Origin of the sequence: uncultured Gordonia sp. (assembly GCF_937858515.1) — a bacterium.
GTDB lineage: Bacteria > Actinomycetota > Actinomycetes > Mycobacteriales > Mycobacteriaceae > Gordonia.
This window is the reverse complement of the sequence record NZ_CALLZT010000062.1, coordinates 1-57,671: the sequence shown is the minus strand read 5'-3', so window position 1 is coordinate 57,671 and position 57,671 is coordinate 1. Positions and strand designations below refer to the sequence as shown.

Genomic DNA, 57,671 nt, shown 5'->3' with positions numbered 1-57,671 from the left:
GGCATCTTCGCGCTGATCAAGCTGCTCTCGGGCAGCATGTTCCTGCTGCTGGTGGGCACGCACCTCAACTGGGGTGTGGCCTGGCACCGGTTCTCGGCGTTCTTCAACATCTACTTCAAGCGTGAGCAGGACGGTGGCGTCGCCCTGGGTGCGGCCAAGCCGATGATGAGCCAGGGCAAGGTCCTGGATCCGGAGACCGCCGACCCCGACGTCGACGCCTTCGGCGCCGGCCGGATCGAGGACTTCAGCTGGAAGGCCTGGCTCGACTTCACCACCTGTACCGAATGCGGTCGCTGCCAGTCGCAGTGCCCCGCCTGGAACACCGGTAAGCCGCTCTCGCCCAAGCTGCTGATCATGTCGCTGCGTGACCACGGCATGACCAAGGCGCCGTACCTGCTGGCCGGTGGCAGCACCGACATGGGCGGTGAGGAGGTCGGTCTGCTCGACGCCGACGGCAAGCCCGACCAGGCCAAGCTCGAGGCCATCCCGGCCGCGGCCCGTGCCGAGGCCGCCCGCAAGCTCGTCGGCGAATCCAAGGGTGCCACCGGCGGCGGCGAGCCCGTAGTCGCCGAGGACGGTGTCTTCGATCCCGAGGCGCTCGGCGCGGTCATCGACACCGAGACATTGTGGAGTTGCACCACCTGCGGTGCGTGCGTCGAACAGTGCCCCGTCGACATCGAACACGTCGACCACATCCTCGACATGCGCCGCTACCAGGTCCTCATCGAATCGGACTTCCCCACCGAGCTCGCCGGCATGTTCAAGAAGCTGGAGACCAAGGGCAATCCGTGGGGCCAGAACGCCGCCGCGCGTACCGCCTGGATCGACGAGATGGACATCGAGATCCCCGTCTTCGGGCAGGACGTCGAGTCGTTCGAGGGCTTCGAGTACCTGTTCTGGGTCGGCTGCGCCGGCGCCTACGAGGACCGGGCGAAGAAGACCACCAAGGCCGTCGCCGAACTCCTCGACATGGCCGCCGTCAACTTCCTGGTCCTCGGCCAGGGCGAAACGTGCACCGGCGACTCGGCCCGGCGTGCGGGCAACGAGTTCCTGTTCCAGATGCTGGCGCAGCAGAACATCGAGATGATGAACCAGGTGTTCGACACCGCGCCGCACCAGCGCAAGAAGATCGTCGTCACCTGCGCCCACTGCTTCAACGCGCTGGGCAACGAGTACCCGCAGGTCGGCGGCACCTACGAGGTCGTGCACCACACCCAGCTGCTCAACCGCCTCGTGCGAGAGAAGCGCCTGGTGCCCGTCGCCCCCGTCAGCGAGGGCGTCACCTACCACGACCCGTGCTACCTGGGCCGCCACAACAAAGTGTACGACGCCCCACGTGAGCTGATGGCAGCGTCAGGATCCACCCTCACCGAGATGCCGCGACACGGCGAACGGTCCATGTGCTGCGGCGCCGGCGGTGCCCGCATGTGGATGGAGGAGCAGATCGGCAAGCGCATCAACGTCGACCGTGTCGACGAGGCACTCGGCGTGCTGGAGACCGCCCCGCAGGAGGTCAAGAAGGTCGCCACCGGCTGCCCGTTCTGTCGCGTCATGCTCACCGACGGCGTCACCGCCCGCACCGCGGGCACCGAACTCGAGGACAAGATCGAGGTCATCGACGTCGCTCAGATGCTGCTCGAATCGGTCAAGCGCGGCGACCCGGTCGAGGTCAAGCGTGGCGGCAAGTTCCTGCACCCGTCGGCACCCGCCCCCGAACCGGAACCCGAGCCCGAGCCCGAGCCGGTGAAGGTCGTCGAGAAGGCCGCGCCGGCCGCCGCCTCCGGCGGTGCCGCCAAGCCCAAGGTGGGCCTGGGCATGAAGGGCGGTATGAAGAAGCCGGGTGGGGCGAAAGCCGCCGCCCCGGCCGCCGAGGCCGCTCCCGCCGCGGAGTCCAAGCCCGCGGCCAAGGGATTCGGCATGAAGGGCGGCATGAAGAAGCCGGGCGGCGCCAAGCCGGCAGCCGCTGCCGCACCCGTCGCCGAGGCACCCGAAGCCGAAAATAAGCCCGCAGCCAAGGGATTCGGCATGAAAGGTGGCATCAAGAAACCCGGCGCCGCCAAGCCCGCCGCCGCCGCTCCCGAAGCCGCTCCCGCGAACGAGGCCCCTGCGGCAGAAAAGAAGCCCGCAGCCAAGGGCTTCGGCATGAAAAGCGGCATCAAGAAGCCGGGTGCGGCCAAACCTGCCGCTGCCGCGGCACCCGCCGCTGTGGCCCCGGTTGCCGAGACCCCGGTTGCCGAGGCTCCGGCCGCAGCGGCGACCACCGAGGCCGGTGCGGCAAAGGCCAAGGGATTCGGTATGGCCGCAGGCAAGAAGCGGCCGGGTGCCAGGCCCGTCGCGAAGCCGGCCGTCGCCGAGCCCGCCGGTGAGGTCGAGGAGATCGCCGATGCCGAGCCGGTTGTGGAGGCCGCCGCACCTGCGGCAACCGAAACAATCGCACCTGCCGTGACCGAGGCCGGTGCCGCCAAAGCCAAGGGCTTCGGTATGGCCGCAGGCAAGAAACGCCCCGGCCAACACTGACCGTCGACAAATACCGCCCTCCACAGGGCCGCCGCCGCGATAACGCATCGGCTCACCTGTGGAGGGCGGTTTTTCGTCGGCCGCCCGGTCCGTGAAACACATTTGCGCTGGGCTGTCACAATTGAACTCGTGAGTAGACCCCATGTATCGCACCTCAATCAGAACCTGAAGCCACTCGAGCAGTCGCAGAAGCTGCAGAACGTGTGCTACGAGATCAGGGGTCCGGTACACGCGCACGCGGCGCGGCTGGAGGCCGAGGGGCACCGGATCCTCAAGCTCAACATCGGCAATCCGGCCCTGTTCGGTTTCGAGGCCCCGGACGTGATCATGCGCGACATGATCCACGCCCTGCCGTACTCGCAGGGCTACTCCGAATCGTCGGGCGTGCTCTCGGCCCGGCGGGCCGTCGTCACCCGGTACGAGCTCATCCCCGACTTCCCGTACTTCGACGTCGACGACGTGATCCTGGGCAACGGCGTGTCCGAGCTGATCACGATGACGATGCAGGCGCTGCTCAACGACGGCGACGAGGTGCTGATCCCGGCGCCCGACTATCCGCTGTGGACGGCGATGACCTCGCTCGCCGGTGGCACCCCGGTGCACTACAAGTGCGACGAGGGCAACGACTGGAACCCCGACATCGCCGACATCGCGTCGAAGATCACCGACCGCACCAAGGCGATAGTCGTGATCAACCCCAACAACCCGACGGGTGCGGTGTATTCACGGGAGATCCTGCAACAGCTCGTCGACCTGGCACGCAAGCATTCGCTGCTGATCCTGGCCGACGAGATCTACGACAAGATCCTCTACGACGACGCCGAGCACATCAACATCGCCTCGCTGGCCCCCGATCTGCTGTGCCTGACGTTCAACGGGCTGTCGAAGGCGTACCGGGTGTGCGGATACCGGGCGGGCTGGGTGGTGCTGACCGGCCCGAAGGATCATGCGGCCGGTTTCATCGAGGGTCTGGGGATTCTCGCGTCGACCCGGCTGTGCGCCAATGTTCCCGGCCAGCACGCCATTCAAGTGGCGCTCGGCGGCTATCAGAGCATCGAGGCGCTCATCGCCCCCGGTGGCCGGCTGTACGAGCAGCGCAACGTCACCTGGGACAAGCTGAACGAGATCCCCGGCGTGAGCTGCGTCAAGCCGATGGGTGCACTGTACGCGTTCCCGTCGCTCGACCCGAATGTGCACGAGATCCACAACGACGAGTTGTTCGTGCAGGACCTGCTGTTGCAGGAGAAGATCCTGGTCGTGCAGGGCACCGGGTTCAACATGGCCGACCACAACCATTTCCGGATCGTCACGCTGCCGTGGTCGCGGGATCTGACCGAGGCGATCGAGCGGATCGGCAATTTCCTGTCGTCATACCGCCAGTAGTCAGCCGACTTCCAGTTACCTGTAACCGGTGGTAACGTCCAACTCCGGGTTTGCTGTGAGCAATGCCACTCACGGACCGGAGTCAGGAGAGCCACATGGCGCAATGGCGCAGGCGCGAGGATGTACATAACGGCGCTGTCCGCCTGGCGGTGTTCGAATCACCCTTGCCGGGCACGTCGCCATCGGGTGATGACCCTCGGCCGACCGTCGTACTGGTCCACGGGTGGCCCGACACCCACCACCTGTGGACCCACGTCGCCCCTCTGCTGGCCGGTGATTTTCGCGTCATCGCCTACGACTGCCGCGGTTTCGGCGACAGTGACCGGCCCGACGGGGACGACCCGTACCGGCTCAGCGAGATGGCCGACGACCTGTTCGCGGTGATCGACGCCGTCAGCCCCGACAACGCCGTGCACGTCCTCGCCCACGATTGGGGATCGGTACTCACCTGGGAGGCCGTCGGACGGCGCGACGCCGACAAGTGCATCGCGTCGTTCGTGTCGGTGTCGGGTCCCAGCCTCGATCAACTCGGCGCGTGGGCGCGGGCGCGGCTACGTCGGCCGACGCCCCGCAATCTGGCCCGGGCGATGGCACAGACCGGGTCGTCGGCCTACACCGTGTTTTTCCAAGTACCGGTCGCGCCCGGACTGTTCTTCAGAGTTACCGGGTCGCAGACTATTTGGCGGGAGTTTCTGCACCGGGCGGAGGGCATGCCGCGGCCGAATGCGGTGTTCAGGCCGACGCTGCGTGAGGACATGATCTCCGGGCTCCGGCTGTACCGCGCCAACATCCGTCCCAAGCTGGCCGCACCCGATCCCCGGCACACGTCGGTCCCGGTGCTCGAGATCGTCAACGAACGCGATATCGCGTTGCGTCCGGCCATCTTCGACGACACCCACCTCTACGCCGAACGGCTGTGGCGGCGCACCAGCCCGACAGGCCATTGGCTGCCCCTTACCCGACCGGACTATCTGGCTGATGTCACCCGCGAATTCATCAGGGCGAGAGCAGGAATCGAATCCGATGGCCGCGATTCGGTCGACCGGTCGCGCATTCTGGGTTCGCCGGGACCGATGGCGGGCAAGTTGGCCGTCGTCACCGGCGCGGGCAGTGGCATCGGCCGCGAAACCGCTTACGCGCTGGCCGAACAGGGCTGTGAACTGATACTCGCCGACATCGATCTCGATGCCGCCGACGAGACGGTCCGTGAATGCAAGCGGTTCGGCGTCACGGCGACCGCGTACCTGCTCGACGTCGCCGACACCGCGGGGTTCGTCGCCTTCGCCGCACAGGTCCGCGAGCGGCACGGAGTGGCCGACATCGTCATCAACAATGCCGGCATCGCCTTGGCCGGTTCAGCTTTGGCGGCAACCGACGAGCAGGTCGACAAGCTCCTGGCGGTAGATCTGCGTGGTGTGATCACCGGCAGCCGCGAATTCGGCAGGCAGATGGTCGAGCGCGGTGTCGGCGGGCACATCGTCAATGTGTCGTCGGCGGCGGCGTTCACCCCATCCCGCGACCTCGGCTTGTATTCGGCCGCCAAGGCCGGGGTGCTGATGTTCTCGGAGTCGCTGCGCGGCGAGCTGACCGAACATCGTATCGGCGTCACCGCGATCTGCCCCGGCATCGTCGACACCAATATCGTCCGCTCCACCCGTATCGCCGGTGTCGACGCCGAAACTGAAGCAGCCCAACGTGATCGGCTCGACAAGCTTTATCGAAAGCGCGGTTTCACACCCGACAGGGTGGCCGCGGATATCGTGAAGGCGATCAATGCGAACAAGGCCGTAGCCCCGGTGACCGCCGAAGCCAAGGTCGGCTACCGCGTCTACCGTTTCGCCCCCTGGATCTCGCGCCTCGGAGCCCGCCGGAAGGTGGCCCGCTGAACGGCTCACCGCAGACCGATTGAGGGGCCCGCGGAAGCATTTTCAGCCACAGCGCTCGTGTCCTGGTCCCGACCCCGCGGGGCGCCGCGGAGCAAACCGACCGCGGCGGCCGCGGCAGCGGCGGTGACGGCCACCGCCACCCACACCGCGCTGTGCAGGCCATCGACAAACACCTGCTGCACAACATCTTCGAGCTTTGCGGACACTGCCTCCGGGGCCCGCCGGGCTACCTCGACACCGGCCATCACCGAATCCTGCGCGGTATGCACCGAACCGGCCGACACCCCGAGACCGGTAAGGCGATCACCGACGGTCGTGGCGTACACGGAGGTGAGCACCGATCCGAGGACCGCGACGCCCAGCGTGCCCCCGAGTTCACGAGTGGTGTCGTTGACGGCCGAACCCGCACCGGCCTGTTCGGGCGAAAGCGCATCCATGATCATCTGCGTGCAGGGGCCGGAGATGAATGCCAAACCCACCGCCATCAGCGTCATCGCCTCTATGATGAGCAGCCAGTAGCTCGAATCGGGCGTCGCCAGTTCAACGAGCGCGAAACCACCGGAGAGGGACAGCGCTCCCGTCACGGCCACGAACCGGGGTCCGAACCGGTGCGACAAGATCATCGCGATCGGCGAGAACACCGCCATCACGATCGCGAAAGGCAGTGTGCGCACACCTGCTTCGAGCGGACCGTAACCTTTGACGGCCTGGAAGTACTGGGTGATCAGGAAGATGAATCCGAATAAGGCGAAGAACGCGACGCTGATCATGGCCGCGGCCGTGGCAAAGTAGCGGTTGGCGAATAGCCGGATGTCGAGGATCGGGTCTGCGATGGACAGCTCGCGACGGGCGAACAGGGCGAGCACCGCGGCGGCGACGACCAGTCCGGCGATGGTCCGGATGTCGGTCCAGCCAAAGTGCGGACCTTCGATCACGGAATAGGTGAGCAACCCCAGGCCTGCGATCGATAGTGCCAAACCCATTGCATCGAAACGAGATACGGATACAGGCTGGGTGGCCGGAACTGCCAGCAGCACACCGGCGGCGGCCACGACGGCCATCGGCACATTCACCCAGAACACCGACGGCCAGGAGAAGTGTTCGAGCAGCCAGCCACCGAAAACCGGTCCGACGGCGACGGAGATCCCGGAGGTTGCCGCCCAGATCCCCACTGCCGCAGCACGTTCGGAGGATTTGGTGAAGATCGCGGTGATGATGGCCAGCGTCGCCGGGAACACCAGCGCGGCGAAAACCCCCAATCCGCCACGGGCCGCGACCAATTGGCCGAGGCCCCCCGAGGCGGCGGCCAGCACCGAGACGACTGCGAATCCACCGATGCCGGCGAGCAGCATCCGCCGGTGACCGAACCGATCCCCGAGGTAGCCGCCGGTGAGCAACAGGCCCGCGAAGACGAGCGTGTACGCGTCGACGATCCACTGCAGACCCGAGATTCCCGCATTCAGGTCCCGCGCCAGCGTCGGCAGCGCGACGTTGACGATCGAGTTGTCGACCATCACGAGCAGTTCGGCAAAACACAGGGCGGCCAGCGCGAGCCAGCGCGAGGTTGATGAGCCCACGGTGATTCCTCCTTCGATTGGCGATGTGGCGTGCAGTGCCGGGGTCCGGCACGAGTTATAGAACATCGCCATACTGTTGTAGTACGTCGTTCTATTCAAGAAGAACACTGTTCTAGTAGACTTGTCAACATGTCGACGCCGAAGTCCGCCCGTACCCCCGCCACGGAGATCCGCATCAACCTCCTCGCGGCGGGCAGACGGATTCTCGAACGCGACGGCGAGACCGCGCTCACCGTCCGGGCCGTCGCCAAGGATGCGGGTGTCGCCCCGATGGGCGTCTACAACCACTTCGACGGCAAGGAAGGATTGCTCAACGCGCTGGTCAGCGATGGCTTCGCCGAGTTCGCCGGTGTCGTCACCGCCATCGATACCGATCCCGCCGAGCGGTTACGCAACTGCGGCCGCAACTACCGGACATTCGCGCTGGCCAACCCCAACCTGTACACCCTGATGTTCTCCACCGACTGCGAGGCCGACGACGAAGTGGCGGCACGCTCGTTCGGAGTCCTCGCAGACATCGTGCGCTACGGCCAGGGCGTCGGTTCGATCCGCCCCGGCGACGCCCTCGACCTCGCAGCGCAGGTCTGGGCGTGTGTACACGGAGCTGTCGCACTCGAACTGACCGACGCATATCCGCCGTTCATCGACGCCGGTGAGCTGTACGAACACGTGCTGGATCTGGTGGCGCGGGGGGTTCAGCCGTCCTACTCGAAGTTGAGGTAGGCCTTGGAGGGTGTCGGCCCCCGCTGACCCTGATACTTCGAGCCGACGGCGGTGCTGCCGTACGGATGTTCGGCGGGGCTGGTGAGCCGCAGCAGACAAAGCTGACCGATCTTCATCCCCGGCCACAGGGTGATCGGCAGATTTGCCACATTGGACAGTTCCAGGGTGATATGCCCTGAGAAGCCCGGATCGATGAACCCCGCAGTTGAGTGGGTGAGCAGGCCAAGCCGACCCAGCGACGACTTGCCTTCGAGCCGGCCGGCCAGATAGTCGGGCAGCGTGCATATCTCCAGCGTCGAACCCAGGACGAACTCCCCCGGATGCAACACGAACGGCTCACCGTCGGCGGGCTCGACGAGGCTCGTCAGCTCGTCCTGCCGTTGCGCCGGGTCGATGTGGGTGTAGCGGGTGTTGTTGAACACCCGGAACAGGCCGTCCAGCCGCACATCGATACTCGACGGCTGCACCAGCGTGTCATCGAACGGTTCGACCGCCAGGCGACCCTGCGCGAGTTCGGCCCGGATGTCGCGGTCGGAAAGCAGCACGTAGGTGAGGGTATCGGACCGGGTCATCGCCCGGCGAGTCGCTGCTCGATATGGCGAGACATCTGGCCAAGTAGCGCCTACCGCGTGTACTCCAGCAGTGGCCAGGCCACCAGGAACACCGTCACCAATGAGATCAGGGTGATCGGGATACCGAATCGGACAAACGTGCGCGTGGTGTAGTTGCCCGGTTCCATCACCATCAGGTTCGACTGGTGGCTGTACGGGTTGATGAACGTGAACGAGATGCACGTGCCGATCAGTGTCAGCAGCAGCACCGGACTCAGATCAGCGCTCGACGCGATCGTCAGGGCGACCGGTGTGAGGATGGCCGCGGCGGCGGCGTTGGTGACGAAGTTGGTCAGCAGCGTGGTACCGATCGCCAGCACCGCGACCATCAACGGGATATTGCCCGAACCCAACTCCAGAATCCCGTCGGAGATATAGCCGGCCAAGCCGCTCTTCACCACGATCTGACCCAGCCCGATCGACCCGGCGATGATGGCCAGAATGTTCCAGTCGAGGGCACGGACCGCCGATCTCGGCGAGAGAACCCCGCTGACCACCATCAGCGTCGCACCGCATCCGGCGGCGAGAGACACGTCCATGAGACTGAAGCTGGCGGCGAGGATCACCCCCACCAGGATCGATATCGCGACCCACGTCTTTCCCGGTTGCGGAGCCTTGCCTGCCACGTTCTGCCACAGGCTGACGAATTCATGCTTTTCCAGCACCTGGCTCGACGCGACGGACACATAGCACACGCTGCCGGGTTCTGCGGGCGTGTCCCGGAACCGGTGGTGGGTCTGGGCGGCGACCACCAGCAGGTCTTCCTCGTCCTGCAGGTCACGCACGGTGCCGGGATTCTCGGTGCCGATGGTCACGGCGAACAGGTGCAGTGGCGCCAGCCCGAACCGCGGCGATTCCCACAGCATCTGCACCCCGAGTTCGGTGGTCCGGTACACCAACAGGTCGCCGCCCTCGATCGGGCTGTCGATGTCGACGGGCTGTCCCCAGCGCCGGATCTCGACGAGTTCGAATTCGGCGGTCTTGTGCATGCCCATCGAGGTCGCGGTGCGCCCGATACCCACCGCCTTGCCCGACACGGGAATCTCCGCACGCCAATCGAGGGCGCGGTCCTTGTGCCGTGACCGCCCGCGCAGCAGGTGCCGTGACAGCAGGACCAGCGCCACCCAGCCTACGAGCGCCACCGGCAGGGCGATCGGAACGAATGAGAACATGCTCAGATGGACACCCGCCGACGTCGCGAATCCGGCGATGATCAGGTTGGAGCTGGTGCCGACCAGCGTCGTCGACCCGGCGAGGGTGGTCGCGTGCGCCACCGGCAGCAGCACACTGCGCGCCGGTATCCCCGCGCGCTGCTGCACCTCTTTGGTGGCGGGGATCAGCATTGCGACGATCGGGGTGGTGTTGATGAGCGAGGAGATGGCGCCGACGGGCGGGATCAGCCGGACCAGCATCCGAGTCGGCGTGTCGACCTGCGAGAGCAGCTTGAACATGACGCGCGAGACCACGCCCGTCGACAGCACGCCCTTGGCGATCACCAGCATCGCGGCGATGGTGATGACGCCGCCGTTGCTCAGCCCTGAGAACAGTTCCGCCGGTGTCGCGATCCCGAGGACACCGGCGGCCAGCAACGCGACCATCAGCGCCAGAACCGCCGGCATCCGGCCGCTGGTCATCGCCACCAGGGTCGCTACTACGAGTACCGCCGCCACAATCGCCATGGGTGACCATTGTGCGCCATCCGGACATCCCATGACGTCCGGACGAATCAGACACGCCGCACTGGGGTCATTGGTCCCATATCGGACGCCCGTCGGGCCCCGCCCCACCGCCCGCCGGCCCACTTGCTACGCTATGACCTGCGTCGCGAGGCGCACGCCGATGTAGTTCAATGGCAGAACATCAGCTTCCCAAGCTGAATACGCGGGTTCGATTCCCGTCATCGGCTCCAGCAGATCGCGCGCATTCAGGTGCGTCAGTGTCCTTCGGCGTAGTGACTGGCACCGAACCAGTCGACGACGATCACCTCGTCGTTGCCCACCACCCAGGCGTCGTGACCGGCGGGCAACGAGGTCACCTGGCCGGGCGTGGCATCGAACTCCTGGCCGTCGGCCGTCTGAATCCGTAGGGTGCCCGCCACGTGGTACTGAAAGTGCGGGGCCTCGCAGAGGTCGGTGCCGGCGATCGGCCGCACGTGGGTGGACCAGCGCCAACCGGGCTCGAAGACGAGTCGTCCGATCTCCATGCCACCCACTCGCAGGATCTCGGCGCGCCCGTTCTCGAAGGTGCGTACCTCGTCGGGCGCACTGAAATCCCGGTGTTCGATCGTTTGCATGGTCGTCATGACCTTCTCCCTTCGGTTGTGCTGTCTGCCGTTCGTGATCAACGACGCCTACGACGCTAGAAGGGACGCCTTGCGAGTTACTTGCGGTTTCGCGGCGAGCGGCAAGGATGAGACATGTGACCGGAGCGCAACGGGTGGAGATCCGGCTGCTGGGCGGGTTCGCGCTGCTACGCGACGGCATGGAGGTACCGGCGCGGGCATTCGGCGGCCGCAAGGCCCGCACCCTGATCAAGGTACTGTCGAGCCGCCAGGGGCAGCTCGTCAGCACTGATGTGCTCGCCGCGGCACTGTGGCCCGACCGGTCGCCGGCCGACCCCGTCGCGAACCTCCAGGTCCTCGTCAATCGAGCCCGGCACGCGCTCGGCGACCCCGCCCTGATCATCACCGGGCAGCACGGCTACACGCTCGCGCCGGAACCGGCCTGCGCCGTCGACGCCCAGCGGTTGCTCCGTGCGGCCACCGCCGGGGCCGGCTCGCCGACGGCGCTGCGTGCGACGGAACTGCGTGCGGCGCTTGACTTGTGGCAGGGAGACCCGTTGCCGGAGGATGCGTACGACGACTGGGCCGCCGAGTTCCGCGCCCGCGTGTTCCGTGGCCGCCGGCACCTCCTTGAAGAGGCTGCCACGCTCGCCCTGTCCTCCGGCGATGCCGGGCGTGCCGTCGAGATGTCCCGGTCGGCCGTCGATGCCGATCCGCTGTGTGAGCCCGCGGTCCTGCTCCTGGTCCGGGCACTGGCCGTCGCCGGCGACGGGGCGGGCGCGCTGCGCGCGTTCGAGGACTACCGGCGCGAGCTGGCCGACGAACTCGGTGTCGATCCGTCTCCCGAGGCCGCTGAACTGCATCGCCGGCTGATACGACGACCTCCCGCCGGCGCTGCTCCGGCCTCCGGGCGGGGTAGGCGTTCGTTCGACGAACTCGCGTTCGTGGGCCGGGAACGGGAGCTGACACTCATCCGGTCGTCGTTGTCGGGTGCACGCCGGTCCGGCACGGTGATTCTGGTCGGCGGAGTGTCGGGTGCGGGAAAATCACGGCTGATCGACACCGTGGCGCGCTCGGTGCCGATCGTCCGGGCCCGTGCATATGCCGCCGAGGTCGCCGAACCGTGGGCGTTGCTGCGCACACTGCTCCGCGAGGTGCTCTCCCAGGACATGGGACACCGCGCCGGGCTGCCCACACCGATGGCCGCGACGCTGACATGGCTGCTGCCGGAACTCGACGACGGCCGGCTCAGCGCGGTGCGGCCGGACGCGGAGAACCGGCGGATCCTCATCCCGGAGGTCGCGACCGCGATCCTGCGGGCGGCAGCGCTGCCGATCGCCGTCGATGACCTGCAATGGTGCGACCCGAGCAGTCTCGCGGTGCTTGAGGCGGTCGTCCGGCGCGACGCCACGACGGGAACGGTGGTGGCCTTCCGGTCCGAAGAGGTGGCCGACCACACCGAGGTGGCCGATTTCCTGCGGCGGTCCGATGTGGCGCTGCGGGTGGATCTGGGCGGCCTGTCGGGAGAGTCGCTGCGCGCCGTCGTCGATGATCGTGGGGTCGTGGCGGCCATCTGCTCGCAAACCGACCGAACCCCGATGGCGGTGACCGAGGTGTTGCGCGGGCTCAGCGCCGAAGGACTGGTGACGCCGTCGGCGAACGGCCCGTGGCATACCGGGCCCGGTGCGGCGCGTCGGGCCGGCGAACTGGCCCTGGCCGGACACCGGACCTCGATCGGTGCCCGGGTCGACGCCCAGAGCGCACCGGACCGGCGTCTCCTGGCGCTCATGGCGCTGGCCGCCCTGGAGGTCCCGGCCCGATTCCTGGCCGAGGCCACCGGACGTGACGAGCAGGCCGTGGCCGAGTCGTTGTCCCGTCTCCTGCGCCGTGGGCTGGTCCGGGCCGGCGACAACGGCTGGGCGACGTCCCATGACATGGTGACCGACGTGGTGGCGGGTCGGCTCGATGACGCCGACCGCATCCGGCATCACGCAGACCTCGCCAATGCACTTGGGACGGAAGGTGATCGGACGAGACTGGCGCACCATCGGCTGCACGCCGGCGATCGTGCGGCAGCGTCGGCGGCCTATTGTGACGCCTCCCGGCGCGCACTGGACACCTTCGCCGACGACGAGGCGGCCGGGCTGGCCGACCGCGGACTCGCGTTGGCACCGGCAGCGCAGGTCGGTGCGCTCCTGCATGAGGTGCGCGGAGAGGCCCGTCAGCGCCGTGGCGACCTCGCCGGCGCCCGGCACGACCTTCAGGCCGCATTGTCGGCTGCGACGAACAGCACCGACCGTGCCCGGATTCTGGCACGGCTCGCGATGCTCGCGTCCGGCTCCGACGACATCGTGCGCGCCTCCCACCTCGCCGAGTTCGCGGTCGCCGAGGCCGGTGAGCACGCCCCCACCCGGGCCCGGGCGCTGGAGGTGGCCTCGGTACTTGACATGAACCTGGGGCGCACGCACAGATCTGGTGAGCGGGCCGCCGAGGCCCTGTCGCTGTACGAGCGACTCGGCGACTCCGGCGGAATGGCGCGGGTGGTCGATGCACGCGCCATGGCCGAGTTCCTCGGAGGTGATGTGCGACAAGGTAGTTCGGCACTGAACCGGGCAGCGGACCTCTTCGCGGACTCCGGCGATCTGGTGCGGACCATCACGCCCCGGTCGACCGCCGGTCACGCCCTCGTCTTCGCCGGCCACGCGGCCGAGGGCCTGCGCCTCATCGATGCGGCGCTGGACCTGGCCCGGACGCTCGGCCACGCAGAAGGTCAGGCGTACGCGCTGTGGCATCGCGCCGAAGCTCTCACGGAACTCGGCCGGGTCGATGAGGCCGCCGCCGACAGCGCCGAGGCACTGTCCATCGCCACCCGCATCGGACATCGCGGGTGGACGGCAACGGCGTGGCGAGCCACCGGACTGGCCGCGCGACGCCGCGGCGACCTCGATGAAGCTCTACGGGCCTTCGGCAATTCATTGGCACTGGCCGACAATCTGGGACTGTTCGCCAGTTGGGCGGCTGCCCGGATCGCGCTGGTGCTGGTGGAATATGGCAAGCCCGGGGAGGCGAAGGAATCGGCTGATCGGGCGTTGTCGGAGGGGCCGCCCCTCGGGCACTACGAGGCTCGCTGGGCCGCCGCCGAGGTCGCCGCCGCACTCGGGGATACCGGCGCCCGATCGCTCGCCCGGCTTGCCGTCGAATTCATGGCCGAGGGCGGGGTGGCCCAGGGCCGCGACCGGTTGCTCACACTGGCAGGACAATGATCGTTCGCCGGAGAACAATAACCACCCGGGAGCGGGGCACGAATGCATATTCGCATCGGCTCGCCGCTCCCGGGCGGTTTGTGGACCTCACTCCACCAGCAGTGGCGCCCGTTCTCGGTGGTGTTGTCGGGGTTGATGGCGTGCTGCCATTGCAGCCAGAGCCGCCGCCAACAGTGCTCTCGACATCTACCGCGGCGTCGTCGAAGGCATCGCGTTGAGCTATGCGCGCGTCGCCGGTCAATTGCGTCCCGCGGCACAGGGCGCGGTCAAGATCGCCGTATGCGGTCGCACCGTGGCAGCCCGGCCGGAATTGTTCCAGGCCGTCAGCGACGTCCTCGGCCTGCCCATCGAGATCATCGACGCCAAACGCACCACCTTGCTGGGTACCCGCCCACCTGGCACTGGACACCCTGGCAGCGTCGGTCGAGCGTTGGCATCCGGGGCCCGGCTATGTCTGCGAACCGCATCCGGCACGCGCGGACTACCACGCGGACCGGGCCGCGCGGTTCGAGGCCGTCTACGATGCGCTCATCGCGCGCGACTGATCACTACGACAGCGGCGGAGTACATCTCGTCCGTCCGGCTGTGCCGGGACGACCCGATCCAGGATCGGTCGATTCCGGATGGTGGCGCAGGATCGCGGTCTCGAGTTCGGGGCGGCTCCCATGTCACCGGTCCGCCGGCGGGATCGGCGGCTGCACCCCGCCCGCGGATTCGAGGTGTGCCAGCGGCGGACCGAGGATCTCGGCACCGTGCTCGGCCGCGGCTGCGGCGAGCGCGCCGAAGTCGGGCGGACCGGCGACCTGGAACAGCGGCGCCATCTTCGCGTACAGGTGATGGAATCCACCGGGCCAGTTGATGCCGACCAGCTTGGCCGGGCCGTCGCCGATCGCCATGAACGTGTGCGGGACGTTCGGCGGGGTGAAGATCAGGTCACCCGCTCCGGCCTCGTAGGTGTCCTCGCCCACGAGCACCCGGATGCGTCCGGCGACAACGACTTCCCACGTCACCCACGGATGACGGTGCAGTGGTGGCCCGTCGCCCGGAGCGAGTTCCTCGACGTAGACATCCGGCGAGTTCTCGTCGCCGCCGGCCAGGAAGCGCATCACGTCGGTCGGTGACGTGGTGAAGGTCAGGGCGTCGTCGCCGCGCGTGACGATCGGTGTGGACATATCAGCTCCCTTGTGTGTCGCAAGCCGCCGGACCTGTACCGACTAAACGAAACAGTACAGTTTCATTAGCTACCCGTCAAACGAAACGGTACAGTTTTGTCGTGGACAGACGAGCTCACTACCTGCACGTAGCGCTGGAGCAGTTCGCCCTGCACGGCTTCCACGGCGTCAGCATGGACCAGCTGGTCACCGCATCCGGCGGGTCGAAAGCCACGCTCTACCGGTATTTCCCGTCGAAAGAGGCCCTTTTCGAGGCGATCATCGCCGACCTCGCCAACGCGACCGTCGCGGCGAATACCGAGGATCAGCTCGGTGCGCTACCGATCGCCGACGCTCTGCGCGCCCTCGGGCACGCCACCGCCCGCGCGGCGCTCAGCGACCGGGCAACCGTGCTGTTCCGGCTGGCGGTCGGCGAATGCGGCCGCTTCCCCGAACTGGCCTCGACGATGTTCGAGCGAGGCCCTGCGGTGTCGTATGCCCGGATGCGTGCCTTCATCGACAATCGGGTCGCCGCAGGCGAACTGCGCGTCCCCGACAGCCAGATCGCCGCCGAACAGTTCCTCGGCGGCATCGTCGGCCACCAGCAACTGCGCCAAGCACTGGGACAACCCCCCGCCGACCCCACCGAGATCACCGCCCGCGTCGAGGCCGCGATAACCACATTCCTCGCCGCCTACCAGGCACCGGGGCAGTTGTCTCCGTAGTGGTCTGCGGTCGGCCGGGCTGGGAGGATGTCACTATGCGCCGTACACGACCGTTCATCGCAGCACTCGCCGTCGTCACCGCGTCGGCCGTCGCGCCCGCGATCGCCACGGCCGCCCCGACGGCCGCGATCGGCGTCGAGGACGGCGTGGTTCCCGCCGGTGTGAGCGTCTTCGACGACAGCTATCCGGCGGTCAGCAGGCTCGACGGCACACTCCTGACGGCATTACGGTCCGCGGCCGTCGTCGCCCGCACAGGCGGCGTGACGTTCGTGGTGAACAGCGGCTGGCGTTCGCGCGCATATCAGCAATACCTGCTCGACCAGGCCGTCATCACCTACGGGTCACTCCCCGAAGCACGCCGCTGGGTCGCCACCCCGGCCACCTCGCCGCACGTGTCCGGCAAGGCTATCGACCTCGGCGGCACCGGCGCCGCCGACTGGCTGGACAGATTCGGCGCCACCTACGGCCTGTGCCAGATCTACCAGAATGAACCATGGCACTTCGAGTTTCGTGCGCAGGCCACCATGCGCGGATGCCCACCCAGCTACCCGGACCCGACCCACGATCCCCGCATGCGATGAGCAGGACCCCCCGATCCGCGAGTGAAGACGTGGCTCGACGCCCAGAGTGCCCGAACCCTCTACCTGACCACTGTGACCGTCGGTTCCGTCCGAGCCGACCCTTGGCCGCGGTGTCTCCCGATCGACCGACAGTCACCGGCGTCGACGCCGGATCGGCGATCCGGGCGGTACGCTCAAGCAGCATCCGCCTGTGCGGCCCGTCCCACCGTCCCGTGAGGTCAACCGTGTCCATCAGAATCCCGTTCACCGGCAATTACAGCGATCTGTCGAACAACGACGGCTACCAGTTCGAGTTCCGTTGCGAGCGCTGCGGTAACGGCTTCCGGTCCGGTTTCCAGCGGGATATGGCTGCCACCGGGCAAAAGTTCGTCCAGGGTCTGGGTCGACTGGTCGGCTACGGGGCGATGTACCGGGTGACCTCGGCCGCCGACAGATTTCTCGACCGCAGCACCAATTCCGAGGCCAAGGACAAGGCGCTCGCGAAGGCCGTCGCCGAGGTATCACCGCATTTCCACCAGTGCCGTGGCTGCGGCGACTGGGTGTGCGACGAGGGCTGCTGGAACGATCCCGTCGGCCAGTGCGTGCGTTGCTCCCCCAATCAGGCGCACGAGTTGGCGCAGCTACAGGCGGACGCCCGGCGCGATCAGATGCGTGAAGGACTGCGCAACGTCAACCTCATCGGCGGCGTCGACCTCGGGCAGCAATCCTCGACCCGTTGCCCGTCGTGCGGCACCCACGCATCGGGCGGCAGGTTCTGTACGTCGTGCGGCTCGTCGCTCGCCCAGCAGGCGACCTGCCGGGGCTGCTCGCACGGCAACCCGATCGGCGCGATCTATTGTCAGCAGTGCGGGCAATCGCTCACCTGAGCATCTACACCTTCTCGACGTTCTCCTCGTCGACGATGACGATGCCGCCGGAGGTGAGCTGGATACTCAGCTTGCCGGACGGAAGGTAACCGAGGAGCTGACCGGTCTCACCGGTGGTGAGCACACGCAGCTGCTCACTCTTGTCGAACGCATGAAAGCTCATACCCTCCGAGCATAGTGTGTACGCCGATCACCAACGCCCGAGCGCTCACAGGCTTCTCCCAGCGTCCATCCAGTCCTGCCGGAGGGACGGGTCGCATTCTGGTTATCGACCAGAAAAGGAGATGCAGACATGACAGCAGTACTCGACCGGGCCGCACCGGAGGTGACGCCGGCGCCACCACCCGCGGTGTCGCGTCGGCGCCCGCTGTGGTGGAGCAAATGGGCGCTGAGCGGACTCCTGGCGACGACCGCGGTGCTCTATCTGTGGAATCTGAGCGCCAGCGGCTACGCCAACACCTTCTATGCGGCTGCGGCACAAGCGGGTTCGCAGAGCTGGCGGGCCTGGTTCTTCGGCTCGCTCGACGCCGCCAACTTCATCACCGTCGACAAACCTCCTGCCGCGCTGTGGGTTACGGGATTGTCGATGCGGATCTTCGGCGTGAACAGTTGGGCCGCACTGGCTCCGCAGGCTCTGATGGGAGTGGCCGCCGTCGGCCTGCTGTATGCGACGATGCGGCGCACATTCAGTGACCCGAAACAGGGCACTGTCGCCGGGCTGATCGCGGGCGCCGTGCTCGCGTTCACCCCGGCCGCCGCGCTGATGTTCCGGTTCAACAATCCCGATGCGCTGCTGGTGTTGCTGATGACCGCCGCCGGGTACGCCCTGGTACGGGCGATCGCCACCAATTCCGGCCGCTGGCTGGCACTGGTGGGTGTGGCACTCGGGTTCGCGTTCCTCACCAAGATGATGCAGGGGCTGCTGGTACTGCCCGCCTTCGGCCTGGCGTATCTCGTGTTCGCGAACAACAGCTGGACCAAACGGATACTGCACCTGATCGGCGCGACCGTCGCGCTGATCGTCAGCGCGGGGTGGTTCGTGGTGGCCACCATCCTGACCCCCGCATCCTCGCGGCCCTATATCGGCGGTTCCACCGACAACACCTTCATGGACCTGGTGCTCGGCTATAACGGCATCGGCCGTATCAGCGGCGGCAATGGGGGCGGTCCGGGTGGTGGTGGTGGCCAGGCCGGCGGGTCGTTCGGCGGCTCCACCGGACTGAGCCGGTTGTTCAGCTCCGAGATGGGTAACGAGATCTCCTGGCTGCTGCCGGTGGCGCTGCTTGTGTTGGTGTTCGCCGCCTATGTCGGTGTGCGCAGCATCAACCAGCTGAGCACGTTCACCGGACGTATGAACCGCGTCGAGGGTGGTGCGGTATTTGCTTGGGGTGGTTGGCTTCTGGTGACCGCACTGGTGTTCTCGTTCATGAGCGGCACCATCCACCCGTACTACACGGTGGCCCTGGCACCGGCGATCGGCGCCCTGGTGGGCATCGGCGCCGTGCTGGCCTGGCGGCGTCGTGAGCACTGGGACGGACGCCTGATGATGGCCGCGATGATCGGGCTGGCCGCCTGGTGGTCGATCGTCCTGCTCGACCGCAACAGCTGGGGTCCCGAATGGTGCCGCTGGGCAATCGGATTGGTCGCGCTGGCCTCGATCGCGGGACTGCTGATCGGCAGCACCCTGGGTATGAAGAAGCTGGTCGCCTCGGCACTCATCGCCGGTTCGCTCGCCGGATTCGGTGGCACCGCGGCCTTCTCCATCGCCACCGCGTCCGAGACGCACGGCGGTTCGATCCCGAGCGCGGTGAGCACGTCGATCAGCGGCGGCGGCATGGGCGGTCCCGGTGGCGGAGGTCCCGGCGGGAACGGCGGCCAGAATACGACGGGCCAGAACGCCGGCGGTCAGACTGCGAACGGTCAGAACTCGGCAGGTCAGAGCACCAATGGCCGGAACGGCACCGACGGACAGGCCGGATCGTCGAACGCTCGTCAGGGTGGCCAGGGCGGCGGCCCCGGCGGCGAGGACATCTCGTCGAACACCGAACTGGTGGCGCTGCTGAAGTCGGCCGGCACCACCTGGTCGGCGGCCACCAACGGCTCGCAGTCCGCGGCCGGTATCGAATTGGCCACCGGCACCTCGGTGATGGCGATCGGCGGCTGGAGCGGCGACCCCGCCCCGACCCTCGATCAGTTCAAGGCCTATGTGGCGGCCGGCAAGATCGGTTACTACCTCGGCGGCAGCGGTGGCGGCCCCGGCGGCAACTCGGAGATCTCCGCATGGGTCGCGGAGAACTTCACCGCGACGACGGTCGGCGGGACCACGGTCTACAAGCTGACCTGACGGGCAGCACCCCCGCTGGTTGAGGTGTGAGCCTGCGAGCCTCGAAACCAGGTGAGACGACAAGGTTCTCTCACCGGGTTTCGAGGCTCGCCGCTTACGCTCCTCACACCTCAACCAGCGAAAGGTCAATCTGAGGAGGGTATTTCGGCTATTTCGTCGATGCGGACCGGTCGCTTTTCGTGCATGGATGTTGTCGCGGCGTCGGCGATGAGGGCCGTCTCGAGCGCCTCGTCCAGGGTGCACAGCGACGTCGACGACGCGCCGGCCACCATCGCGCAGAATGCGTGGAGCTCTCGGCGGCGGGCATCAGCGAGCCGGTCCGGGACCGATCCGTGCGGGGCACCTTCGGGAAATGTACAGTCCGGATTCCAATCCGCCACAACGGAATCAGCACTGCCGTGAACTTCGAGGCGGCGGTCGTGGCCGCGGCCGTTATAGCGGCCCACGGACACCACTCCCATCGCACCGGAGTCGAACGTGAGGATCGCTGTGGCCGAGTCGATGTCGTCGTATGCGGTGAACTCGGGGTCGCCCAGGTTGGCGCCGGTGGCGTACACCTCCACCACGTCCTGCCCGACCACCCAGCGCAGGGTATCGAAATCGTGCACGGCGAGGTCGCGGAAGATCCCACCGGACCGGGCGATGTACGACATCGGCGGCGGCACCGGATCGAGCGTCACCGACCGAGCGGTGGTGATGAACCCGAGTGCACCCGAGGCGACCGCGTCGCACACCGCGGAGACAGCCGGATCCGATCGTCGGCTACAGCCGATCACGACCGGCACGCCGGAGCCCGCGCACCGGGCAACGACGCCGGCCGTCTCCGTCGACGACATCGCGATCGGTTTCTCGCAGAAGACCGGCACACCGGCGGCCACGGACTTCTCGATGAATCCCGCGCGAGTGGCGGTCGCCGAGGCGATCACCAGCCCGTCGACACCCGCGGCGAGCACGGCGTCGACGTCCGCGCAGCCTTGCGCCTGGCAGTACCGGCCGGTGACCGACTCGATCGCCTCCGGCACCACATCGGTGACCAACACCCGGTCGACCGCGTCGGACGAGGCCAACGTGTCGACGTGGAATGCGCCGATCCGGCCGAGGCCCACAACACCGATCCGCACTCCCATACGATGCCCTTCCATCACGCCGCGATTGTCACGACATTATGGACCGCGCCCGAATCACGAACACGACCGGAAGCCCCCACCCATCCCTGACTCAGGGACACAACCGGGGGTGATTTCAGGGTGTTGAGGGATGCGCCGAATGCCCGTCGACCCGCATACTCGAACAGTCCCCGGAAATTAGGCACCACCGAAGGGACCTTATGCCCTAGCGTTCATCACATCGACACGCTGCGGCGAGTTGCGTCACACTCGCGGCCGCCAGGGTTGCGATGACCGGCGCCGAGGGGTAGACCAAACTGGTAGTCAGTTCCACTTTTGATTGACTGCCACATCTTGCCAATCCAGTTCGAGGGATGGAGACCATGGCGTCCATACTCTTCCGGCTAGGCCGGTTCTCATTTCGACACAAGTGGTGGGTGATCGCCGCCTGGGTGGCCGCGATGGTCCTCGTCGTCAGCCTCGTGAGCGCACTGCAGCCGAAGTTCTCCAAGGATTTCGAACTGCCCGGCACCGACTCCGGCAACGCGATGACCACAATGCAGAAGTACTTCCCGGTGGCCACCGAAGATCAGGAGCAGGCCTCGACCAGCGTCCTGGTCCAGGCTCCGGACGGGATCGCCAAGCACGCCGCCGAGATCGACAAGCTCGTCGCGAGCCTCAAAGAGCTCCCCGAACTCAAGGATGCGGCAACCATCGTCAGCCCGCTGTCGGTGCCCGCCGAGTCGCGCGCGCAGGCACTCAGCGAGGACGGCAAGGTCGGCCTCATCCAGGTCAGACAGACCACCAACATCATGGACCTGGAGATCGACGACAAGCACGAGTTCGTCGACATCCTCAAAGATCATCGCGTCGGCGGCCTGAACGTGGAGGCCACCGGCTCGCTGATGTCGATTCAGGACGAAGGCGGCACCGCCGAGATGCTCGGCTTCGGCGTCGCGTTCATCGTGATGATCGTGTTCTTCGGCGCCCTCGTCGCCGCGTTCATCCCGCTGATCACCGGCATCTTCGCAGTCCTGATCACCATCATGTTGCTGACGCTGAGCACCGAGTTCCTCGACGTCAACGAGTCGGCCACCGGCATCGTCACCATGCTCGGCATCGCCGTCTCCATCGACTACGCGCTGTTCATCGTGTCCCGGTACCGAAGTGAGGTCGCCAGAGGCGGATCCAGGGAGGATGCCGTGGGACGCGCGGTGGGCACCGCCGGATCCGCGGTGGTGTTCGCCGGCCTCACCGTGATCATCGCCGTGGTCGCCCTGATGGTGATCGGGCTGCCGTTCGTCACCCAGATGGGCCTCGGCGCCGGTATCGCCGTGGGCCTGGCGGTCATGGCCGCCATCACCTTCATCCCCGCGCTGCTCGGTGCGTTCGGACGCTTCGCGTTCACCCCGAAGATCCCGTGGATCAAACATGCCGAGGAGTCCGAGGACGCCGACACCAACGGTATGCGGTTCGGCCGGGCCGTCGTGGCCAAACCCATTCCGTTCATCATCGCCGGGCTGGCCGTGCTGGTCGTGGCCGCCATCCCCATGACCAAGATGGAACTGGGCATGACGATGAACAGCGAGGACGAGAACAAGGCGCTGGAGTTGCTGGCCGAAGGCTTCGGCAAGGGCATCAACGGCCCGCTGCTGGTGACCGTCCGCAATGCCGGCGGTGACGTCACCGCCGCCGCGGACAAGGCCGTCGCGCACATCAAGACGCTCGACGACGTGGCCAACGCCAAGACCCTCACCTGGATGGGCAACGGCAGCGACCCGAAGAACCCGAACGTCGGCGCCGACACCGCGCTGATTTCGATCATCCCCAACAGCGGACCGTCCGATCAGGAAACACATGACCTGATGGAGCAGATCCGCGACTACAAGAACGAGGTCTCGGCGGCCGGCGGGACCATGCACGTCGGCGGCATGACCGCGATCATGTCGGACATGTCCGACAAGCTCGACAAGGCACTCATCCCGTACCTGATCGTCGTCGTGGGCCTGGCGTTCCTGATCATGGTCGCCGTGTTCCGCTCGCTGTGGGTTCCGCTGATCGGCACCATCGGATTCATCTTCTCGGTGCTCGCCGCGTTCGGCGCCACCGTGGCGATCTTCCAGGAGGGCATGTTCGGCCTGATCGACAACACGATGCCGCTGCTGTCGTTCCTGCCGATCTTCCTGATAGGCGTGGTGTTCGGCCTGGCCATGGACTATCAGGTGTTCATGCTGACGCGGGTCCGCGAGGAATACATCCACGGCATGACCGCCAAGGAGGCGATCCTCGCCGGCTACCGGCACGGCGCACGCGTGGTGTCCTCGGCCGCGATCATCATGATCTGCGTGTTCGCCTCGTTCATGCTGGCCCCCGACACCACCTCCAAGATGCTCGGCTTCGCGATGGCCATCGCGGTCTTCTTCGACGCCATCATCATCCGCATGACGGTGGTGCCCGCGGTGATCGCACTGCTGGGCGATCGCGCCTGGGGTCTGCCCAAGTGGCTGGACAAGCTGGTCCTCGACTTCGACATCGAGGGCGGCGCAGTGCGCAACAACGGCCTGGAGGACCTCCCCGGTGGCGGCGCGTCACTGGAGAAGGCCGGAGCTCCCGCGTAGTCCGATGGCAGCGTCACCACGACGCGAACCTGACGGTGACCGCCGCTCCGGAAACGGTACGGCGGTCACCGACGGCCCCGAATGCAGGATCGGGCGGCCCGTCGGGTTACGCGAAAAACACAAGATCCGCACCCGCAACGCGATTCGCGACGCGGCGATGCGGCTGTTCGAGAAGCAGTGGTACGCGGGCACCACCGTGGAGCAGATCGCCCGTGAGGCCGAGGTGTCGCACACCACGTTCTTCCGGTATTTCTCCTCCAAGGAGCAGGTGGTCCTCAGCGACGACCTCGACGACGTGCGCGCACAGGTGATCGCCGGCGTGCCCCCGGGACTGAACCATTTCGGTTTCGTCCGGGAGCTGGTCCGCGGGCTGTTCACCGCGGCCAGCGGCGACCCGTGGGCGTCGAATCCCGAACGCCTGCGGCTGATCCACACCGAACCGGCGCTGCGGGTGTCCCACCAACTCGAATCCGACCGCGCCATCTACGACGGCATCGACGTGATGGCCGACTACCTCGGGGTCGACCGCGCCAATCCGCGGCTGCGGGTGTTCGCCGCCGCGGTGGGCGGGGTGATGTTCCACATCGCCAACGAACTGACCTTCATCCCCGACGACGCCGCCCTCACCTCCCTGCTCGAGGCAATAGACCTCTTGGAAGAAGGTTTTCCGCTGTGATGGTGACGGATCTGAACATCTGACCGGGATCGGTGGGCAGCCGCGGACCGCGCACCGTCGCGGTCCGCGGCTGTTTCGTTGCACCGGAGGTACTTCCCGAATCGGCGTCCGCCGGGGGCGCTGCGGCGACTCCCCCGGTCTTCTGCTCCCTCCCGGTCTTCTGCTCCGCCGCAACCTGTTTCGGAGCCGGACCGCTCACGCTCGTCTCGTTCATTCTTACCTCGGCCACCGGGACGGCGGAATTGTCCACCGACGGAACCTCGGTGGCAAAGAATCGCTCCCCCTCGGCATCCCAGCGCTTGAGATCGGCTCGCGTGTAAGGCAGTCCGGTCCGGTCATGGACCATCTGGCGCAGCAACGCGAGCGGGTGCCGGGCGTCGTACACCCGGTAGCGGGTCGTGCCGTCGACACTGCGCAGTTCCGTCGGCGTGCCGAGTGCGTCGAGATTGCCGTAAGTCTGTGCACCCCAACCGGTGTGGATCGCCAGAAAGCCCGCCCCGTTGACCAGGATCGATTCCAGCGGGCGCCGCGGCTGCCATTGGAAGTCCGACGCCGGATCACCGACGATGATCGCCGAGGTGACATCGGCGCCCGATGACCGTGCCGGATCGCGGGCGCCGTCCGGAGTGATGCCGAACGCCCTGACCACCTCGGGCACACCCGCGATAGTATTCGCGACCACCTTGATCCCCCACGGGCTGCGGGTGTCGGCGACGAGGACGATCTTCGCGTCGTCGAGGTCGATGCCTTGGGCCAGTGCCTTCTCCGTCGCATTGCCGAGGGCGTCGGCACCCTGGGAGTATCCGGTGTAGACCACGTGTGTGCCCGTCTTGCCGAGTCGGCGCATCACCGTGAGGTTTCTGTCGACGGCCACGTGTTTGGACGCGTCGTAGGTGTCGGCAAGAGGCGGCACCGGCGACGATTTGCCACCGACGAACGGCCACAACGACTCCGGATACGCCACGATCAGCGTGGTGCGTTGTCCCACAGTACGTTTGATGCGGTCATCGAGCGTGCCGTCGTCGGTGCCGGGGGTAACCACCATGACGATGCCGTCGGCGCGGGGCCCGAGCCTGTTGCCGGGGTTGGTGGCATCGGTGACGACGCCCGCCGTCGTCAGTTCCCGGACCACCCGCGCGCCGTCGGCCGCCGACGCCGGAGCCACGGAACAGGTAAGTGCCACAACCGCGGTCGACGCCAGAGCCACGGCGTGTGTCCGACGCGATGCACGCCGCCGCCGTAGCCCAGCGGTGGGTGGCCGGCCGATAAGGGTCTGACGATCATGCATCGGCACGGTTCTCCTCGTCCACGGGTCCGGTCGAGACGTCGGGCCCACCTATTCAGTAGACCGCACACCAACTGTAGTGAGTCGAATCACATCCCGAGGCGACACGGCGTCGTCCGTTCGAGTGAATACCCGACGGAAAGATGCGGTCCGCTCGACGGGCGAGCGGGGCCGGTCTGTGTTTTCGTTGACCGATGATCGTCACATATCTCGGCCACATCGTCCACATCGCCGGCGCGCCCGACGTCACCGGCGCACGCGAGGCCCTGGCGACGTTCCCCGACGGGGCGCTGATCGTCGACGACTCCGGGGTGATCACCTACTGTGGTCCCCGACAGGACGCGCCCGCCACGGGCACCGTCGTCGACCATCGTGGATCGTTCCTGCTGCCCGGATTCGTCGACACCCATATGCACTTTCCGCAGACGTATTCGCTCGATGCATACGGCGGTGGGCAACTCCTCGAATGGCTCGATACCTGCATCTTTCCCGCCGAGGCACGCCTGGCAGACCCCGTGTTCGCCGGGCGGATCGCCCGCGACTTCGTCGCCGCCCGCATCCGATCGGGCACCACAGCGGCGATGGTGTTCGGGTCGGCATTTCCCGACGCCCAGGACGCCCTGTTCACCGAGACCGAGCGCGCCGGGTTGCGACTGGTGAGCGGACGCGGCGTGCAGACCGTCGGACCGCCGTCGGCGGCGCCGCTGATGACCTCCGAGGAACGCGCCATCGAACTGTGCGCGGCCGAGATCGACCGCTGGCACGGCGACGACTCGTCGTTGCTGCAGGTGGCGGTCGTGCCCCGGTTCACGCTGTCGATGTCCACTCGCACACTGGCCGCTCTCGGCGAGCTGTACGACGACGTCCGCGGGCGCGGGGTGTTCATGCACTCGCACCTCAACGAGAACAATCGGCCGGGCACCGGCGAGATCGACGCCGTCAAATCACTGTTCTCGGTGAACTCGTACCTCGACACCTACGACGGGAGGTTCCTGCCCGGGTCGGCGGTCGGCGGATCGAGTCTGCTGGGACGCCGCACCATCATGGCGCACGCCGTGCACTGCACCGACACCGAACTGGCCCGGATGGCCGAGACCGGCACCTCGATCGCGCATTGTCCTGTGTCGCAACAGTTCCTGGGATCGGGGACGATGCCGTGGCGGCGGACCGTCGCCGCCGGGGTGAACGTGGCCGCCGGTACCGATGTGGGCGCCGGGGACGAATGGCTGATCCCGCAGGTGCTCGGTTGCGCATTCAAGGTGCACCTGTCCGAACCCGGCGACGACGCCGTCGCCCTGCATCCGGCGGAACTGCTGTTCACCGGAACCCTCGCCGGGGCAAGGGCTCTCGATGCAGAATCCCGGTTCGGGAACTTCGACGCCGGCAAGGAGGCCGACTTCGTGGTGGTGGACCCCGCCCGCTGGGAACCACTGGAACTGTTGTTGTCCAATGGGATTCGTGCCGAGGATGACGAGATGGCCCGGGATCAGCTGCTGTTCGCGCTACTGCTGGGGATGCGGGAGCCGGCCATCACCGGAGTGTATGTGCGCGGCGCACAGGTCGTAGCACCATCGTAAACCGTTGGGAGCCTTGCGTCACCGGACCCTTCGAGACGCTGTCGGCTCGCAAGCTCGCGCGACAGCCCTCAGGGATCAAGATGTGTGGCCACCACCACAAGACAAATCACACAGAACAAGATGTGAGGCCACCACCACAAGACAAACCACACAAATCAAGATGTGAGGCCACCACAAGACAAACCACACAAATCAAGACGTGAGGCCACCACCAAAGGTCCGCACGGGTTCGGCCAGACATCTTGATCCCTGAGGCCGATGCGACGAAGGAGCGAGGGTCACGAAGGGTCCGGTGAGATGAGACGCATGACGTGACCACCTCGACCTACGGAGAGACCTGTTTGCCGTCCCACTCGTGGTCGTGCATGAAGCCCTCGGCCAGGCCGACGTGGTACTTGAGGCAGTGCCGCAGGATGAACAGGTAGGCCACCGGGAGCATCAGTGCGGGCTTTCGGTCACCCGACAACCAGACCACGTCGCGCGAATGCCGGAAGTCGCGTACGAACTGACGGAAGCTACGTCCGTTCAATGACTTTCGTTTCCAGCCGTACATCAGCATGCCCAGCCCGATCATCTTGTCGGCATCCCGCTGCGGCGTGATCAATTCGGTGTTCCCCCCGAAGAACGCCCTGTCGACGCCATCGGCCGGCGCGAACAGCATGATCCCGCTGGTGGCACGCGGATTGCATTCGATGGTCAGCAGACCGATGTCGGGGTCGTCGTAGAAGTCGAAACCGATGTGCCCGGTGAACCCGATGTCGGCGACGAACTCGGTGATCCAGTCCAGAATCCCCGGATGATCAACCGATTCGAAACGCAGACAAGAGTTTCCGTCAATGGCATAACCGACCGGATAGGTGGCGTGCGCGAATACCTTGCCGTCCCGGCAGATCGAGTAGGTGCAGTAGCGGTCGCCCGACGCCCACTGCTGTGCGAGCCACGGATTGCCGTCCTCGAAGTCCAGCCACGACAGGTCATCACCGGGCCGCATCTTGTACACCTTCTGCGACCCACGCGAATACACCCGCTTGAGTGCGAACGGGGTGGTGAAGTCCAACGCGGCGACGTCGTCGGGTGAAGAGAGGGTGGCGTACTTGAGCCCCGGCATCCCCTTGTCGGCGAGCAATCGGGAGAACTCGGCCTTCTGATGCAATTGGTTCTCGGTGGTGAACGGCGACAGGAACAGTTCGCACGTGGGCGGGAACAGTCCCGCCATCATCGACAGGATGTCCGTCTCCTCGTGGATCGGGATGATCATGTCGACCTTCTCGTCGATCGCGATCTGCACGAGCCGGCGGCAGTAGGCGACCGGCTCGAACTTGGGCGAGGGCACCCGGATGAACTTCGACGTGGCGTGCGAAAAACGCGTTATCCCAATCGGAAGACTGTCCACTATCGTGACCCGATGTCCGGCTGCCGCCATCAGTCGGGCAAGGTTCAACGTGAGAAACGATCGGCCGAAGGTGATCAGTACGTGCTTACCATTCGACTCAGTCACGGCACCGAGTCTAAACCGAGCGCAGACCTGCCCTGCCTGCCCAGGGAATAACCGGCGCGATGAGATCGGTTACACACACTTGATGCGGAACCGGAGCGGAGGTCCGAGATGTTCGTGATCGGTGTGATCGCAGCCTGCCTGGCCGCGGTCGCCTACGGCATGTCGACGGTCCTGCGGGCACTCGGCGCCCGTCGCGTGGCGCAGGAAGCGCGTGAAGAGGGCAACGAGGCCGGTCAGACCAACGCCTCGGGCGGGCCCTCGATCCAGTCGACGATGTCGACGTTCGTCGACCCGTCGTTCATCCTCGGCACGATGATGGTGGTCATCGGCTTCGCCGGTGGCGCAGTCGCCGCCCGCTACCTGCCGCTGTTCCTGTCCCAGACCATAGTGTCGGCCAATCTGGTGGTCACGGCCCTGCTGAGCACCATCATGCTCAACATCGCGCTGCACACCCGCGACTGGATCGCCATCTGGCTGGTGGTGATGTCGCTGTGCATGCTCGGCTTCTCGTCGTCGCCGTATGCGGACACCTCCGACAGCGAGCGGTTCCACTGGGTGCTGTTCATCTCGACCGCGGTGCTGTGCGTCGTCGCGCTCGTCGGTGTGTACAAGGTGGGCAGGCATGGCGCGATCGTGGGCGGTGCGTGCGCGGGTCTGCTGTTCGGCATGATCGCGATCGCGGTCCGCGTGCTGCATGGTGTTGATCCGTTCGATCCGATCAAACTCCTCGAGGACCCGGCCGCGTGGACAATCGCCATCGCCGGGGCCACTGGCTTCTTCGTGCAGACCGTCGCTCTGCAACTCGGCGCCGTCAACGGGGTGACCGCCGTGTTGGTGGTCGGCGAGACCGCCGGGCCGAGTCTGGTGGGCGTGCTGTTCCTCGGCGACACCGCCAAGGCCGGTCTCGGTGGGCTGGCCATCGCCGGTTTCGTTGGCGCCTTCGTCGGGGCGGTGCTGGTGGCCTGGTACGGCTCGGGGGACCCAGACCACTTCGGGGAGGCACCGCCGATGAAGGGCGGCTGGCGGCGCGGCCGCGAGGACCTTCCCGGCCCCGAGGACCTCCGTGAGGATGCCGAAGATGCCGATCGTGTGCCGAGGGTGGACACGCGGGCCGCCGACGGACAAGACTGACCGGTATGAGCTCCGCGCGTACCGCGTACGAAACCCTCGAACCGTTCCACGTCCTGGCCTACTTCAATCCGGGACTGAAAACCGCACTGGACGCCACCGGACTGTCGGCCATCGCGTTCTACACCGGTGGCCGCGGCGCACCGCTGGGTGCCTGTGCGCCCTCGGTCGTGACCTCGACGTTCTACAACTTCAATCCGGCCCTCATCGAACCCGCGTGGCGCGACGCGGTGGGCGTGGGTCTGGACAGGGTGTCGGCCGCCCGGTACGCCATGCTCGACGACCAGTTGCGCACCATCCTCGGCGACACGCTCGATGACCCGGCGCTCGCCGAACTCGCCGACGCCTTCGAAGGCGCCGTCACCGGGCTGCCGCTGGGCGGGCGGGCGCTGGCGGCGGCGTGGGCGTCGAGCGAGGTGCCCGACGCCCCGCATCTGCGGCTCTGGCGACATGTGGCGGTGCTTCGGGAATGGCGCGGCGACAACCACATCGCCACGCTGATCACGCACGGCCTCGACGGCCTGGACGTGGTGACCTTCCACGAGGCCGACCTGCCCGACCCGACCGTCAGCCGCCGCATCATGGGTCGCGAGGCCATCAAGTTCACCCGCGGCTGGTCCGACGACGACTGGGAGTCCTCCGTCGACCGGCTCGTGGCAGCCGGTCTGGCCGAACGCACCGACGCCCCGAACAAGCTCGGAATCGCACACCGGCTCACCGCCGCCGGCGCCGCCACCTACGACGACATCGAGGCCGAAACCGATGCCCTCGGCGAAACCGTTTGGTCATCAACAGAATTGACCGATGCGGTCACCCGCATGCGACCGTACGTCAAAACCATTCTCGACGCCGGAGTGCTGCCGGGCACGCGTAAGAAATAGTCAGGTTCAGCCGTCTCTGTCCGGGGAGGATGCGTTGGCCCAGAAGCGTTTCGGGATGCGGCCGGCGCGGTGGGCGTGGCGGCCGGCGATCACGGCGTGACGCATCGCCGTCGCCATTGTGACCGGATCGTCGGCACGGGTCACCGCGGAGGCCAGAAGGACGGCGTCGCAACCCAATTCCATGGCGAGGGCAGCGTCGGAGGCGGTGCCGACACCGGCGTCGAGCACCACCGGGACGTTCGCGGTGGAGACGATCATCTCGATATTGTGCGGGTTGATTATGCCCAGGCCGGTGCCGATGGGTGAGCCGAGCGGCATCACCGCGGCCACCCCGACGTCCTGTAGCCTGCGGGCGAGGATCGGGTCATCGTTGGTGTAGGCGAGGACCACGAACCCGTCGGCGACGAGAACCTGTGCGGCGTCCAGCAATTCAACCGGATCGGGCAGGAGGGTCTTGTCGTCGGCGATCACTTCCAGTTTGACCCAGTCGGTACCGAGCGCCTCCCGTGCGAGCCGGGCGGTGAGCACGGCCTCGGCCCTACTGTGGCAGCCTGCGGTGTTGGGCAGGAGCGCGATGCCGAGGCGGTCGAGCAAGTCGACCATCCCGGTACCCGACCCCGGACTGACGCGGCGCAGTGCGACGGTGGTGAGCTCAGTTCCGGAGGCGAGCAAAGCCTGTTCCAGCACAGCATGATTGGCCGCACCCCCGGTCCCCATGATGAGCCGTGACCCGAATTCTCGGCCGGCGATCCGCAGTACATCGGCACCGGCACCGGTCACCTCAGCCACCCTGCACCGCCGTCAGGACCTCCACCTCGGCGCCGTCGATGAGCGGGCTGCTCCAATCGCGGCGCGAGACCACCTCGCCGTCGACGGCCACCGCAATCCCACGTTCGGGAAAACCCAACGCCCCCAACATATCGGTGACACAGCATCTGTCGGGCAGCACCGCCCTGTCGCCGTTCACTGTGATGACCATCAGTTCGCTCCGGTTTCGTCAAGAATCTCGACAACACGATGAGAGGTCCACGGCGCCAACACGATACCGTTGCGCCCGTGGCCGCAGGCGAGGATCACCCGATCGTCGACGGCCCGCACCACCGGCAGACCGTCGGCGGTGCACGGCCGAAAGCCGACTCCCGCCTCGGCGAGATCGTAGGTGCCCAGACCCGGCATCACCTCAAGTGCATCGGCCAGCAGATCGGCCACCCCCGACACCCGCGGCGCCATGTCCGAAGCATCGATCGGTTCGTATTGCGTTGCACCGACCACGATTCCGGCCCGGCGCGGCACCAAGTACACCATCCTGTCGCCGACCCGGGCACGCACCACATGCCGGGGCCCGGGCACCGACCACGCGTTGGCCGACAGCCGCAGGATCTCCCCCTTCGCGGGGTACAGATCAATTCCGCCAACAAGTTTCGACGATCCCAGACCCGCGGTCACCAAGATCCGGTCGCCGGGCAGATCGGTGAGCGAATCGACGCGGTGCGCCCGCACCATTCCACCGGCCGCCACCAGCCGGGTTTCCAGCGCCGCCAACAATGCCCGGTTGTCCACTGCGCCTTCCCCCGACGCCAGGAATCCACCGATGGCACGCGGCCCCAAAGACGGTTCCAGTTCCCGGATCTCGCGCCCGGTCACCTGCCGCAACCCTGATCGTGTCGTCACCGACTCGTCGACCGCTTTCGACCACACGAACCGGGCGAGTTGCGTCAGGAACGCCACATCCGCGGCCGTCACCCCGACGAACAGCGAATCGTCGGCGGAAACGATCGCCGGATCATCGAGCCGGGCCAGCAGCGTCGGCCAGCGGCGCACCGAATCGGCGGTGATCTCCAGCAGCGCATCCTCGCCCGGATGACCCTCACCCAGCGAACCGAGCATCCCACCGGCCACGTCGGCGGCTCGTGGGGTGCCAGGGTCGGTCAGCACAGTGACCCGCCACCCGGCATCGGCGGCGGCCAGCCCGCAGCACAGCCCGATCACCCCCGCACCGACAACCGTCAGTGTCCGAGGACGATCCGCACCCACGTGCGTCACAGCAACCTCCCTTCGCCGGCATGACCCGGATCAGGTGTGACGGTCTGCGGGGGCGACCCGCACTCTCAGCCCGGCGATCCCGCGGACTCCCGTGTTTCCTTCCGTCCAGGGTAGAGAACACGATCGGCACACATACACGGGCCACCGGAACCGGCCGCCCCGGTTTCGGGAGTACCGGTTCGGGAGTACCAGGTTCGGGAGCACCGGGCGCGGGAGTACCGTCGGGGCCATGCGCTACCAACCTCTCGGTACCAGCGGCCTGGTCGTGTCATCGGTCGGCGTGGGCTGCAACGCCTTCGGCAAACGCATCGACCAGACGGCCACCACAGCGGTCATCGACGCCGCCGTCGACGCCGGGATCAACTTCTTCGACACAGCCGACAGCTACGGCTCCGGCGTCAGCGAACAGATGCTCGGCAAGGCGCTCGGCACCCGGCGCGATCAGGTCGTGATCGCCACCAAGTTCGGGATGGACACCGGCGGCCTGTACGGGGAGGACTTCGGGGTGCGCGGCAGCCGCGGCTACATCGCCAAGGCCGTCGAGGGCAGCCTGCGCAGGCTCGGCACCGACTACATCGACCTCTATCAGCTGCACACCCCCGACCGGGTGACGCCGCTGGAAGAAACCCTCGACGCACTCGCCGATCTGGTCACCGCCGGCAAGGTCCGGTACATCGGGTCGTCGAACATGACCGCGTGGGAGGTGGTGAACGCCGACTGGCTCGCCGAATCGCTCGGCGCACCGCACTTCATCACCGCGCAGAACGAATACTCGCTGTACAACCGCAGTGCCGAGGCCGAACTCGTGCCCGCTCTCGAAACGTTCGGCATCAGCCTGCTGCCGTACTTCCCGCTCGCCTACGGCCTGCTCACCGGCAAGTACAAGCGCGATCAGGCACCGGCCGAGGGTACCCGGCTGGCCACCGAGACCTTCCGCTACGACGGCGCCGACTTCGACATCGTCGACGGTCTGCAGAAGTTCGCCGACGACCGCGGCATCCCCCTGCTCGACGTCGCGATCGGCGGCCTACTGGCCCAGCCTGCCGTCGGATCGGTGATCTCCGGGGCCACCCGCCCCGAGCAGATCAACGCCAATGTGCATGCGGCACAGTGGGATCCGAGCGCCGAAGAACTGGCCGAACTCGACGACATCGTCACGCCCGGAACGGGCAAGGGCTACACCACCTACGCCTCGTGACCACCCATATGCACAACAGGCCGGCCCGTCACATCCATGACCGGCTCGCCTGCGCCCGCCTGTACCTGTGTACCGACGCCCGCCGCGAACTCGGCGACCTCGACGAGTTCGTCGCCAAAGCAGTCGCCGGCGGTGTCGACATCGTGCAGCTGCGGGACAAGGGTTCGGCCGGTGAGAAACAATTCGGTGCCCTCGAAGCGGCCGAGGAACTCGCGATCCTCGCCCGGCTACGCGAGATCACCCACGCCGGCGGGGCGTTGCTGTCGGTCAACGACCGTGCCGACCTCGCCCGATTGTCGGGTGCCGACGTCCTGCACGTCGGGCAGGGCGATCTGACCCCGGCGCAGGCCCGCGAGATCGTCGGCGAGGAGATGATCATCGGGCAGTCCACCCACGACGCCACCCAGGCGGCCGCCGCGGCAGCCGACCGGGACGTCGACTACTTCTGCGTCGGACCGTGCTGGCCCACACCCACCAAACCCGGCCGTACCGCGCCCGGCCTGGGCCTCGTTCGCGAGGTCGCCGCCAGTGTGCCCGGCAAGCCGTGGTTCGCGATCGGCGGTATCGACGCCCGGCGGCTGCCCGAGGTGGCCGCGGCCGGGGCCGGGCGCATCGTCGTCGTGCGCGCCATCACCGCGGCCGACGATCCCGAGGCCGCCGCCCGTGCCCTCACCGTAGGCATCACCGCAGTGGGCATCACCGGAACCGACATCACCCCAGGTCACTGACCTGAGTGTGAAACGGTTCACACTTTCGCGGCGTGAGGGTGTACCCTCGACCCCGTGCTCAAAGCAGGTCCGCTTCTTCTCGTAGCCCGCCGCAGCGGGGTCTGATCTCGACCGACCCCCCGCTGCGGGTCGGCTTGCGTGCCTTAGTCGGTCAACTTCAGTTCGACCGAAATGAGCAGATTCGATGTTTACCGTTCATCCCGCCCAGACATGCTCGGCACGTAACCCCGGTCGGCACACCCTGCCCTCCGGGATCCGTGAGGAGGCATCCACCATGACCTGGGAAGACTTCACCGACAGGTACTCCGGCGACGGCCGCATCCGGCTGGCCGCGTTTCACACCAAGCCCGCCGGCCACGACATGATCGACTGCCAGGCCACCCTCGCGGTCGCCGACGACCTGCTGTCACTGCACGCCACCGCCACCGGCCCCGTCGGCGCGATGACGTCGATCCTGCACGACATCGGCGCCCCCGTCGCCATCGTCGCGCTACGCCAGCGCCGCACCGACAACGCGTTCGCCACCTACCTGCTGTGTGAACACAACGGCACCCAGCGCTGGGCGTACGGCACCGGCACCACCGGCGACGACGCCAACGTCAACGCCCTGGTCGCAGGCGCCAACCGATTGCATGGTTGATGTCGTCAATTGAGAGCCGATTCTCACCGGACCCAACGCGTCCCTCCCTCCTTCGTCGCTTTGGCCTCAGGGATCAAGAAGGTGCTTGTGTCGAAGGTGTGTCGGGGACACGTCTTGATCCCTGAGGCCGTTGCGACGAAGGAGCGAGGGTCGCGAAGGGTCCGGTGAGAATCGACGCCTGACGTCACCACCTCCGAGCGGCAGTCACGACTGTTGCCGGGCGGCCGTCGTCAGGTGGTCTTTCAGCCGGGGCCAGCTGCGTCCGAAGGCGGGGTGCAGGGGCATGTGCTCGACATCGGTGATATCGACCCACCGCAGTTCGGTGGACTCACCGTTGGCGACGGTCCGGACCGGCTCATCGACCTCCGCGATCACCGTCGTGTAGGTCCAGCCGCTGGGGGCGTTGTGAGTGACGAACGCCGACAGCACCCGCAGTTCGTGGCCGCCGATCCCGGCCTCCTCGTCGGCCTCGCGGATCGCGGTGTCGATGGCGCTCTCGTGCGAGTCACGGGCCCCGCCCGGCAGCGCCCACGTGCCGCCCTGATGCGACCATGCGGCCCGGTGCTGCAACAGTACGCCGGTCACGCCGTCCGGTAGCGGTGCCAGCAGCAGCAACCCGGCCGCGCCGTGCACACCCCAGTACCGTGAGCCGTCGGGATCGAGAACCCATCCGTCACCGTCGCCGCGCACATCGCCTCCTAATCGTCCCCGCTGACCGTCCCCCGCCAACCTGTCCCCACCGACTCACCTTCCGGGCTGTCGTCTTTTCAACCGTATGTGAGATAGGTCTGGTGAGCCAGCCTCCAAACCGGGTTGAGCGCGACTAGGGTGGAGAATGCAGAGTCCCACGCTCGGGTAGGAGGCCTACGGTGACCGGCCACGCATCTCCCGTGCGCAGCGCCGTCACCCGCGCAGGTCGGGCCGGGCGCTCGGCGAGCGGGCTCGCGTTGCCCCCGCTGCGGCAAGCCCTCGCCGACCGCCGCGAGCTGTCCGAAACCCGCCCCCGCACCCAGCCGCCGATCGCCGCTTTGCGTCACTACGCGCGCACCTCGCCGGGCAGACTGGTCGCGATTATGATCGTGCTGTCGCTGGCGCTGCTGCTCACCGGCTGGTATTCGGCGAGCGTGCTCGACGACCGCACCAGCACCTTACGGGCGATGGTCGACCGCACCGAACCGCTCGCCGAATCCGCCCAGGTGCTCTACAGCTCCCTGTCGATCGCCGACGCGTCGGCCAACGGGGCGTTCCTGTCCGGCGGCCTGGAGTCGCCCACGCTGCGCACCCGCTACGCCGACGCCATCGCCACGGCCACGACCTCGCTGATCACCGCGGCGGGCAGCCTGATGGACGAGGCCGAGGCGGACTCGGCCAAGGAGTTCACCGAAACCCGCCAGGACGTGGAGTCCCTGGCCAAGAACATCCCCGTCTACACCGGGCTGGTGGAGACTGCGCGCACCAACAACCGGCTCGGCAATCCTGTCGGGTCCGCGTACCTGGGTGTGGCGTCGACTCTCATGCAGAAGACGATCCTCCCGGCCGCCCAGCGCGTCTACGACCGCCGATCCGCCGCCATCTCCGACCCGCAGCAGACCCTGTCGACACCGCCGTGGGGGGTGTACGCGGCGCTCGCCGTGACCATCGTGGCTCTGGTGGCCACCTCCCGGTATCTGGCCCGGCGGACCCGTCGCCGATTCAATGTGGGCATCCTCGCCGCACTGACGGCCATCGTCGTCGGGTCGATGTGGTTGCTCGCCTCGGGGCTGACATCGGTGGCCATCACCCACAGCGCCCGCGAGAACGGCGCCGACCCGCTACGCGATCTGACGTCGGCACGCATCGCGACCCAGCAGGCCCGGTCGGCCGAGACGCTGTCATTCGTACAGCGCGGCGACACGGAAGGTCTCAGAGAGACGTTCAATCTGGCCACGCTGCAGATCCGACACACCCTCACCACGCTGCAAAACGACCACCACGACGTCGCCGCGGTCACACCCAGTCAACTCGGTGCCACCCTCGACCTGCTGGCCCAGTGGATCGCCGCCGACAACGACGCACGCACGGCGATCGAAAGCGGCGACTTCTCGAAAGCGCAGAAGATCATCGGCACCGGCACGTCGGCCAAGCGGTACGCAGCACTCGACGCCGACCTCGTCAAAGGCATCACCGCCACCCGCGAATCGTTCCGCACCGACATCAACACCGCGCAGCGCGTCATCGGTTACACGGGAACGGGAATGCTCGTCATCGCCTGCTTCGCCACACTGGCCGTCATCGGCGGGTTGGTTCCCCGGATCCGGGAGTACCGATGACGGCGCGCAGGCCGGCCGCGACGATTCTGGCGGCAATGGTGCTGGCCGCTCTCACCATGACCGGGTGCACCGAGTTCCCCGCCCCCGACTCGCCGCCGCCGAGTGCCACCGCCGACATACCCGCTCCTCCCGGTGCCATGCCGCAGACCACGGTCGAGCCCGTCCCCGACGCCGGTGACTGCGACGCCCTGACGAGTCTGCGGCCCGGCCAGTTGCCCACGCCCCGGCACATGCCCGCCCGCAGCACGATGGCCGCCATCTTCTCGCGCGGCCGGCTCATCGTCGGCCTCGACATCGGCAGCAATCTGTTCAGTTTCCGCGACACCATCACCGGCGACATCAAAGGATTCGACGTCGACATCGCCCGGGCGATCGCCCGCGCCGTCTTCGGCGATCCCAACCAGATCGAGTTCCGGGTACTCACCTCCGGCGACCGGATAAAGTACCTCCAGAAGGGCGACGTGGACGTGGTGGTCAAGACCATGTCGATCACTTGCGACCGCCGCCAGGCGGTGTCGTTCTCTGCGCCCTATTACGTTGCCGCCCAACGTATTTTGGCCCAACGCAATAGCGGGATCGCCGACGCCGGCGACCTGGCCGGCAAACGGGTGTGCGCGGCACGCGGAGTGACGTCCATCGGCAGGCTCCAGTCGATCGTGCCCACCGCCCACATCACCACCACCAGTACCTGGGCCGACTGCCTGGTGATGCTCCAGCAGGGACAGGTCGACGCGGTGAGCACCGACGACGCGATCCTCGCCGGGCTGGCCGAACAGGATCCGTGGGTCCGGGTCATCGGGCCGAGTCTCGGCGAGGAGAACTATGCGGTGGGTATCGCGAAAGGTCACGATGACCTGGTCCGGTTCGTCAACGGCGTCCTCGACGACGTGCGCACCTCAGGACAATGGCAGCAGATGTACAACCGCTGGTTGTCGATCCTGGGCCCCGGCTCTCCACCCATACCCCGATACCAGGACTGAGCGCGAACAATGACCGGCTCACCCACACCGGCGCACTCCACAGGCGATTCCCCACTCGACGGGGACCGCACCACCGAACCCGGCCACATGACCGCCGACCAGGTGCATTCCGGTGATCTCGACGAGACGGATTTCGACGAGAGCGACCACACCGAGGCCGTCGCGTTCGACCCGTTCGCCGACGACGAGGCGGACGAAACCGACGGCACCCAGGCCGTGACATTCAACCCGTTCGCCGACGACGAGGCCGACCAGACCGACGGCACCCAGGCCACCGCATTCGACCCGTTCGCCGACGAGGCGGACGAGACGAACGGCACCCAGGCAGCCGCGTTCGACCCGTTCGCCGACGACACCGACGAGGTTCCCCGCAGACCACCGCCCGGGCCCGGACCGGTCACCGACTACACCACCGGCAGCACCGGGCCCGTGTCGACCGAACCCATCGGCACCGGCTCGAAACTGCGCCTGATCCCGCAGAATCATCTGGGAGTGCACGACCGGCGCCTGGGTAGCGGACTGGTGGACCTGCCCACGATCCACGACATCGACCCCGCCGACGCAGTCCTCACCGGGGCCGTCATCCCGGAGGGCAAACGCCGGTGCTGGCGTTGCGGCAGGCCCGTCGGCCGCAACGACGGCGAACATTCCGGCCCGATGACCGGTGACTGCCCGAAGTGCGGTGCGCACTATTCGTTCGTTCCGGGCCTTGACCCCGGCACACTGGTCGCCGACCAGTACGAGATCGCGGGCGCGATCGCTCACGGCGGCATGGGCTGGCTGTATCTGGCCACCGACCACAATGTGTCCGACCGGCCCGTTGTCCTCAAAGGACTGCTCAATTCCTCCGATTCGGAGGCGCAGCAGGTGGCGCTCGCCGAACGGCAGTTCCTGGCTTCGGTGAATCATCCGGGCATCGTCAAGATCTACAACTTCGTCGAGCATCCCGACCAGTTCGGCCAGCACATCGGCTACATCGTCATGGAGTACGTCGGTGGCCAGACGCTCAAACAGCTTATGGCGGCGCAGAAGTCGGACCTCGACAGCGACAATCGCCTACTGACCATCGAGCAGGCGATGGCGTACATGCTCGAAGTGCTGCCGGCCGTGGGCTATCTGCACTCGGTGGGCCTGGTGTACAACGACGTCAAACCCGAGAACATCATGGTCACCAGCGACGACGTCAAGCTGATCGACCTCGGTGCGGTATCGGCGATCAACGGCTACGGACATCTGTACGGCACACCGGGATTCCAGGCGCCGGAGATCGTGCGGACCGGTCCGCAGGTGGCCACCGACATCTACAGCATCGGCCGCACCCTCGCCGCACTCACATTGCCGATGCGCCGCAAGAACGGCCGATACCTCGACGGCCTGCCGAGCCCCGAGGACGCCCCGGTCCTGGCCGACAATCCGTCGTATCAGCTTCTGCTGCAACGTGCTACGTCATCCGACCCCGACGAGAGGTTCGTCTCCGCGGAGGAGATGAGCACACAGGTGCTCAACGTGCTGCGCGAGGTGGTGGCCGTGCACACGGGGGTGCCGCGGCCGTCGTTGTCGACGGTGTTCAGCCCGCCGCGCACCACTTTCGGCACCGAACTGCTGCTCGGTCCGGTCGACGGATTCTTCGACCCCGACAAGGCGGCGTTCTACGATCCGCTCGACATCGCGCACGCGCTCCCGGTCCCACTGGTCAGCCCCGCCGATCCGGCCGCCGGCATGCTCACCTCCGCGGCCCTGTCCTCGCCACGGCAAACCCTCGATTCGATCAAAGTGGCTCGTGCCGACGGATTTTCAGCGGTCTTCGGAACCCCTTCGGCCGATCCGCACCCGTCGCTGGAGATCGATCTGGTGGAGGCGCGCGCCCATCTCGAACTCGACAACGTCGACACCGCCATGGAGTTGCTGCGCAACATCACCGTTCACCACGGCGACTCGTGGCGGGTGCGCTGGTACATGGGTCTGTGCGCGTTGCGCAATGGCGAACCGGAGATCGCCTATGAGCGTTTCGATGATGTGCTGCAAGCGATGCCGGGTGAGATCGCACCGAAGATCGCCGTCGCGGGCACAGCGGAGTTGATCGGCCGGTGGCTCGCGGACGAACGCCTGGCGAGCCAACGACGCATCACCGAGTGGACCACGATCGCCGCCCACCATTATCACGACCTGTGGTGGACCAACCACACGATCATCACCGCCGCGTTCGGCCTGGCGCGGCTGAACACGGCCTCCGGCCGGATCGCCGAGGCTCTCGAACCTCTCGACGAAGTCCCTTCCACCAGCAGGCATTACAACACCGCGCGGGCCACGGCCGTACTGATCCTGGTGCACGGCCGCAAGACCGAGGACATCACCCGCGAGGAGATCACCGAAGCCGCCGCCCGGCTCGAACAGATCCCCGAGACCGAACCCCGCAAAGCCCGGCTGGCCCTCATCGTTCTCGGGACAGCCCTGGGATGGATTGCGGCACAGGATGATCCACCCACCGACCCGAAGGTGAAGTTCCTCGGCTACCCGTTCACCGAACTCGGTGTGCGACGCGGTACCGAGAGCTCCCTTCGCGCCCTGGCCCGGCAGACCCGCTCCAACCGCGACCACCGATTCATACTGGTCGACCTCGCCAACTACGTGCGCCCGGCCACTCTCTTCTGATCGCCCCGCCGGTTTCGAGGTGTGACGACGTCAGGAGTCGGCGACGACCTGGGCGGCCTGGCGGGCGATGGCGAGTTCTTCATTGGTGGGGACCACCAGCACGTCAACAGCACTGCCGTCGGTGGAGATCCGGCGGGTTTCCTTGGAGCGCACGGAATTTCGCTCCGGATCGAGGATGATGCCGAAGTTTTCCAGATCGGTGAGGGTGTCGGCGCGCAGGCCGGCGGCGTTCTCGCCGACACCGGCGGTGAAGCAGATCGCATCGAGTCGGCCGAGGTCGAGCAGGTAGGCACCGAGGTAGTGCCGCAACCGGTGTACGTACACGTCGTAGGCCAGCTTCGCCGAATGATCACCCTGCTCGATGAGCGCGGTGACGGATCGGAAATCGCTTTCGCCGCACAGCCCTTTGAGGCCGGACTGTTTGTTGAGCAGGGTGTCGATCTGATCGGCGGACAGTTTGGCCACCCTGTGCAGGTGCATCACGACGCCGGGATCGATGTCGCCGCTGCGGGTTCCCATGACCAGCCCCTGCAGCGGGGTCATCCCCATCGACGTGTCGATCGGCTGCCCGCCGCGGATCGCCGACGCCGACGCCCCGTTACCCAGGTGCAGCACGATCTGATTGAGCTCGGAAAGGGGTTTGCCGAGAAACTCGGCAGCCTTGCCCGACACGTACTCGTGACTGGTGCCGTGAAAACCGTAGCGGCGGATGGCATGCAGGCTGGCCACACCGCGGTCGAGGGCATAGGTGGCCGCCGCATCGGGCAGGCCGTGAAAGAACGCGGTGTCGAACACGGCGACCGCCGGGACATCGGGCAGCAACTGGCCGGCGGCCCGTATACCGATCAGGTTGGCCGGATTATGCAGTGGCGCAAGGCCGGCGATACGTTCGATCTCGCTCATCACGTGTTCGTCGATCAGCGTGGGCAGGAAGAAAGTACGCCCGCCGTGCACCACCCGGTGCCCGACGGCACGCAAACCCGCTGTGTCCAGGTCGATCCCGCCCTCGGCGAACAGTTCGGCGACCCGCTCGAACGCCGTCCTGTGGTCGGGCAGTTCGATCTCTTCGGTGAGTTCGGCACCGTTCTGTTCGTGCGTGATCGACGATCCCAGATCACCGATCCGCTCGCACAGTCCTTCGGCGCTGACCACCTCCGTGTCGGGGTGTATCAGTTGGTACTTCAGCGACGACGAGCCCGCGTTGAGGACCAGCACCGAACCCGCAATACTCATGTGGCATCACCTTTTTCGCACGCCTGGGCCTGGATGGCGGTGATCGCGACGGTGTTGACGATGTCGGACACGAGCGCACCGCGCGACAGGTCGTTGATGGGCTTGTTGAGGCCCTGCAACACCGGGCCGATCGCCACCGCGCCGGCGCTGCGCTGCACCGCCTTGTAGGTGTTGTTGCCGGTATTGAGGTCGGGGAAGATCAGCACCGTCGCCTGCCCGGCAACCGGCGAGTCGGGCATCTTGGTGGCCGCCACAGACGGTTCGACCGCGGCGTCGTACTGAATAGGGCCCTCCACCAACAGATCCGGGCGTCGTTCGCGTACCAGCCCGGTGGCCACCCGCACTTTGTCGACGTCGGCACCCGACCCGGACTGACCGGTCGAATACGACAGCATCGCCACCCGCGGCGTGATGCCGAACGCCGCCGCAGTCTCCGACGACGAGATGGCGATGTCGGCGAGTTGTCGGTCGGTGGGATCGGGCACCACCGCGCAGTCACCGAACGCGAGAACCTGGTCGGCCAGGCACATGAAGAACACGCTCGAGACCGTCGACACGCCCGGTTTGGTCTTGATGATCTCGAACGACGGCCGGATGGTGTGCGCCGTGGTGTGCGCGGCCCCCGACACCATGCCGTCGGCCTTGCCGAGGTGCACCATCATCGTGCCGAAATACGAGACGTCCCGGACGATGTCGCGGGCCGCCTCCTCGTCGATGCCCTTGTGCTTGCGGAGTTGGTGATAGGCGTCGGCGAACTCGTCGACCAGTTCGGAATCGAGCGGATTGATGATGTCGATGCCGTCGAAGTCGATACCGAGTTCGTCGGCGCGGGCCCGCACCAGCACCGGGTCGCCGAGCACCGTCAATCGGGCAACGTTACGGCGCACCAGGATTCCCGCCGCCCGCAGGATCCTGTCGTCGTTGCCCTCGGGTAGGACGATGTGGCGCCTGTCCGCTCTGGCCCGCGCGAGCAGTTCGTACTCGAACATCTGCGGGGTCACCACCTCGGTGAGCGGCACGTCCAGTGGTTTCATCAATTCGGCCGCGTCGATGTGCTTTTCCATCATCGCGATCGCGGCCTCGATCTTGCGGGCCGAGAACCTGCTCACCTGGCCGCGGGTGTGCGCGGAGGTGCGGGCGGTCTCGTAGGTGCCCTGCTCACACGCGATGATGGGCAGTGTGGCCCGCATGCCTTTGACGAGGCTGTCGATCATCGGGTGCGGTCGCAGACCACCGTTGAGAATGATTCCGGTCAGCCTCGGAAAGCCATGCGCCACATTGGCATTGACCAGAGCGAGGAGGACGTCGGATCTGTCGGCCGGGGTGATGACGACGGTGGAGTCGGTGATGCGTTCGAGAATATGCTCGACGGTCATGCCGCCGACCATCACCCGTAGCGCCTCCCTGTCGAGGAGTTCGGGGTCGCCGCTGTACAGTTCGGCCCCGAGCGCGGCCTGCAGCTCACCCATGGTGGGCGCCACCAGGATTGGGTCCTCGGGCAGTGCCCACGACTGCACACCGGTGGTGGCCAGCTCGGCGGTGATCTCCTTCAACCGCGCCGGATCGCACCTGTTGGCGATGAGCACCGCGGTGGAGGCGTGTGCGGCGGCGATCTCGCCGACGAGCACTTCGGCGTGTGCGCGCAGTTCGGCCGGAGTCTGGTCGACCGCCCGCAGTGCCAGGACCACCGGTGCCGAGAGATTGGCCGCGACACGGGCATTGAACGACAGCTCCGACGGATTGCCGATACCGGTGTAGTCCGAGCCGACGATAACCACGGCGTCACAACGCTCCTCGACGGCGTGGAACCGGGCGACGATCTCGGCGATCGCGGCATCGGGGTCGGCGTGCACGTCGTCGTAGGTGACGCCGAGACAGTCGTCGTAGTCGAGGTCGGCGGAGAGGTGCTCCATCATCAGTTCGAGGATGCGGTCACGCTCGCCGTTTGCCGCGGCACGCGAGATGGGCCGGAACACTCCGACCCGGCCGCTGGTCGCGATCAGCAGGGCCAGCAGGCCGAGCGCGATCGCCGATTTGCCGGTATCGCCTTCGGCCGATGCCACATAGATGTTTCTGCACGAAGGCGCCGATTCAGGCGTCGCCGACTGTCCCATGCGCTAAACCCTAACCCTCCGGACCACATCGCGTGATCCGAGTCTCCCGGGGCTACACGGTGAGGTTGCGCAGGCGGGGTTCGAGGTCGCGGGCGAAGTTGTCGAGGAAGCGGCGCTGGTCGTGACCGGGGGCGTGGAACACGAGGTGGTTCAGGCCCGCGTCGGTGTAGAACTTGACCTTCTCGACGGCCTCGTCGGGATCGGAGGCGACGATCCAGCGTTTGGCGACCTGCTCGATGGGCAGTTCGTCGGCCAGGCGTTCCATTTCGGTGGAGCTGTTGACGCTGTGCTTCTGTTCCGGAGTGAGCGAGAGTGGCGCCCAGAATCGCGTATTCTCCAGTGCTAGTTGCGGATCGGGATCGTAGGAGATCTTGATCTCGATCATCCGGTCGATGTCGTCGCAGCTGCGGCCCACCTTCTCGGCGCCCTCCTTGACGGCCGGGATGAGCTTCTCGGTGTACAGCTCGGCCCCCTTGCCGGAGGTGCAGATGAAGCCGTCACCGGCCCGGCCCGCATAGCGCGCGACGACCGGCCCGCCCGCGGCCACGTACACGGGGACGAGCTGCTCGGGGATGTCGTACATGTAGGCGCCCTGCGTCTTGTAGTACTCGCCGTCGAAGTTGACCTCCTCGCCGGTCCACAGCTGACGCATCAGTGCGATGGACTCGCGCAGCCGGGCGAAACGCTCCTTGAACTCGGGCCATTCACCCTGGAAGCCGGTGGCGTACTCGTTGAGCGCCTCGCCGGTGCCGACACCGAGCATGATGCGTCCGGGATACAGGCAGGCCATCGTCGCGAAGGCCTGAGCGATGACAGCCGGGTTGTAGCGGAAGGTAGGGGTCATCACCGACGTGCCGATCTGCACGCGCTGCGTGCGCTCGCCGACCGCGGCCATCCAGGCCAGGGAGAACGGGGCGTGACCGCCATTGTGCCGCCACGGCTGGAAGTGGTCGCTGACCGCCACGGAATCCATGCCGGCCTGCTCGGCCGCAACCGCGATCTCGACGAGTTCACGTGGGTCGAACTGTTCGGCCGATGCCTTGAAGCCGAGCTTGAGTTGTTGCGCCATCTGCTTGTCCTTCACTCCGGTCCCGCCGCTGCACAGGTCTGCCCGCACACCGGCCAAACGCCCGAGCGAGCACTCGCTCACCAACGTACCCGGCGATCGTCGTGGGCTGTCACCCGGATCACACCGGCGGGCCTGTGGATAACGCCGTTGCGGGTTCCGGGCGAAACCCACTACCGTCGAACGGGTATTCGACAACCCGGGACGGTATCCCGGGTCCACTGGCATCCCCGGTTCAGCGGTATCCCGGTTCAGATGAAGGAGTCGCCCCATGAACGCCCTGTCCCTCGCCGACGATGGAGCCCTGCGCTGCTCGTGGGCCGCTCGCGAACCGGAGACCGCCTATCACGACACCGAGTGGGGGTTCCCGGTGGCCGACGACACCCGACTGTTCGAGAAGATCTGCCTCGAAGGGTTCCAGTCCGGCCTGTCCTGGCGCACCATCCTGCTCAAACGGGACAACTTCCGCACGGCATTCGCCGGATTCGATATCCCGACCGTCGCAGGTTTCGGCGAGCGCGACGTCGAGCGGCTGCTCGGCGATGCCGGTATCGTCCGGCATCGCGGCAAGATCAACGCCGCCATCAACAATGCCGCCCGCGCCCTCGAACTCATCGACGAGGCCGGATCTCTCGCCACCTTCGTCTGGCAGTTCGAACCGGAGAACGCCGACAGGACTGCGGCAGAACCTGTTTCGACCTCACCGGAGTCTGTGGCATTGTCCAAGGCGCTCAAGAAGCGTGGCTGGAAGTTCGTCGGACCGACCACCATGTACGCGTTCATGCAGTCGATGGGGGTGGTCAACGATCACTCGGCGGGTTGCCTCACCTATGAGCCCGTCGTTCTCGCCCGTGAGCAGTTCACGCGTCCGGAGCTGCCGCGACAGCGCTGAGCCGGTGTTACCGTTGAGCGCACCATGACTTCCCGATCGACCGAGTGGCTCATCGAATTCACCGTCGCACAAGCTGATCCGGGCACGGTGGCCACGTTCGTACGGCGAACGGCCGATGGGATCAGGAAGCGCACCGGGCCGTTGCCCGACGATGTGCAGGCGACGATCGCTCCCGCTATCGAAGAGCACTGGCGGGCGTTCCTGAGCGAAGTGACCACGACCGACCAGGGCGTCACCGAATTGGTACCCGCCGCACACCGTCTCGCGGTGCTGCTGGCCACTCACCATCTCGATCTGTCGATGCTGCTGAGGATCTATCAGGCGGCGCAGACCGCGTCGTGGGACTTCGCGGTGGCCGTGGTGAAGGGCGCACCCGCCGACCTGGACCGCACCAGACTACTGATCTGGTTCTGGACCAAGGCATCTCGCTGGTTCACCGCGTCGATCGAGCTGTCGGTGGCGGTGTATCAGGAGGAGTTCAACCGGATCCGGCAACGCGGCGACACCCGGCGACACGAACTGGTGGCCGGCGTCCTGGCAGGCAATGAGATCAGCGCCGCGGAACTGTCCGCCGAACTCGGCGGCTACCGGGTGAGCGGAGTGCGGCATGTCGCGGTGATCGCACACGCCCTCACCGCCGATGTCATCGAACAGCTCGAGCCCACGGTCACCGCGTTGTCGGCCGCCTTGCGGGGTGCTGGGATGACCGTGGTGCGGCCCGGCGGGCGTGAACTGTGGGGCTGGATCGCGGCACCCGCGGTGGGGGTGGCCGATCTCGACGCCGCGGCAACCGACATCGACGCGTCGCAGGTCCGGCTGACCGTAGGTGGGCCGGCCGCCGGACTGGCCGGTTTCATCGCCGCCCACCGGGATGCGCTGATGGCGCAGCGGGTGGCGTTGTCGCCGGTTCGCGAGGTCGCTGTCACGGAATATTCCCAGGTCGCGGCGCTGACACTGCTGGCGCTCGACCACGAGTCGGCAGCCCGCTTCGCCCGCGACACCTTGGGCCCGCTCGCGGATTCCGACCAACGGCACCTGCGCGACACCGTTCGTATCGTGCTCACGTCGCCCGAGTCCGCCGATGTGGTCGCCGCCCGGCTCGGGGTGCACAAGAACACCGTCAGGTACCGCGTTCAGCAGGCCGAGCGAATGCTCGATCGCCCGCTCCAAACCGGAGCGGGCGATCTGCTACTTGCTATCGACTATCTCGACGCGTTCCCTATCGACTAGCTTCCTCGCGTGTCGATGTCTTCGGGCTCGATGTCTTCGGGGTCGATGCCTTCTGGGTCGATGCCTTCTGGGCCGCCACGCCGGATGCCGTCTGCACCGGGATGAAGTCGACCTTCTCGCGGACACCGCAGTCGGGGCAGCACCAGTCGTCGGGGATGTCCTTCCAGGCTGTACCTGCGGCGAAGCCTTCGGCCTCGTCACCGGAGGCCACTTCGTAGGTGTACTCGCAGCCGGGGCAGCGGGCGACCAGCACCTCGGTGGCGTACACCTGGCGGGTGATGTCTTCCTTCTCGGTCTCAAGTTCGGTTCCGGGCGGCGGGAACTTGGCCATCAGCTTGTCGAGCTTGCCGGGCTGCACGTTGGCCAGGCGGACGTCACCGTCGAAGTGCGCGACGACGCGCGGGTCCATCACCTTGCGCCACAGCGGCGGGATCACCGCGAGGACGATCATGCCCGCGTAGCCGGTGGGCAGGGTGGGCGATTCCTTGTAGTCGCGCAGCGTCTGGTAGCGACGGGTGGGGTTGGCGTGGTGGTCGCTGTGCCGCTGCAAGTGGTACAGCAGGATGTTGGTGCCGATGTTGTTGGAGTTCCACGAGTGCGAGGGCAGCACCCGCTCGTAGCGGCCGGTGCGCGTCTTCTGCCGCAGCATGCCGTAGTGCTCCATGTAGTTGACCACTTCGAGCAGCGAGAATCCTACGATGGCCTGCAGGATCAGGTACGGGATCACCTCGACGCCGGTCACCGCGATGATGACACCGAACAGCACGACCGTCATCGCCCAGGCATTGAGGACATCGTTGCCCCAGTGGAACGGGTGGGTTTCCTTGCGCTCGTAACGCTTCTTCTCGCTGCTCCAGGCGCTGCGCAGCGATCCGGAGACGGTGCGCGGCCAGAAGCGGTAGAAGCTCTCACCGATGCGCGACGATGCCGGATCCTCGGGGGTGGAGACGCGGGTGTGGTGGCCGCGGTTGTGCTCGATGAAGAAGTGGCCGTAGGCGCTCTGGGCGAGCGCGATCTTGCCGAGCCAGCGCTCTTCCTTCTCCCGCTTGTGGCCGAGTTCGTGGGCGGTGTTGATGGCGATGCCGCCGACGCAGCCGATCGAGATGGCCAGGCCGATCTTGTCGATGACGGGCCAGTCGGTGGTGCCGACCAGGTACATCGCGACGATGAAGCCGGCGTACTGCAGCGGGAGGAAGGCGTAGGTGACGTACCGGTAGTACTTGTCGTTCTCGAGTTCCTCGATCATCTCGTCCGGCGGGTTGGATGAGTCGGTCCCGATGATGATGTCGGCGAGCGGCACGATCAGGAAGATGACGATGGGTCCGGTCCACATGAACACGCCCCAGCCCGTCAGCAAGTACATACCGAGTGCTATGAACGCCAGCGACGGGACGACCAGTCCCATCAGCCAGAGGTAGCGTTTGCGATCACGCCACTGCTCGGTGGTGCCGTCTGCGACGACACCAGTGGGTTCCAGACTCATGGCTGTGTACTCCCTTAAACCTTGACAACGTTCGATGTTGTCAACGTTACAGGGATCTGAGTCACAAACATCGGCCAATTCGCACAAGAATTAGATTCTCTGTTGTGCTTTTTCACAGTAATCGCTCATGTGATCGAACTCTGAGGTATGGTCGTGCACACAGATCGGGATGCCGGGATCGTCAGCTTTCCGACCGAAAGGGTCAACCGGCCGAATCAGTGTCCCCGAACAGATCGGGCAGGCCTTCGGAGATGTGATCGGGGAAGACCGGCGAGCGTTTGCCGAGGAAGGCGTCGACGCCCTCACGCACATCTGCGGCCTGACCGCGCACATGGATGCCGACAGATTCAGCACGGTGCGCGTCTATCGGATCGGCCGCACCCAGCATGCGCCAGAGCATGGCCCGGGTCAGCGCCACCGACACCGGTGCGGTCCCGGCCACCAGCTCGCGGGCCACCTCGATCGCCCGGGGCAGAACCTGTTCCGGTGCGACGACCTCACGCACCAGCCCACGCTCGAGCGCCTCGGCGGCCGGCACCATCCTCGCGCCCAGCACCCACTCCAGGGCGGTGCCGATGCCGACCAGCCGCGGCAGGAACCAGCTCGAGCAGGCCTCCGGGACCAGTCCGCGCGCGGTGAAGACGAAACCGAATTTGGCTGTGTCCGAAGCGATCCGGATGTCGGCCGGCAGCGTCATGGTGACCCCGACACCCGCGGCCGGACCGTTGATGGCGGCGATCACCGGTTTCGCGGACCGGAAGATGCGCAGCGCGGTCACCCCGCCGACATCGGGCGGGGTCTGCCCCTCGGTCTCGGTGACGAAGGTGTCGCCACCGGCGGCGAGGTCGGCGCCCGCACAGAATGCCCTGCCGGTGCCGGTGAGCACCACCGCGCGCACCGCATCGTCGGCGTCGGTTCTGTCGAGCGCGGCGATGATCTCCTCGGACATCTGGTGGGTGAACGCGTTGAGTTTGGCGGGCCTGTCGAGCCGGATGATCGCGATCTCGCCGTCGGCCTCGACGCTGACCACCGGTGCGCTCTCCCGGGTCAGCGAATCGCTGGCCGTATCGGGGATGGTGTTGCCGAATTCGGCTTTCGCGGAGCGTGATTCACGAAAGCCGAATTCGGCTTTCGCAGGGCGTGATTCACGAAAGCCGAATTCGGCTTTCGCAGGGCGTGATTCACGAAAGCCGAATTCGGCTTTCGCAGGGCGTGATTCGCGAGATCGGTCCTGCGCCCCGGCCATCGCGGCTACCGTCCCGTCCACTGCGGCGCGCGCTTCTCGGCGAACGCCCGCGGCCCTTCCCTGGCATCGGAACTCGCGAACACCGTGCGGATCGCGGTCCTGTTGATCCGCCACGCCTCCTCGTCCCAGCCGCGCTCGGACAGTGCGGTCTCGTGCATGACGCGCTTGGTCTCGGCGACGGCGAGCGGAGCGTTACGCGCGATCGTCGCCGCCAGTTCGAGCGCGACGTCGAGCGCGGTTCCCGCCGGGGCGATCCGGTTGACCAGCCCGAGCTCGTAAGCCCTTGCAGCGGAGATCGGTTCGCCGGTCAGGGCGATCTCGGCCGCGACCTTCTGCGGCACCTGCCGGTGGATCCGCAGCAGCCCGCCGGCGGCGGCGATGATCCCCCGACGTACCTCCGGCAATCCCATGGACGCGGTCTCATCGATCACCGCGAGGTCGGCGGCGAGCACGATCTCGGTGCCCCCGCCGAGCGCGAAACCGTTCACCGCCGCGATGACCGGCGTCGAAATCCAGTGCCGCACAATGCCCGCGAAGTCCCACTCGCGGTGCTCGGGATCATCGATCCGCCGTCCGGCGCCCAGTTCCTTCAGGTCGGCACCAGCGCAGAACGCCTTACCCGCCCCGGTGAGTACCACCGCCCGCACGTCCTCGTCGGCGTCGGCACGTTCGAGTGCGGCACCGGCCGCCGCCGACAACGCCGAGTTGACCGAGTTCATCGCCTCGGGCCTGTTGAAGGTGATGACGGCGACGTGGTCGCGAACCCGGTACAGCACCTCGCCGGAATCTTCGGGTTGGTGTTCAGTCACAAACTGCTCCTGTAGGTATATCCGACTGTATTTGTCCGAAAGCTGTTGAGATCAGCCGAACACCGGCGGCGGCTCGTCGGTCCGGCCCACCTGGTAGCACGTGTCCGAATCCTCCTGCTCGTAGCCGAGCAATCGGCACATGCGCACCGCGGCATGGTCGTCGGGGTTGATCCGCAGCAGCGACACCTGCGCACCGCGTTCGCCCGCCGGCGGCTTGTCGCGCTGGTCGGTCATCGCGGCCACCAGCAGCGCACTGCCCAGCCCCTGCCCGGTCGCCGATGCCGCCAGGATCAGCGCGAACACCGGAGCCGCGCGCAGTTCGAGGTGGATGGTCGTGGCGGTGGTGTACCAGACGAATCCCAGCATGACGCCGGTCGCGTCGCGCGCCTCGATGACGGTGCCGGTGCCGCGGCTCAGATCCGAGGTGAGCCGGTCGCGATGCGCCTGCGGCACCGACGCGGCGCCGAGCACCTCGACCAGCTCGGCGACGTCCGCGCCGAGTGCGCGTGGGGCACCCAGGACCAGACCCGCGGGCACTTCGGGCACATCCAGCGGCAGCGCGAACGGACCGGTCAGCGGCCGCGCCAGCCCCCACTGCTCGGCGACGGCGTCGACGCCGAAACGTCTGGTGAGCCGTTCGGCGGCCGGATGGGTGGAATACGCCCAGCACCGCAGCGCCGTCGCGCCCGTCCCGTCCCAGCCGCCTTCGGTCGCGGCGTCGAGGCCGAGCTGTTCGACGAGAAGGGTGGTCAGGCCGCGGGAGCGGTAGTCCGGGTGCACGACGTAGGAGACGGTCGCCAGTCCCCCGGCACCGATCGCCAGGCGGAGATAGGCGACCACCACCGGCGGGGCGTACTCGTCAGGGCTCAGGTCGGCGGGGTTCAGGTCGGCGGGGTTCAGATCTGGGTGCGCCCGGATCGGCAGATGCAGCACCCGGATGTCGCCGGTGACATCGGTGCTGGTGACATCGGCCGGGTCGATCTGGGCGAAGCCGGCCTCGTCGTCGTAGGCGGACGCCGCCGTCACGAGCGCGAGGATCTGATCGAGGTCGTCGCCGTCCAGTTGCGGGGTCCACGAGTAGGAGATGATGGACTGGGCCTGGTCAATCACCCAGTAAATCTAACGTATTTCGATAAGCTTGACAATGCCGAAAGCCGTCCGTTCGAATGGTATAAATCTAATGTACATAGATAAATAGATCCGGCGCCCCGGACGCTGACCAGGAGATACCATGCGCACCGATCTCTTTTCCGACGACCACGAACAGTTCCGCGCCTCCGTCCGCGGCTTCGTCGGCAAACACGTCGTCCCCAACATGCAACGCTGGGACTCCGACCGTCTCATCGACCGCGACACCTGGCGGGCCGCGGGCGCGCAGGGACTGCTGGGCCTGTCTGTGCCCGAGGAGTACGGCGGGCCCGGCGAGACCGACTACCGGTTCCGCGTCGTCATCCAGGAGGAGATCGCCCGTGTCGGAGCGTCGGCCCTGCAATCGGGGTTCTCCACCAACGACGACATCGCGCTCAACTACCTGCTGCGCCACGCCACCGACGAGCAGCGCGCACGCTGGCTGCCCGGCTTCGTCACCGGCGAGACCATCGGCGCCATCGCGATGAGCGAGCCCGGGGCAGGCAGCGACCTGCGCGGCATCGGCACCACCGCCGTCCGCGACGGCGACGGGTGGGTGATCAACGGCTCGAAGACCTTCATCACCAGCGGCATCCTCGCCGGCCTGGTCATCGTCTTCGCCAAGACGGCGGCCGAGAACACGACCGGGAGCAGTTCGAACGATTTCAGCCTGTTCGTCGTCGAGGACGGCGCCCCCGGTTTCGCCCGCGGCCGCAAACTCGACAAGGTGGGCCTGCACGCGCAGGACACCGCCGAACTGTTCTTCGACAACGTCCGGGTCGGCGAGAACCAACTCCTCGGCGAGGTGGGCGGCGGACTGCGCTACCTGATGCAGAGCCTGCCGCTGGAGCGTCTCGGCATCGCCATCGCCGGACAGGTATCGGCGGAGGCCGTCTTCGACTGGACCCTGGCCTATGTCAAGGAGCGTGAGGCGTTCGGCGGGCCGATCGGCCGCTTCCAGGGGCTGGGGTTCACCCTCGCCGAACTGGCCACCGGCATCGAGGTGTGCCGCGCCTACATCGACCGCTGCGTCCGCGAATACAACAACGGAACACTCACCGCGATCGACGCCGCCAAGGCCAAACTCTGGGCAACGGAGTTGCAGGACAAGGTGATCGATGCCGGTGTACAATTCCACGGCGGCTACGGATACATGATGGAATACCCCGTCGCCAAAGCATTCATCGACGCCCGCGTGCAGCGGATCTACGGCGGCACCAACGAGATCATGAAAGAGATCATCCACCGCGACCTGATGCGCTGAACCGCCCCCTTCGCCGGTTGAGGCGGGGGCTCGGCTTTCCGGTCGGAACCGGCTGGGGGAAGGCTTATTCCGGTGGGGGTTGCAGAATTCCGGCGGCGACGAGACGGTCGATCTCTGTGTCGTCGAGGCCGAGGAGGTCGCGCGCGATGGCGCGAGTCTGTTCCCCGGGCAGTGGGGCCGGATTCAGCGGGGCGTCGGGGATGGCCTGGAAGTGCGCGACCCGGACCGCGGTGGGCAGTGGCGTGGGCAGCAGGGGGTGTTCGAGGTCGGTGTAGGCCGAGCGCGCCACCAGGTGGGGGTCGACGAGCAGTTCGGGCAAGCGGTTCATCGCGCCGGCCGGAACTCCCCCCTCCTGCAACGCCGTCATCGCTTCGATGGGAGTGCGCTCTGACAACCATTGGGCCAGTGGCTCTTCTGCTGCGGCCCGGTCGGCCAGTCGGGCCGCGGCCGTCGCCAATCGTGGGTCGGCCAAGTCGATCACAGCGCACAGCCGCTCCCAGTCGGCGTCGTCACGAACACTGACCACGCACCATTCGTCGTCACCGGCGCATGCGTAGACGCCCGACGGAGCAGCGATCGGGTCGGTGTTTCCGGTGACCGCCACCGAACCGGGTGCCAGGGATTCGCGGACGAGATGCTCGCCGAGCTGCATGATCGCGGTGTCGGCCTGCGCCACCTCGATATGTCCACCGCAACCGTACTTTTCGCGGGCGATGAGCGCCGCGAGAATGGTGGCCGCACTCACCTGCGCTGCGATGTGGTCGGGGTAGACGGTGGACCCGTCGCACAGTCCCCGGTAGTCGGCGTCGTAGCGCCACAGATCCGACACCCCGCACGCGGCCCGGACCAGCGGTCCGTAGCCCAGGCGCGTGCTCCACGGGCCGACGCTGCCGAAGGCACTGGACTCGGCGACGACGATCTTGTCATTGATCGCCGAAAGATCCTCGTACGCAATGCCCATCGATGTCAGCGTGCCCGGCTTGAAATTGGCGAGCACCACATCGGCCGAGGCGGCGAGGTCGCGGAAGATCTGTTTGCCTTCCGGTTCGCGCAGGTTCAATCCGATCGACCGGCGGTTGCGGTGTCCCCAGGCCACCGAGGGTGACAGTGCCGCACCGCGTTTGGACTGGCGCAGGCCGTCGGGGAAGGCGGCGTTCTCCACCTTGATGACATCGGCGCCGTTGTCGGCGAACTGGCGGCCGAGTTCGGCGCCGAACACGATCACACCCAGGTCGAGGACCCGCAGGCCGGCGAACGGGCGCACCACCCCGACCGGCGCGGGAGCACCCGACGTGGGACTCGTATCAGATGCCGTCACAAGTTGTTTCGCGACAATCGATTCCGGAATCGGAGCAACCGCAATCTGCTCGTCGTGCTCACCCACGCCGGGGGCCCGGTGACGCCAACCGGCGCGCAGGCCGTCGAGCGTCGCGTATCCCGATGGCACGCGCGCGGCCACGCCGTCGGCGATCTGGTCGTCGGCGAACGCTCCCGAGATCGCGTAGTGTTCGGCGGTCAGCACCTCCCCGACCGACAGCACGCCGCCGATCGGAATCCCCCGCGCCGCACCTTCGGCGACGAGTTCGTCACGGGTGTACGCGGAGAACAGCTTCGCGATGAGCGGATGGATGCGGCCGGCGGCGGCGAACCGCCCGGGAATCGTGTCGTATACGGGATCGGCGAATTCGGCGGGCTCACCGAGCCACGAGAACATCGACCGCCATTGACGTTTCGCGAGCAGGCAGATGCGGACCCGGCCGTCGGCGCAGTCGAATACGGGATAGAAGTCGGCCGCATCCGGGCGCCCACGCGGGTAGTCGACCTTACGGCCGGCAGCGGCCGAGCCCTGGACACCGAAGCCGGGATCGAAGCCGTGCACGATGACCTCGAGCGCGGATATCTCGACGAGTTGCCCTGTGCCCGTGTGTAATCGGTGGTAGTAGGCGAGCAGTGCCGACCACGCCACGTGCACCCCTACCGCGTGCTCGACCAGTCCTGTCGGCGGTAGCAGCGGCTCACGTCCGGGTTCACCCGAGCGGGACAGTACACCGCTGAGCGCGTAGATCACCGATTCGGTTGCGGCCCAATCACGGTACGGTCCGGTCCCACCGAAGCCGGACACCGACACGGCCACCAGCGCCGGATTGATCGCGAGCAGGTCCGGCGGGCCTTGGTCCGCCGGCCCCCCGGGCCGCGGCGAGTCGATCAGGATGTCGGCGCTGCGCACGAGCCCGGCGAATCGCTCTCGGCCCTCGGGTGTTCCGAGGTCGGCGGTGACGCCGCGCTTGTTGGCGTTGCGCAGCGCGAACGGGATGCTGATGCCGTCGTGGAACGGGCCGGTCGCCCGCGAACGCGTGCCGGCCGGCGGCTCGACGCGGACGACGTCGGCGCCGAGGTCGGCGAGGAATCGCCCGGCGGATTCGGCCAGACCGTCCGTCAGGTCGATTACCCGGACACCGGACAGGGGCAGCGTCGCCACAGCATTCTCCTTGCTGGCCGAATCCGCGCCGGCCGAATCCGAATCAGTTTCCCCCACAATGGTGTTAGTAGTCCCGGAACTACCGTCAACGGGTGGCAAAGTACACCGACTTGGCCGTCAGATAGGGGGCGAGCCCTTCCGGTCCCAGTTCGCGACCGAGGCCCGATGCCTTGACACCGCCGAACGGTGCGGCGAAGTCGAGGGCGTAGTGGTTGACACCGATGGTGCCGGTCTCGATCCGCGCGGCCAGCGCCAGCCCGTGCTCCTCGTCGGAGGTCCAGATGGTACCGCCGAGCCCGTACGGCGAGTCGTTGGCGATGCGCACCGCCTCGTCCTCGTCGTCGTAGCCGATGACGGTGAGGACCGGCCCGAAGATCTCCTCCTGCGCGATGCGCGAGGAGTTGTCGACGTCGGTGAAGACGGTGGGTTCGACGAACCAGCCCTGGTCCCGGGAAGCGGGCACGCCGCCGCCGGTGGTGATCGCAAATCCGTCGGCGCGCCCCGCCTCGATGAAGCCGAGCACCCGATCCCGCTGTGCGGCACTGACCAACGGGCCCACGGCCGTCGCCTTGTCGAGCGGGTCACCGATGGTGAGTGCGGACACCGTATCGGTCACCGCCGCCACGACCTCACGCAGCCGGGTGCAGGGCGCGAGGATCCGGGTACTGGCGTGGCAGGTCTGGCCGTTGTTGGCCAGCGACACCTCCGGCAGCGCCCGCGCGAAGACGTCCAGGTCGGCGTCGGGCAGCACGATCGACGCCGACTTGCCGCCGAGTTCCAGTGTCACCGGCCGCAGCAGCCGCCCGCACACCTCACCGATGGCCCGGCCCGCCCCGGTCGATCCGGTGAACGCGACCTTGTCGATGCCGGGATGTGCGACGAGATAAGCACTTTCGTCGCGATCGGCGGGGACGACGTTGATCACTCCGGCGGGCAGTCCGGCCTCGACGGCCGCATCGGCGAACACGTATGCGTCCAGGGCTGTTTCGGGTGCCGGTTTGAGGACCACCGTGCAGCCGGCGGCCAGCGCGGGCCCGATCTTCATCGCCGCGAGCGCCTGCGGGTAGTTCCACGGGGTGATGGCGGCGACCACGCCGACGGGTTCGCGGCGGACCACGGTCCGGCCGCCGAACACACCGGCGCGGGTGTCCTGTGTGGAGCCCTTCCGGATCAGCCCCGCGTAGTAGGCGATGATCGATGCGGGGGCGATTCCATTGGCGCCCTTGGACAGTGAGATCGGCATTCCGTTCTCGCGGCTCACCAGCATGGCGGTGTCGCGGGCGCGGGCGCGCAGCGCGGCGGCAAAGGCGTCGAGGACGTCGGCACGCTCGTCGGCGGTCAGTCCGCGCCACGGGCCGGCGAATGCGGTGCGGGCGGACTGCACCGCCGCATCGATATCGGCGGGGGAGGCCAGTAGCAAGGGTGCCACCGGGAACTCAGTGGGCGCCCCGCACACCGCGGGGGTAGCGGGGGGGGGAAGGGGGGGGCCGGGTACCCCCC

45 protein-coding genes, 1 tRNA gene and 1 riboswitch (1 of these 47 running past the window's edge) are annotated in these 57,671 nt (G+C 67.0%); of the genes, 24 read left to right on the top strand and 22 right to left on the bottom strand.

Going from position 1 to position 57,671, the window contains the following annotated elements:
- From Q0627_RS05575 to Q0627_RS05565, 3 genes are all read left to right on the top strand, one after another.
- Positions 1–2,517: the 3' portion of a (Fe-S)-binding protein gene (locus Q0627_RS05575; protein ID WP_298808213.1), read on the top strand. It extends 609 nt beyond the left edge of the window; the window shows 2,517 of its 3,126 coding nt (coding positions 610–3,126); its start codon lies off the left edge, out of view; the stop codon is at positions 2,515–2,517.
- Positions 2,518–2,646: 129 nt separating this feature from the next.
- Positions 2,647–3,900, top strand: coding sequence for a pyridoxal phosphate-dependent aminotransferase (locus Q0627_RS05570; RefSeq protein ID WP_291012652.1), 1,254 nt, complete (start codon positions 2,647–2,649; stop codon positions 3,898–3,900).
- 95 nt (positions 3,901–3,995) lie between these two features.
- Entirely contained in the window at positions 3,996–5,786 is a 1,791-nt protein-coding gene (locus Q0627_RS05565; RefSeq protein ID WP_298808208.1) for an SDR family oxidoreductase, read from the top strand.
- Positions 5,787–5,791: 5 nt separating this feature from the next.
- Here the strand turns inward: Q0627_RS05565 and Q0627_RS05560 are convergent, their stop codons facing one another.
- Positions 5,792–7,363 (bottom strand): MFS transporter, encoded by a 1,572-nt coding sequence (locus tag Q0627_RS05560; protein ID WP_298808205.1) that lies wholly within the window; start codon positions 7,361–7,363, stop codon positions 5,792–5,794.
- Positions 7,364–7,492: 129 nt separating this feature from the next.
- Between Q0627_RS05560 and Q0627_RS05555 the strand changes: the two genes are divergently transcribed.
- Positions 7,493–8,086 (top strand): TetR/AcrR family transcriptional regulator, encoded by a 594-nt coding sequence (locus Q0627_RS05555; RefSeq protein WP_298808203.1) that lies wholly within the window; start codon positions 7,493–7,495, stop codon positions 8,084–8,086.
- On the opposite strand, the gene dcd is transcribed toward Q0627_RS05555, so the two are convergent.
- Both dcd and Q0627_RS05545 read right to left on the bottom strand, forming a co-directional pair.
- A complete protein-coding gene (dcd, locus tag Q0627_RS05550; protein WP_291017148.1) occupies positions 8,068–8,631 on the bottom strand; it encodes a dCTP deaminase in 564 nt (187 codons plus the stop codon). The two genes, Q0627_RS05555 and dcd, sit on opposite strands and share 19 nt — an antisense overlap.
- A 77-nt stretch (positions 8,632–8,708) precedes the next feature.
- On the bottom strand, positions 8,709–10,376 hold the full coding sequence (locus Q0627_RS05545) for an SLC13 family permease (protein ID WP_291017134.1): 1,668 nt from the start codon (positions 10,374–10,376) through the stop codon (positions 8,709–8,711).
- A gap of 156 nt (positions 10,377–10,532) precedes the next feature.
- Here Q0627_RS05545 and Q0627_RS05540 point away from each other — a divergent pair.
- Positions 10,533–10,606 (top strand) — tRNA-Gly (locus tag Q0627_RS05540).
- A gap of 24 nt (positions 10,607–10,630) precedes the next feature.
- Here the strand turns inward: Q0627_RS05540 and Q0627_RS05535 are convergent.
- Positions 10,631–10,999 carry a cupin domain-containing protein gene (locus tag Q0627_RS05535; protein WP_291017132.1) on the bottom strand — a complete coding sequence of 123 codons (369 nt, stop codon included), beginning with the start codon at positions 10,997–10,999 and terminating at the stop codon, positions 10,631–10,633.
- A gap of 116 nt (positions 11,000–11,115) precedes the next feature.
- On the opposite strand from Q0627_RS05535, the gene Q0627_RS05530 reads away from it, so the two are divergent.
- Positions 11,116–14,241: a BTAD domain-containing putative transcriptional regulator gene (locus tag Q0627_RS05530; protein WP_298808197.1), complete on the top strand. Its 3,126-nt coding sequence runs from the start codon at positions 11,116–11,118 to the stop codon at positions 14,239–14,241.
- A 668-nt stretch (positions 14,242–14,909) separates the two neighbouring features.
- Here Q0627_RS05530 and Q0627_RS05525 read toward each other — a convergent pair.
- Positions 14,910–15,413: a cupin domain-containing protein gene (locus Q0627_RS05525; protein ID WP_291017128.1), complete on the bottom strand. Its 504-nt coding sequence runs from the start codon at positions 15,411–15,413 to the stop codon at positions 14,910–14,912.
- A 101-nt stretch (positions 15,414–15,514) separates the two neighbouring features.
- Here Q0627_RS05525 and Q0627_RS05520 point away from each other — a divergent pair, with 101 nt between their 5' ends.
- The 3 genes from Q0627_RS05520 to Q0627_RS05510 all read left to right on the top strand — a co-directional run bounded on the left by Q0627_RS05520 (position 15,515) and on the right by Q0627_RS05510 (position 17,564).
- Complete coding sequence (locus Q0627_RS05520) at positions 15,515–16,117, top strand: TetR/AcrR family transcriptional regulator (RefSeq protein WP_291017127.1); 603 nt, start codon at positions 15,515–15,517, stop codon at positions 16,115–16,117.
- Positions 16,118–16,152: 35 nt separating this feature from the next.
- Entirely contained in the window at positions 16,153–16,698 is a 546-nt protein-coding gene (locus Q0627_RS05515; protein ID WP_291017125.1) for a M15 family metallopeptidase, read from the top strand.
- Between the two features lie 224 nt (positions 16,699–16,922).
- Positions 16,923–17,564, top strand: coding sequence for a zinc ribbon domain-containing protein (locus Q0627_RS05510; protein WP_291017122.1), 642 nt, complete (start codon positions 16,923–16,925; stop codon positions 17,562–17,564).
- Between the two features lie 4 nt (positions 17,565–17,568).
- On the opposite strand, the gene Q0627_RS05505 is transcribed toward Q0627_RS05510, so the two are convergent.
- Positions 17,569–17,727, bottom strand: coding sequence for a hypothetical protein (locus Q0627_RS05505; protein ID WP_291017119.1), 159 nt, complete (start codon positions 17,725–17,727; stop codon positions 17,569–17,571).
- Positions 17,728–17,856: 129 nt separating this feature from the next.
- On the opposite strand from Q0627_RS05505, the gene Q0627_RS05500 reads away from it, so the two are divergent.
- Positions 17,857–19,908, top strand: coding sequence for a glycosyltransferase family 39 protein (locus tag Q0627_RS05500; RefSeq protein WP_298808160.1), 2,052 nt, complete (start codon positions 17,857–17,859; stop codon positions 19,906–19,908).
- Between the two features lie 125 nt (positions 19,909–20,033).
- On the opposite strand, the gene Q0627_RS05495 is transcribed toward Q0627_RS05500, so the two are convergent.
- Positions 20,034–21,035, bottom strand: a complete 1,002-nt coding sequence (locus Q0627_RS05495; RefSeq protein WP_298808159.1) for a Gfo/Idh/MocA family oxidoreductase — start codon at positions 21,033–21,035, stop codon at positions 20,034–20,036.
- Positions 21,036–21,397: 362 nt separating this feature from the next.
- On the opposite strand from Q0627_RS05495, the gene Q0627_RS05490 reads away from it, so the two are divergent.
- Together Q0627_RS05490 and Q0627_RS05485 are read left to right on the top strand one after the other, a co-directional pair.
- Complete coding sequence (locus Q0627_RS05490; protein WP_298808157.1) at positions 21,398–23,632, top strand: MMPL family transporter; 2,235 nt, start codon at positions 21,398–21,400, stop codon at positions 23,630–23,632.
- A gap of 4 nt (positions 23,633–23,636) precedes the next feature.
- Positions 23,637–24,308, top strand: a complete 672-nt coding sequence (locus Q0627_RS05485) for a TetR/AcrR family transcriptional regulator (protein ID WP_298808155.1) — start codon at positions 23,637–23,639, stop codon at positions 24,306–24,308.
- Here the strand turns inward: Q0627_RS05485 and Q0627_RS05480 are convergent.
- On the bottom strand, positions 24,256–25,515 hold the full coding sequence (locus tag Q0627_RS05480) for a PE-PPE domain-containing protein (protein ID WP_298808151.1): 1,260 nt from the start codon (positions 25,513–25,515) through the stop codon (positions 24,256–24,258). The genes Q0627_RS05485 and Q0627_RS05480 overlap by 53 nt on opposite strands.
- Positions 25,516–25,787: 272 nt before the next feature.
- On the opposite strand from Q0627_RS05480, the gene Q0627_RS05475 reads away from it, so the two are divergent.
- Positions 25,788–27,170 (top strand): amidohydrolase family protein, encoded by a 1,383-nt coding sequence (locus tag Q0627_RS05475; protein ID WP_298808148.1) that lies wholly within the window; start codon positions 25,788–25,790, stop codon positions 27,168–27,170.
- Positions 27,171–27,495: 325 nt separating this feature from the next.
- Here the strand turns inward: Q0627_RS05475 and Q0627_RS05470 are convergent, their stop codons facing one another.
- Entirely contained in the window at positions 27,496–28,668 is a 1,173-nt protein-coding gene (locus Q0627_RS05470) for a carboxylate--amine ligase (RefSeq protein WP_298808145.1), read from the bottom strand.
- A gap of 108 nt (positions 28,669–28,776) precedes the next feature.
- Between Q0627_RS05470 and Q0627_RS05465 the strand changes: the two genes are divergently transcribed.
- On the top strand, positions 28,777–29,799 hold the full coding sequence (locus tag Q0627_RS05465) for an EamA/RhaT family transporter (RefSeq protein WP_291017101.1): 1,023 nt from the start codon (positions 28,777–28,779) through the stop codon (positions 29,797–29,799).
- A 5-nt stretch (positions 29,800–29,804) separates the two neighbouring features.
- Positions 29,805–30,677, top strand: coding sequence for an SCO6745 family protein (locus Q0627_RS05460; protein ID WP_291017098.1), 873 nt, complete (start codon positions 29,805–29,807; stop codon positions 30,675–30,677).
- 6 nt (positions 30,678–30,683) lie between these two features.
- On the opposite strand, the gene Q0627_RS05455 is transcribed toward Q0627_RS05460, so the two are convergent.
- The 3 genes from Q0627_RS05455 to Q0627_RS05445 form a co-directional block, all read right to left on the bottom strand.
- Positions 30,684–31,466 (bottom strand): thiazole synthase, encoded by a 783-nt coding sequence (locus Q0627_RS05455; RefSeq protein WP_291017096.1) that lies wholly within the window; start codon positions 31,464–31,466, stop codon positions 30,684–30,686.
- On the bottom strand, positions 31,459–31,656 hold the full coding sequence (gene thiS, locus Q0627_RS05450; RefSeq protein WP_291017095.1) for a sulfur carrier protein ThiS: 198 nt from the start codon (positions 31,654–31,656) through the stop codon (positions 31,459–31,461). Before thiS ends, Q0627_RS05455 begins: the two co-directional genes overlap by 8 nt.
- Positions 31,656–32,720, bottom strand: a complete 1,065-nt coding sequence (locus Q0627_RS05445; protein WP_298808140.1) for an FAD-dependent oxidoreductase — start codon at positions 32,718–32,720, stop codon at positions 31,656–31,658. Before Q0627_RS05445 ends, thiS begins: the two co-directional genes overlap by 1 nt.
- Positions 32,710–32,823: riboswitch (TPP riboswitch) on the bottom strand. Its footprint overlaps the gene before it by 11 nt.
- A gap of 126 nt (positions 32,824–32,949) precedes the next feature.
- Between Q0627_RS05445 and Q0627_RS05440 the strand changes: the two genes are divergently transcribed.
- From Q0627_RS05440 to Q0627_RS05430, 3 genes are all read left to right on the top strand, one after another.
- On the top strand, positions 32,950–33,918 hold the full coding sequence (locus Q0627_RS05440; protein WP_291017089.1) for an aldo/keto reductase: 969 nt from the start codon (positions 32,950–32,952) through the stop codon (positions 33,916–33,918).
- A gap of 8 nt (positions 33,919–33,926) precedes the next feature.
- Complete coding sequence (gene thiE, locus Q0627_RS05435; RefSeq protein ID WP_298808252.1) at positions 33,927–34,646, top strand: thiamine phosphate synthase; 720 nt, start codon at positions 33,927–33,929, stop codon at positions 34,644–34,646.
- A 274-nt stretch (positions 34,647–34,920) separates the two neighbouring features.
- Positions 34,921–35,286 carry a hypothetical protein gene (locus Q0627_RS05430; protein ID WP_291017142.1) on the top strand — a complete coding sequence of 122 codons (366 nt, stop codon included), beginning with the start codon at positions 34,921–34,923 and terminating at the stop codon, positions 35,284–35,286.
- Positions 35,287–35,490: 204 nt separating this feature from the next.
- On the opposite strand, the gene Q0627_RS05425 is transcribed toward Q0627_RS05430, so the two are convergent.
- Positions 35,491–35,976, bottom strand: coding sequence for an NUDIX hydrolase (locus Q0627_RS05425; RefSeq protein ID WP_291017086.1), 486 nt, complete (start codon positions 35,974–35,976; stop codon positions 35,491–35,493).
- A 179-nt stretch (positions 35,977–36,155) separates the two neighbouring features.
- Here Q0627_RS05425 and Q0627_RS05420 point away from each other — a divergent pair, with 179 nt between their 5' ends.
- The 3 genes from Q0627_RS05420 to Q0627_RS05410 are packed head-to-tail and all read left to right on the top strand — an operon-like array spanning position 36,156 to position 41,227.
- Positions 36,156–37,595, top strand: a complete 1,440-nt coding sequence (locus tag Q0627_RS05420; protein WP_291017084.1) for a hypothetical protein — start codon at positions 36,156–36,158, stop codon at positions 37,593–37,595.
- On the top strand, positions 37,592–38,575 hold the full coding sequence (locus Q0627_RS05415; RefSeq protein ID WP_298808134.1) for a glutamate ABC transporter substrate-binding protein: 984 nt from the start codon (positions 37,592–37,594) through the stop codon (positions 38,573–38,575). The genes Q0627_RS05420 and Q0627_RS05415 overlap by 4 nt, the downstream gene beginning before the upstream one ends.
- Positions 38,576–38,584: 9 nt before the next feature.
- Complete coding sequence (locus Q0627_RS05410; protein WP_291017080.1) at positions 38,585–41,227, top strand: serine/threonine-protein kinase; 2,643 nt, start codon at positions 38,585–38,587, stop codon at positions 41,225–41,227.
- Positions 41,228–41,257: 30 nt separating this feature from the next.
- Here Q0627_RS05410 and Q0627_RS05405 read toward each other — a convergent pair whose 3' ends face one another.
- Genes Q0627_RS05405 through fgd form a run of 3 tightly spaced genes read right to left on the bottom strand, consistent with a single transcriptional unit; the run spans position 41,258 to position 45,643 of the window.
- Positions 41,258–42,460, bottom strand: a complete 1,203-nt coding sequence (locus Q0627_RS05405; RefSeq protein WP_291017078.1) for an acetate kinase — start codon at positions 42,458–42,460, stop codon at positions 41,258–41,260.
- A complete protein-coding gene (gene pta, locus Q0627_RS05400) occupies positions 42,457–44,574 on the bottom strand; it encodes a phosphate acetyltransferase (protein WP_291017076.1) in 2,118 nt (705 codons plus the stop codon). Before pta ends, Q0627_RS05405 begins: the two co-directional genes overlap by 4 nt.
- Before the next feature lie 52 nt (positions 44,575–44,626).
- Positions 44,627–45,643, bottom strand: a complete 1,017-nt coding sequence (gene fgd, locus Q0627_RS05395; RefSeq protein WP_298808132.1) for a glucose-6-phosphate dehydrogenase (coenzyme-F420) — start codon at positions 45,641–45,643, stop codon at positions 44,627–44,629.
- Between the two features lie 268 nt (positions 45,644–45,911).
- Here fgd and Q0627_RS05390 point away from each other — a divergent pair, with 268 nt between their 5' ends.
- Both Q0627_RS05390 and Q0627_RS05385 read left to right on the top strand, forming a co-directional pair.
- On the top strand, positions 45,912–46,532 hold the full coding sequence (locus Q0627_RS05390; protein WP_291017074.1) for a DNA-3-methyladenine glycosylase I: 621 nt from the start codon (positions 45,912–45,914) through the stop codon (positions 46,530–46,532).
- Between the two features lie 24 nt (positions 46,533–46,556).
- The gene (locus Q0627_RS05385; protein ID WP_291017072.1) at positions 46,557–47,762 is read left to right on the top strand and encodes a CdaR family transcriptional regulator; all 1,206 of its coding nucleotides are present in this window, start codon (positions 46,557–46,559) and stop codon (positions 47,760–47,762) included.
- Here Q0627_RS05385 and Q0627_RS05380 read toward each other — a convergent pair.
- The 4 genes from Q0627_RS05380 to Q0627_RS05365 all read right to left on the bottom strand — a co-directional run bounded on the left by Q0627_RS05380 (position 47,752) and on the right by Q0627_RS05365 (position 52,410).
- Positions 47,752–49,245 (bottom strand): fatty acid desaturase, encoded by a 1,494-nt coding sequence (locus Q0627_RS05380; RefSeq protein WP_291017070.1) that lies wholly within the window; start codon positions 49,243–49,245, stop codon positions 47,752–47,754. The two genes, Q0627_RS05385 and Q0627_RS05380, sit on opposite strands and share 11 nt — an antisense overlap.
- A 202-nt stretch (positions 49,246–49,447) precedes the next feature.
- On the bottom strand, positions 49,448–50,491 hold the full coding sequence (locus Q0627_RS05375) for an enoyl-CoA hydratase-related protein (protein ID WP_367180760.1): 1,044 nt from the start codon (positions 50,489–50,491) through the stop codon (positions 49,448–49,450).
- Positions 50,492–50,496: 5 nt separating this feature from the next.
- Positions 50,497–51,300 carry a crotonase/enoyl-CoA hydratase family protein gene (locus tag Q0627_RS05370; RefSeq protein WP_291017066.1) on the bottom strand — a complete coding sequence of 268 codons (804 nt, stop codon included), beginning with the start codon at positions 51,298–51,300 and terminating at the stop codon, positions 50,497–50,499.
- A 51-nt stretch (positions 51,301–51,351) separates the two neighbouring features.
- Positions 51,352–52,410, bottom strand: coding sequence for a GNAT family N-acetyltransferase (locus Q0627_RS05365; RefSeq protein ID WP_324387782.1), 1,059 nt, complete (start codon positions 52,408–52,410; stop codon positions 51,352–51,354).
- 121 nt (positions 52,411–52,531) lie between these two features.
- Between Q0627_RS05365 and Q0627_RS05360 the strand changes: the two genes are divergently transcribed.
- Positions 52,532–53,692: an acyl-CoA dehydrogenase family protein gene (locus Q0627_RS05360; protein ID WP_298808129.1), complete on the top strand. Its 1,161-nt coding sequence runs from the start codon at positions 52,532–52,534 to the stop codon at positions 53,690–53,692.
- A gap of 64 nt (positions 53,693–53,756) precedes the next feature.
- Here the strand turns inward: Q0627_RS05360 and Q0627_RS05355 are convergent, their stop codons facing one another.
- Both Q0627_RS05355 and Q0627_RS05350 read right to left on the bottom strand, forming a co-directional pair.
- Complete coding sequence (locus tag Q0627_RS05355) at positions 53,757–56,171, bottom strand: CaiB/BaiF CoA-transferase family protein (protein ID WP_298808126.1); 2,415 nt, start codon at positions 56,169–56,171, stop codon at positions 53,757–53,759.
- Between the two features lie 85 nt (positions 56,172–56,256).
- A complete protein-coding gene (locus Q0627_RS05350) occupies positions 56,257–57,600 on the bottom strand; it encodes an aldehyde dehydrogenase (RefSeq protein ID WP_298808123.1) in 1,344 nt (447 codons plus the stop codon).
- Positions 57,601–57,671 lie beyond the last annotated feature (71 nt).

Excerpts from the sequence above, each read along its gene's own strand:
- Q0627_RS05465 (WP_291017101.1), top strand. The coding sequence starts at position 28,777 with ATGTTCGTGATCGGTGTGATCGCAGCCTGCCTGGCCGCGGTCGCCTAC.
- Q0627_RS05485 (WP_298808155.1), top strand. The coding sequence starts at position 23,637 with ATGGCAGCGTCACCACGACGCGAACCTGACGGTGACCGCCGCTCCGGA.
- Q0627_RS05490 (WP_298808157.1), top strand. The coding sequence starts at position 21,398 with ATGGCGTCCATACTCTTCCGGCTAGGCCGGTTCTCATTTCGACACAAG.
- Q0627_RS05415 (WP_298808134.1), top strand. The coding sequence starts at position 37,592 with ATGACGGCGCGCAGGCCGGCCGCGACGATTCTGGCGGCAATGGTGCTG.
- Q0627_RS05495 (WP_298808159.1), bottom strand. The coding sequence starts at position 21,035 with ATGGGAGTGCGGATCGGTGTTGTGGGCCTCGGCCGGATCGGCGCATTC.
- Q0627_RS05525 (WP_291017128.1), bottom strand. The coding sequence starts at position 15,413 with ATGTCCACACCGATCGTCACGCGCGGCGACGACGCCCTGACCTTCACC.
- Q0627_RS05565 (WP_298808208.1), top strand. The coding sequence starts at position 3,996 with ATGGCGCAATGGCGCAGGCGCGAGGATGTACATAACGGCGCTGTCCGC.
- Q0627_RS05410 (WP_291017080.1), top strand. The coding sequence starts at position 38,585 with ATGACCGGCTCACCCACACCGGCGCACTCCACAGGCGATTCCCCACTC.
- Q0627_RS05390 (WP_291017074.1), top strand. The coding sequence starts at position 45,912 with ATGAACGCCCTGTCCCTCGCCGACGATGGAGCCCTGCGCTGCTCGTGG.
- Q0627_RS05405 (WP_291017078.1), bottom strand. The coding sequence starts at position 42,460 with ATGAGTATTGCGGGTTCGGTGCTGGTCCTCAACGCGGGCTCGTCGTCG.
- Q0627_RS05440 (WP_291017089.1), top strand. The coding sequence starts at position 32,950 with ATGCGCTACCAACCTCTCGGTACCAGCGGCCTGGTCGTGTCATCGGTC.
- Q0627_RS05360 (WP_298808129.1), top strand. The coding sequence starts at position 52,532 with ATGCGCACCGATCTCTTTTCCGACGACCACGAACAGTTCCGCGCCTCC.
- pta (WP_291017076.1), bottom strand. The coding sequence starts at position 44,574 with ATGGGACAGTCGGCGACGCCTGAATCGGCGCCTTCGTGCAGAAACATC.
- Q0627_RS05375 (WP_367180760.1), bottom strand. The coding sequence starts at position 50,491 with ATGGCCGGGGCGCAGGACCGATCTCGCGAATCACGCCCTGCGAAAGCC.
- Q0627_RS05500 (WP_298808160.1), top strand. The coding sequence starts at position 17,857 with ATGACAGCAGTACTCGACCGGGCCGCACCGGAGGTGACGCCGGCGCCA.
- Q0627_RS05505 (WP_291017119.1), bottom strand. The coding sequence starts at position 17,727 with ATGAGCTTTCATGCGTTCGACAAGAGTGAGCAGCTGCGTGTGCTCACC.
- Q0627_RS05515 (WP_291017125.1), top strand. The coding sequence starts at position 16,153 with ATGCGCCGTACACGACCGTTCATCGCAGCACTCGCCGTCGTCACCGCG.
- Q0627_RS05460 (WP_291017098.1), top strand. The coding sequence starts at position 29,805 with ATGAGCTCCGCGCGTACCGCGTACGAAACCCTCGAACCGTTCCACGTC.
- fgd (WP_298808132.1), bottom strand. The coding sequence starts at position 45,643 with ATGGCGCAACAACTCAAGCTCGGCTTCAAGGCATCGGCCGAACAGTTC.
- thiS (WP_291017095.1), bottom strand. The coding sequence starts at position 31,656 with ATGGTCATCACAGTGAACGGCGACAGGGCGGTGCTGCCCGACAGATGC.
- Q0627_RS05475 (WP_298808148.1), top strand. The coding sequence starts at position 25,788 with ATGATCGTCACATATCTCGGCCACATCGTCCACATCGCCGGCGCGCCC.
- Q0627_RS05545 (WP_291017134.1), bottom strand. The coding sequence starts at position 10,376 with ATGGCGATTGTGGCGGCGGTACTCGTAGTAGCGACCCTGGTGGCGATG.
- thiE (WP_298808252.1), top strand. The coding sequence starts at position 33,927 with ATGCACAACAGGCCGGCCCGTCACATCCATGACCGGCTCGCCTGCGCC.
- Q0627_RS05430 (WP_291017142.1), top strand. The coding sequence starts at position 34,921 with ATGACCTGGGAAGACTTCACCGACAGGTACTCCGGCGACGGCCGCATC.
- Q0627_RS05535 (WP_291017132.1), bottom strand. The coding sequence starts at position 10,999 with ATGACGACCATGCAAACGATCGAACACCGGGATTTCAGTGCGCCCGAC.
- Q0627_RS05380 (WP_291017070.1), bottom strand. The coding sequence starts at position 49,245 with ATGAGTCTGGAACCCACTGGTGTCGTCGCAGACGGCACCACCGAGCAG.
- Q0627_RS05555 (WP_298808203.1), top strand. The coding sequence starts at position 7,493 with ATGTCGACGCCGAAGTCCGCCCGTACCCCCGCCACGGAGATCCGCATC.
- Q0627_RS05385 (WP_291017072.1), top strand. The coding sequence starts at position 46,557 with ATGACTTCCCGATCGACCGAGTGGCTCATCGAATTCACCGTCGCACAA.